Below are 57,671 nucleotides of genomic sequence, written 5' to 3' on the forward strand. Positions count from 1 at the left end.
CTTTTCAGTTACTGGATTACTTCCTGTATCAGTGATTAATTTTCTATTTATTTAACCCATTAAATCAAGTCCGAAAGCAAAAAAGTCTTTTGGGCAATTCTGACGTAAAAGTTAACAATTGATGCTTTTTTTTTATGATACTGGTGGTAATCAGCTCCACTTGATGACTGTATCATATACTCAATTCTATTAGTATCAGCAATATTCTTACCACAACCACGGCAAATATCATCTACTAAGTTCGAGGTGAGGTAAATACATTTAAATACTAAATATTAAGTTCCTCATAGCCACAGGCATTTAAAATCGTTCTTACTAGAACAGTTTTTTTACTTCAACAACACCATCTTATTAGACAGAACCTGCCCGTCAAATTCTAACTGGTAGAAGTACACTCCGCTGGATAGCGCTGAAGCATCGAAGGTGAGGGAATGTTGCCCCTGGTTCATGGTTTGATCAACAAGTTGTTGTACCAGCTGTCCGGTTACATTGAACACACGAAGTTGAGTATGCCCTGTTTTGGGAAGTGCGAATGAAATTTTAGTGCTGGGGTTAAATGGATTCGGATAATTTTGAGATAGTGAAAACTCGCCTGGCGTACTTCCTTCATCCTCAATACCAACAGCAGTGGTTTTTTGCACATCAATGTAGTTCATGCTGAATAGCCAGCCTTCTTTATCGGTATCGGAATCAAACTCGAAGCGCATTCGGTGTATCCCTGCTTCCAGTTCGATTCCTTCTATATCAATTGGAGTCCAGCTTTCCCAGCCTCCTGTGCTGGTAACATTTCTTCGCCCGCTTACATCTACGTTATCGATATACATTCGGAAGTTTCCAAATCCGGGAACTGAGGTGACATAAGGACTAAAGGTATAGGCTCCGGCTTCTTCTACTTCAAAGGTATACTCAATCCATTCTCCTGCGACAATCCAGTATACTGCAAAGCCCCCATCATTTGCACCAGTCAGGTCAACCCCTTCTTCTGGTCGGTAAGCAATGCCGATATTTGATGCTTCTGTATCATGGTAAGCAATACCTTCTCCACCAAGATCATAATCTTCCGCTTCAATTTTTCCGGGAACGGCAATCGGCTCTCCTCCAAAAGGAGTTCCATTAGGTAGAACTTCAACTCGTACACTATCCGATGCGGTAAAACCGGAAGAGTTTGTAATCTCCAGCTTCACCAAATACTCTCCGACTTCAGTAAAGGTGAAGGAGGTGTCTGAAGCACTACTTACTCCTAATGAATCGAACTCCCAGGAGTAGCTGATTTCCAGATCATTACGGTCAAAGCTATTGCTACCTGCAAACTGAATGGTAAGCGGAGATTTACCACTGGTTTTGTCGGCTATAAGTATGGCAACGGGAGCGTCAGGGTTAGTCTCAGCGGTTGTTTCGCTGGACATGGTTCTGGAAGGAACTGACATGGAGTATCCATCCGTGAAATTAACTACACGTTCAGCCGATCCTGCATTATAGGCGATATAGGTTTTATCATCTCCACTTTTAAAGACGGCATAGGTAGGGATGTCAGCGAAGGTAGTTGTATCCACCTGCCCCATTTTCTTCATGTTATACAACCAGTGCATGGTATGTGCTCTCGATTCTCCGTCAAAAGGCTCATAGTTCGGATCAGCAAAGTAGTAGCTTAAGGCTTGATTTGCATCTGAGAGAGCTAAGTATTGCCAGAAGATATCCTTCCAGACTGTGGGCTGGCCACTCCGCTCTTCTACAACTTCGTTATAGTTTTTAAGGATGTAATCAGGATGTCTTCCGAGGTATAGGGAGCCACTGGTAATCGGTAATAAATTTATTCCATGAATGAATTCAGGATCTGCTCCAAACCAGGTGGAGTGGACTCCCTTTCCACCCCAAACCATTCCAATGGCTACATGCCCATAATCTTCCGGGAATACCTCTTCATCTACATCAAACCAATACTGTTCTACCGCGGTAGTTTCTGTTGCGTACAGGAAAACTCCAAGGTCTCGGATTTCATCCTGATTGGTAGCTTCTCCCCATAGAACCACAGCTGAAGCAAAGTTCATAGACTCTGAGCTAGACTCCTGATTGTTTCCATCCCCAAAGGCGGCATGACCAGCAGCCCAGGAGTGCCCGGCATAAATATCGTGAGATCGCAAGAAAGGGAACATGTCATCCGTTCGATCCCAATTATTGGCATCTTTGATAAGAAGATTCACCATGCCACCCCATTGATCTTGTGATGCCCATGCCGAATCATAGTTGGCAATAGTAGCGGCACTTGCTACGGCATAACTTGCATGGAAGTGATGGTCGTTGATTTCCCGGTCAGCACCAAAACCAGAGGGGTAACCGGTGAGTACCGTCCATTCTTCATTGTAATAGTATTCCTGATCACCTCCTGCTGTAAACCATTCTTCTAAACGAGCTTTTAATTGAGTCAGGAAGTAATCTCTTTCTTCTGTTGCTCCCAGTTGCTCAGCAATATGAACCAGATTGGCAAAGCGGGCCATGGCCTTGCCATTTTCATAAGTAGGTTGAACATCCAGGGTTTCCTCTGCTACATCCTGCACAAGTTCAAGCAATATGCCTGGGTTATAGTCCCCTTGATTTGGTAAGGCCGGGAGTACTCCCTGAAATGGGAGGGTTGTAGTAAAAGTGTTTCCCTCAAAGAGCTTCATTTCTCCTCTTGGAGAGTAATAAATATGGGAGGTGGTTGCTTCATTTACATGCAGCCATTGATGGCGATAAAGTGCAGTAAGTGTCTCATCAAGGTTTCCGTCCGCCGAATCTCTCAATGTTGTTTCATAGGAATAGCTGCTTTCTAGTTGTGCGGTCTGTTCGTTGTATTCCCATTCAATGGTGCTATTGGCAACAAAAGCATAGGCTCGTGCTCTGAAATACTCCAAGATTTCTTCTGTATTGTCGGGCAACAGAGCTACTGAAAGATAGGTTTTGCCATTCAGGTCGGAGGTGAAGGTGCTGGTTCCACTCCATGTCGACCCCGTTGGAGCAAAGATTCCATAGTGCTTTCCATTGATGGTGACCCCAAGTACTTCCCCTTCATTAAACCAAATGGTTGGGGTAGAAGTGGTAGCAATGCTGGCATTTCCACCTGTAATATCAAAATAAACAAAGGGGAGTCCGTGACCGAAGGTAGCTTCCATTTGTTTTGATCCGTCTGTCCACTGTGCGGTAACCGTCCAGTCGGTATAGTTAACAGGCACGGTTTCAGAAGCATCCATTCCTTCTACCGAAACCGTTAGCTGAGCGGAGAATGGATAAAGGTAATCCTGTGCCGCAAACACCGGATCGATGGTATATCCGATTTGCAGTCCATCATTACTGGCATCTACCAGTATTGGATGGGCATAAAGTGTAGGGGAGTGTGCATCCCCAAAAAAAGGAAATATCAGGCTGCTCCAGAAGTCATTCGTTTGAATGGGTTGGTTAAACCCATCGGCTATTCGGGGAGAAATATTCTGACCATTTACATTTTGGGGTGGGTCTACGTCTGCTGGTAGCGAGGTGGTATAGCTACCGGCACCCACAGTTACTTGTTGAGCTTTGATGTGCTGATGAGGAATCAAAAAAGCTAAAAGAAGAGGGATAAGGCAATATGTAGTTTTACTACTCTTACATATAGTACAAGGCATTAAGTATGGGTAAAGAATTAAATAACCATCGGTTTTATTTCAGTAAAATCATTCGCTTCGAAAGTACTTTTCCATCAAATTCCAATTGATAGAAGTACACCCCACTGGATAATGCTGAGGCATCGAAGGTCACAGAGTGTGTACCTTCATTTCGAACTTCATCAACAAGCACCTGCACAGTTTGACCTAACAGGTTGAATATATCCAGGCTTACTTTTCCGGCATTAGGGATGCTGAATTGGATATTGGTGCTTGGATTGAATGGGTTTGGGTAATTTTGAGAAAGCTGGAAGTTGCCGGGTTTTTCCGTTTCCAGTTCATTTGAAACCTGAAGAGCTTCCAGGTCAGGGATAAGATAGTCTGAGTGGATCACATTAGAAGGATTGGATCCTGACCAACGCAAGTACATAGAGGCGTCGCCTGATTCATGAGTGTACTCAACTACTATATCAATGGGCTCACCTTCAACAAGGTCGGTGGTATAAGAGCTAATGAATCCGAATATTCTTCGTTCTCCATCTATCCATACTTCTACATCTCCTCCTCCATCATCTGCAATTATAGAATATTGACCAGAACTTGGAGCTACAATCTGACCTTCCCATCGCGCACTAAAACCATCGGCAGGGATTCCTTCAGCAGGTGAGTCGCCTTCCCAGTTCCAGGCTATCATTGGCTCCTGGCGTTTTACCGGGGTTCCGGTGAAATCAGTGCTAGGGTAATAGGTAGCTGCTAATCCTTTCAGAGAGTCAGGGTTTTCTTTAGCTGCTCCTATTCCAAAAAATTCAAAGAAGTTCAAGTTTCCAATCCCGAATTGTCCGGGGTTTGAGAATACAATATATACATTCTCATGGGTTCCTTCTGGTGCATCCAGAGAAGAGGTGAAATAGTCATAGGTTTGCCATCCTCCGGTTATAGAAGTTTGGGTGCTAGCTATTAGTTCTCCGGTTGGGCTGTCTAAACGAACTTCAATTTGAGCAGGATTTTGCTGGGTAGCATATCGTGCGGTGAAGTATTCAATTCCTTCAAAATTCATTGCGCCAAATCTCAGGTAAGATCCGTCATTAACGAAGCCTACATTTAATCCTCCACCTAGGAAGTCTCCCGTAGACTCGGTTTGCAGATCGCTGAACTCTAATGAGTGTTGCGCCTGCTTTTTCTTTTGATTGAGGATGATGGTAGCATTTCCAGTTAGTGATGCTCCTACATCACCGCCGTTGTCGGTATACTCTGCATTCAGAACATAGAATACATTATCAGGTCCGTCTCCATGGGGCTCGGTTAAAAAACTCCCTGTACATCCGGTAGTGGCTCCAACACCGTGTGCATGATCGTCATGACCAATAGAAGGTTCAACCACCACATCATTGCAATCTATACCATCTTCGGTAGAACCTTCTTCAGGATCGGTTACCGATATTGTGTATTCAATAATATCACCATCTTCATAAAACCCACCGTTAATCGGTTCACTTATTGTGACTGTAGGCGCACTATTTCCAACAATAATATTAACCTGGGCTACTGCAAATTCTCCATCTGGATCAGTAACCGTTAGCTTAGCAACATAGGAGCCATTTTCGGTATAGGTGAAAGTTGGATTGGTTTCGCCGGAATCTTCTATATCATCTTCATCAAAATCCCAGGAGTAGTTAAGATCATCATTATCCGGGTCAGTGGATAAGCTTCCGTTAAAATTAACTTCCAGTGGAGCAGGACCACTTGTAACTGAGGCGGATGCAATAGCAAAAGGAGCTCGGTTAGCAAGATTTTCTACATATTGGATTTTAATGATTCGGGCATCGTCATTTCCGCCACCGAACCCTGTTCCCCATTCAATTATATACATGGCACCATCAGGGCCAAAGTCCATATCAATAGGACGATTGAGTGTTAGTCCATCAAGGAATGAGTTAATTTGAAGCAGGTTGCCGTCTTCGTCAAAGCGAACTTCTTTGATCCAGTTTCGGGTCCATTCAAGAATAAAGAGTGTGCTGTCGTAGTATTGAGGAAAGCTACCAGTCTCAACATTGGTAGAATCATAAAAATAGTAGGCTCCACCAATAGCAGTCCGGGCGTTTTCAGATCCAAGTTCGGGCCACTCGTCGGAATCTCCATAAGGATAGTATAACCATGCAGGTTGCGCCACAGGAAGGGTGGTAGATCCTGTGTTGTTTGGAGAATTATTGACCGGATTTGAACAATCAAAGGCGCTGCCAGAAGTACTGGTGGCAAAATCATAATCAATGTAGGCCTGATTATCAGCAATACAATATGGCCATCCAAAATTACCCGCAGTAGATGTCCGGTTAAATTCGTCATACCCACGAGGACCCCGGGTTCCACTATCTCCACCAGCATCTGGTCCCACATCTCCCCAAACCAATTCACTGGTGGCCTTATTAACGGCTATTCGAAATGGGTTTCTTGTTCCCATTACATAAATCTCAGGTAATCCGTCTTCAGCATTGGCAAATAGATTTCCATCAGGGATGGTGTATGTTCCATCATCTTCAGGATGAATTCTAAGGATTTTACCACGCAAGTCATTCGTGTTAGCTGAAGTACCTTGAGCGTCCCAGGCAGAACGCCCTGATTGTTCATCAATTGGAGTATACCCGTCAGAGGCGAATGGATTCACATTATCACCAGTAGTAATGAATAGATTTCCATTGTGGTCGAATTCCATGTCGCCTCCTGAGTGGCAACACTGGTCTCTCTGGACAGGGATCTGGAGTATGATTTCTTCAGTTGAGAGATCAAGCTCATCATCAACAAATTCAAACCGAGACACCCTCTGTTCAACCACAGCCGAGGGCGAGTAGAATAGATATACCCATGAATTGGTTTCAAAATCAGGATCAAGTACGATCCCGATTAATCCATCTTCGCGACCTGAATCTACACTTAGTTGTCCTACTTCTGAGATAATGCCCGTTTCAATATCTCTTAGTTTTAAAGTACCTCCACGCTCAATGTATAGTACATCTAAGTTTGGAAGAACGGCTAATGCCATTGGATTAACAGGATTGTTGTCGACTACAGTAACCTGGTATTTATCTTCAGAACTGGCATCAAAACTGCCGCTTACATCACCGCTGGCATAAAGAATTCCACCAAGAATGTGCTCAAGAAATAATGCTTCGGAGTAACTTTCTTCGGTATGACCTCCGGCAGTATACCATGCACGGCCGCCATCATAATCGTGCATCCATGCAATGGGGTGATCATATCCCATGGTTCCCCCTGAAAAAGTGCCCTCGTCAAGAGTAGCCAGTACATGCACATCACCTCTGGGGTTGTCCTGGAAATTATACCACTCATCAGTTCGTACCCAGTAATCGGGCAAACCTTCGGTAGAGGGATGATTTTTATCGGCTACTTCAATGGTAGCTTCGGTGGTACCAGGAGGATGACTAGCAAAATAAGCCCCAACGAGTTCTCCATACCATGGCCAGTCATATTCGGTATCAGATGCGGCGTGAATGCCGACAAATCCACCGCCGCTCTGGATATATTGCTCAAATGCAGTTTGTTGATCTGCATCTAATATATCACCTGTTGTACTCAGGAAAATTACTGCATCATATTGTATTAGATTTGCAAAGGTAAAGGCGGAAGCGTCTTCAGTTGCGTCTACTTCAAAGTCGTTATCCAGGCCAAGTTGTTGAATTGCAGCAATCCCTTCGTCTATCGAGCTATGCCTAAAGCCAGCCGTTTTTGAGAAGACGAGCACTTTAAACGTATGGAGTTCAGCAGCTAAGCTATATGAAGAAATCAGAATGGCGAAAAGAAATATCGTAGCCTTTTTCATGATGGGTAATCTATGTTTATTAATCTCTGGAAGGGGTTTTCCAGCCTTATAGATAAGCCATTTATCTTTTTTTTAAAAGAGATAAAAATTCTCACCTTGTTGCAGAGTATAACCCTTAGTATCATCACTCCGATTTAAATAATGCATCTGATTTTTGGGCAAGCAAACCGTTGGTAATGTACAGGAAACCATAAAAGCCAAGGAAGGTGGCTTAGGTACATTTGCAGGAGTTTTTACTCCATCCATTCTTACTATTCTCGGGGTAATTATGTACCTCCGATTTGGCTGGGTAGTTGGTAATGTTGGCCTGGTTAATAGTCTTATTATTGTTACGCTCGCAACCTCCATTACTTTTTTGACAAGCTTGTCAGTAGCTGCTATAGCCACTGACCAAAGGGTTCGAATTGGTGGAGCCTATTATATGATTAGTCGATCGCTGGGAATTGAGTCGGGAGGAGCGATAGGAATTCCATTATATATCGCTTTGGCCTTATCAGTGGCATTATATGTAGTGGGTTTTGCTGAAAGTGTGGTTGGAGTATTCCCTGAATTGGACGTACGTTGGGTTGGGGTAATTACTACTCTTGGAGTTACTGCGCTGGCATTAATTTCAGCTCGGGCAGCTATCAGGGTACAGTATGTGATTATGCTTGCGATTGGAATTTCTCTTCTCTCATTGGTTTTTGGGAGCCCCGTTGAAGCATCCGAACCTGCTACTTCTGTATTGACCAATAGAGAACCTTTTTGGGTAGTTTTTGCGGTTTTCTTTCCTGCTGTTACAGGGATAATGGCTGGCGTGAATATGTCGGGAGATTTGAAGAATCCAACGAAGTCCATCCCATCAGGAACATTTGCGGCTATTGGAGTTGGGTACCTGATCTACATCGGATTGGTTCTAATCCTTGCCTTTAGGGCAGTACCTGAAGATCTAATTTCAGATCCATTAATAATGCGGAAGATGGCATTTTGGGGAGATGCAATTTTATTGGGAGTTTGGGGTGCTACACTCTCGAGCGCGGTAGGTAGTATTTTAGGAGGCCCCAGAGTACTCCAGGCATTGGCAAAGGATAAGATATTACCGGGCTGGCTGTCATGGCTGGGTAAGGGAAGCGGACAGGATGAAGAGCCCCGGTTGGGTACCATCTTTACAATGGGGGTAGCGTTGGTAGCGGTTTGGTTTGGTGATTTGAATTTAATCGCTCCTATACTTTCTATGTTTTTTCTTACTACCTATGGGGTAATCAACCTCGCTGCCGGAATTGAGAAATTACTCGATAGCCCTTCATTTCGGCCAACATTTAAAGTCCATTGGGCAATATCATTATTAGGGGCGGTGGGTTGTTTTTCGGTGATGTTCCTCATCAATCTGACGGCTACCTTAATAGCACTTATGTTTGTCGGGGTCATTTTCTTTTGGTTGGAAAGGAGGGAATTAACATCGGTATGGGGTAATGTTAAAAACGGATTACTAATGGCGGTAATTCGGGAAGTACTCCTAAAACTTAGTGATGATTATGAACCTAAAACCTGGAGGCCAAGACCCCTGGTACTTTCAGGTTCGCCCAGAAAGCGCTGGTACCTTATTGATTTTGCAAATTCGTTAACCCACAATCGTGGGATATTAACGGTAGCAACTGTGTTTCCTGATGAAAATATATCGCATCAACGCAGGGAACGTATGGAAGATGAGATTGGGAATTTTCTAAAAAAGAGAGCCATAAGTGCTTTGGTGAGAGTAGTCTCATCCAGTGATCCTTTTTTAGGATCGGTGAAATTGGTTGAAGCTTATGGTATGGGGAAATTGGTTCCAAACACCATTGTTCTTGGGGGAAGTGAAAACCCGGATATCAGGGAGCAATATTGCGGGATGGTACGCAAGTTTTATGAAATGAAGAGAAACGTAGTGCTAATTCATGGAGGGGAGTTTTCTCATAAAAACGAGTTCGGAAGGGCAAAGAAAGTACAACGCATAGATGTATGGTGGGGTGGTTTCAAAGGAAATGGCGGGCTTATGATGATTCTTGTTTATATGCTCCAAAATAGTCTTTCATGGAAAAATGCTGAGATAAATCTGAAGATAATCGTTGAGAATGAAGAGGCTGTGGAAGAGATTGAATCCAATATGAAAGGCATTGTCGATCAAATTCGATTTGAGGCCAGCATCCACGTAATTGTATCTAATGGGGAAGCTTTTGGTGAGATTTTTAAGAGAGAATCACAGGCGGCAGATTTGATCATGCTTGGAATGGCTACCCCCGAAGATGATTTTACTTCTTACTACGACAATATGCTCTCTTTAACGGAAGATATGCCAACTACTGCTTTTGTACTTGCAGGCCAGGAAATTTCATTTGGTGAAGTACTGATTCCTAATGATACTATGACAGATACATAGTGCATTAATCAGGAAGCTTAGTTCTGCCTGATTAGTCGGAGGAGTTATTCTTAATTAGCACATCAGCCTGAGCCGCGAACAAATCAAACATTGGCAGGGTTGCGGCTCCCAGAGCAGCAGCATCAGATCCGGCTGTACCACATTGAAAGATAGGAGAAGAAGTTTTAAGCTCTTTACGATAGGAAGCAATTTTATCAGGAAGTACACTGGCAATATCCTCCAGTATTGCAGTAGGAATTCGCCCTCCTAGAATTACTACTTCCATATCAATGAAATACTCAGCAATTAAAAATATCTCAGCCAGATACTGTTTGGCTGACTCAAGCCAGCTCATGAAGTACTCATTCTTGTCTTCATATAAATAGCCAAGGTCTTCAGGGCGATTGGCTTTAACACCGAATTGCTGGAGCCATTTGTAGAGCTTCTTTAAATCGAAATGTTCTCCAATGTGTGGTTGGTCGGAATCACTGAGGGGACTTTTTTCGCCATAATAAGGGAGATAACCAAATTCTCCTGCATTCTGATTTTGACCCTCATAAAGGTTTCCGTTTAAAACTAATCCTCCACCAAGACCTACTCCAAAGAATGCATATACAAAATTGGAGATGTTTTTTCCGGCGCCATACCAACGCTCACCAATAGTTGCAGCAGAGGCATTATTATCTATGAAAAGGGGAGCATTAATATGCTCTTTAAGCATTTCTCCGATAGGTACATGTTTCCAGTTCGGAAAAGCCTTTGGGTTAATGGTGTTACTGATCTCGTTATTCTTATTAATCTCAAGAGGACCAGGAATACAAATACCTACTCCGCAAAAGTGAGATCTTTTAACCTCTTCAGAAGCCGTAAGCTGCTGGATAGTAGAAACCATAAGTTTTATTGCTTCTTCCGGATGCGGAGAATCTACTTCATAGAATATTTTAGTCTTCAAAGTACCTGCGAGATCTACAAGGATACCGGTTAAGTGGTCTCGGTTAAAATCCAAACCAACTGAATAAGCCCCTTCCGGATTCACTTCCAGGGTAGTTGATGGAGCTCCACGCTGTTTTTGGAGTTTCTTCCCTTCCTGTACAAAGTTTTGGTCCAACAACCGAGACACAATATTGGAAACCGTTTGAGCAGTAAGGCTGGTTCTTCGTGCGACATCTGCCCTTGAAATGGGACCAAACAAACGTATCGTTTCGAATACAATGCGAAAATTGTACGCTTTGGTGTATGTAAGATTAGTCCCCGTTAACAAATTACTAATTACTAAAGTGAGTTTAATAAGTAAGGTGAATTAGCCCGCGGAGAATAAAAAAGAATCCTTCCAAAAAAAAATGGGAAAAGAAAATTGGCTCTAACTATGCATTTCTGTTTAATGAAGGGAGAATCGAAAAATAAGGAAGCGTTTCCATAAAATTTGGTTGATTTAATAAATTGAATTGATTAATCTATTTTTGTTCAATTTGATTTAGTAATTGTTGGATATTGTGGTTGCTATTTTAAATAAAGATCAGTTTTTAGGAAAACAGCATTTGAACTACTCCTAACCAAACTTTTATCCCGAATGACCAGGACTTCAATTTTTTCACTTTTAGTTATCATCTTTTTCGTTTCTCAAGTTGGATACTCAAATTCATTAGAAACTGTCTTTTTTGAGGCTGAAAAGCTGGAAGCGCTTCGTGAAATTTCAACAGAAAAAGCCTTTACAGGGAGTGTAACAGGGAAAGTATTAGAAGCGGGTACCAATGAGCCTTTGATTGGAGCGAGTGTCCTTATCAAGGGAACTCTCAAAGGAGATGCATCTGATGTAGACGGTGATTTCACCATTAGAGGTATTGATGCAGGAGTTCAAACTCTTGTTGTTTCTTATCTAGGGTTCAAAACAAGAGAAATTGAAATTGAAATTACGGATGGGGAAACTGTTGAAATTGAAATCATCCTGGAATGGGAAGGGGTACAAGGTGAAGAAGTAACTATTACTGCTCAGGCCAGAGGGCAGGTAGCCGCTATTAACCAACAGTTGCAATCGAATACAATCTCCAATATCGTATCCAAAGATAGAATACAGGACATACCGGATGTAAACGCTGCAGAATCTATAGGTCGACTTCCGGGTGTAGCTATTCAAAGGGATGGTGGTGAGGCCAATAAGGTATTGATTCGTGGCTTGTCTCCTAAATTTAGCTCCATAACTGTAAATGGTGTTCGAATTCCTTCAACTGGTTCAGATGATCGAAGTGTGGATTTATCTTTGATTTCCTCAAATATGCTGGATGGAATCGAAGTGAAAAAGGCAATTACCCCGGATATGGATGGAGATGCTATTGCAGGTTCAGTGGACTTGAAATTACGCGAAGCCCCGGAAGGCTTCCAGTGGAATGCGAACCTGCAAGGAGGGTATACCGAACTTCAGGAGTATTATGAGAATTACAAAATTAACGCATCAATTAGTGATCGGCTTTTCGATAGTAATCTGGGCTATATAGCAACCTTTAGTGCAGATCAATATGATCGAAGTGCTGATCAGTTGAACGTAGGTTATGATACTTTCACAAACCCTACAACAAATGTTATAGATGGTCTTCTGATACAATCTGTAAATGCTCAAGAGTACTTCAACTTAAGGAGCAGGATAGGAGGAAGCGCCCTTTTCGATTATAAGATTCCTGATGGAAAGATTACGGGGAATATTTTTTACAACCGTCAAAAAAATGATGGCCATACGCGAACGAATAATATTTTTAACGTCAATGGAAGAGCAGGAAATGATCTATCCATCTTTGAGGGAACAACCGAAATATTAACGACCGGATTAAGCTTCGAAAAAGATTTTGAATGGATTAGGGTTGACGGAGGAATATCCCGATCGAGCTCTCTCACAAAGAACCCTCGCGACTATTTCGTACAGTTTAGAATGGAATCTTCTATAGCTGAATTTGTACAGGACGAAAATGGAGTTCCGATTTGGCCCTTAGATACTCTTGGTGTTCAGCCTATTGGAGTACTTCCTTTTGTTCAGCCTAATGATACTATTACCGTACTTGGAGCTACTTCTATAAATAGTTTAAGGCAAGAAGAAATCAATTATACAAACCAAATCAATTTTACTCTACCATTTGATTTGAATGACCAGATAAATGGGCATGTAAAGTTTGGCGGAAAACTTAGATGGCTTGATCGAAGCAATGATCAGGAAGGAAAAGACAGGAATTGGGCGTACATGACTTACCAGGACTATAATGAAGTAACTGGAGAAGGGGGTAATGAAGAGGAATTAATGAGGTGTATTTTTGAGCAAACGGGCTCAATTAACGGATTTAATTTATTCGATGAGCTGGTAGTTAATAATGAAACTGCTTTTTCTCCATACATACCTATTACTTATTTCAATACTGGATATGATAGAAACAATTTTCTGACCGGTGAAGGTGGAGATGGATTTCCAATCGGATATGCTCCAGGAGTTTCTGATATGCAACGGTTTCTAGATGCAGCTGACAACTGTATGTTGGGTAGTCAGGATGCTATGCTGGAAAGTCCCTTCTCAAGTAGAGCAAATGACTACACAGGCAATGAACGATATGGTGCAGCGTATATCATGTCGGAAATAAGCCTTGGACAGTATGTAACCTTTATTCCGGGCGTGCGATGGGAGAATGACTATTCAACTTATCAGACAGAAAGGTTTAATGTTATTTATACACAAAACGTACCCAGCGTTCAGTTTGCTGAAGATATCGAGATAGAAAGAGATTACAATTTCATCCTGCCTATGTTTCATTTACAGGTGGATCCTAATGAATGGTTGAAAATAAGAGCGGCCTATACAGAAACTTTAGCCCGCCCTGATTTCACTTTATATATACCAAGAGCAAATTGGGATGTTCAAAATAATGCAATAACGGCCAATAACTCAGCATTGAAGCCTTCTGAATCGGTCAACTATGATCTTTCAGCATCGGTTTATCAGAATCATGTTGGTTTATTTACCGTTTCAGGGTTTCAGAAAACAATTTCAGACCTTCCGATTTGGACGAGAAGGTTTTTAACCGCGCAGGATACACTCACCGCAGAAGAAGCTGAAAACCTGAACATTCCATTTGGAGGAGATAATGAATGGGCAGGGAATGGTACTTCCATTACAACCTATGAAAATGCTCCTTTCGATACAGAAGTTTGGGGAGTAGAGTTCGACTGGCAAACTAATTTCTGGTATTTGCCTTCTGTATTAAAAGGCTTGGTATTAAACATCAATTATACCCGGATGTTTTCAGAGACTTCTTATCGAACAACGATACAGACAGGTACTCTATGCGTTTCTGCCTGCGGTACACCCTTTCAAACCAGTATTCCTGTATATGGTGATTCAACACGGACAGGTAGGGCTTTTGATCAGCCCGCACATTTGTTAAATGTGACATTAGGCTATGATTATAAAGGCTTCTCAGGCAGATTCTCGTATCTATTTCAGGGGGATAGATTGACAGGTATGGTAAGTGTAACCAGGCCAGTTCAGGATTCTTTCTCTGATGAGTACCGAAGATGGGACATCACACTAAAGCAAAGCCTTGGAGAAGCGATAGAATTATATGGCAACTTTAGTAACCTCACCAGTACTCCGGATCGGAATTTAATTGGTGATGGAGAAGGAGACAGTAGTAGGGGCTTTGGCAGTACAAGCTTTGTTCAATACTATGGATTTACAATGGATTTGGGCGTGAGGCTCAGGTTCTAAGAATTTCTAACAGGATGTTTGCTCAGAAGAAAGAATGATTTCTATTCAACTCAGTAAATATCAAACAGAAAACTAAAACCTAATCAAACCTAGATTGGAGAAAACATGAAAAACAATTACAAACTCATTGCTATAGCACTTTTTGCTGTGTTTGGCATGCTGACTTCTGACGCTGTTGCGCAGGATTTTACAGTATGCTCTGAGACAGTAGCTGAGTGTGAGGTAGCATATCACGGCGGAGATTTTGTTCCGATTAACAATGCTCTAAGGAACACCGTTGCTAACGATACCCTGAACGGGGGAAGAAAGCACTCGGATCGTGTGTATATCCTGGAAACAGGAGGTATGTACATGAACATAGATCCAATTGAGAACAATGGTTTTCATTTGAGAATCCGTACTCAAACCGAAGAAGAAGTTGGAGCCGAAAATTACTTTGGGCCAGCTAAGATTCAGATCAAAACAGATGAGTTAGGTGGTTCATCAGCTCGTTTAATGACTGTTCAGGGTGATCTTACTCTTGACGGTGTGTTTATGACGGGTATGGATGACGGTGGAAGCACAGGTAACTACCTTCCTATTCGTGTGGGTGCCGATGGTGCCAGAATCGTTGTAAAGAACAGTATTTTTGAGCAAACCGATTTCGCTCTCTTTGGTTTCGATAGCGGTAACAACAAAGTGTACTTCTATGATAACGTGTTCAGAAACCAGACCAATAAGACCCAGCAATGGGAAGGTCGTGGTATCCGCTTCGAGGCAGGTGCAGATACACTTGTAGTTGAAAATAATACATACATGAATATTGGGATGACCATTCTTCAATCTGAAGCAGGTCCGATTAACTATACTCGTTTCATGCACAACACAGTTATTAATGTAGGTCGTCTGTTTAATGCAGGTAACTTCTGGAAAGAAGGATATGTTGCAAACAACCTGTTTATTAACTACTACTGGCATGGTGAAGGATTTGGAGATAACATTAATGATCCTAGCAGAGACTATCCGTTTACTGGATTTTTCGCTGTTGCTCCAGTAGCTCCAGGCGTTGGATTCCCGGATTTAGGAAGACGAGTTGTTTATACAAACAACGCTCACTGGAGAGACCCCGCATTTGCTGCATACTATGCTGATTCTATCAATGCACAGCCGATTTTCAACACAGAGGCTGACTCTATGTTCGATACCTTCGATGCAACTCAAGATCTTGGTGGCTTCTACAGAGCGAACAATTGGGATGGAACAGATCCTGGCCTTGTAGCTTATACCACTGCTCCAGAAGTAAGAGATTTTGAAGGGAACTTATCTTATCCAGAAACTCAGGTGCCTTTAGAAGATATCGTTTCTTTAATGATCGATAACATTCGCGATCTTCGTGAAGCACGTCAAAATCCATTTACTTATTACGGTTGGGATCCAGGTAGAGATCCAGATCCTGCTAGTTTCAGTGTTCAGAGTGTTCTTCCAGATGCCTTGAATCCTGGTGACTTTTCATATACAGATGAAACATATTTAACTGCCGGTACAGACGGACTTCCTGTAGGTAACTTAAACTACCATGATGGTGCACGTGCTGACTGGGAAGCAAATAAAAGCACCTATATTGCTGATGTTCAGGCACTTGCTGGTGCGGTTATTGAACTGGATGTTGTAGGAAACTCTGAAGCTGAAGATGGAACCACAAGTGGTACCGCAGATGTCTTCTCTTTTGACGGCTTTGCATTCTTGGACTTCCAATCTGCAGGTTATATAGAATGGGAATTTACAGCTACTGCCGGAGCTTCTGACCTAAACGTTACTACCAACCTGAATGGCAATGGTGTTCGTGGCCAGCGTGTATTTGTGAACGGCGTTAGCATCAAGGATTGCTTGAACTATGGTGAGTATATCTGGGATGCTGAAGGCGGACAAGGTGGTTGTGCAAACCCACACCAAGGAATGGCAACTAATGAGTGGACAGTTACCAAAATTGAAAATTCTGCGCTCCATGAAAGCACTACCGATGGTCTTGTTCTTGTTGAAGGAACAAATACTATTCGTCTAGAGCCATCTTGGGGATTCCAGGGATTCGCTGGTATTGAAGTAGTAGAAGCAGGTACTGAAAATGTAATTGCAGAACTTACTCCTCTTAACGCTGACTATTCTCAGGTAACAGCAGGTGGTCAAACAGAAATGAACGGTGAAGATGTAGAAGGCATCCCTTCTCGTTTTAAGTCTGTGACTTTAGGAGATAACGGATCTGTAACTGTTGATTTTGGCGGAGGAGAGTTTGATGCTGGTACATATAGAGTACAGGTATTCTTCTCTACCGAAGCAGATGCAGATGTTAGCTACTCTATAAACGGAGAAGAAGTTCAAACCACAACATTACCTACTTCAGGTACCTTCCACATGTCAGACGCTTTCGCCCATGATGGTGGAACTCTTTCACTAGAAGTATCAGGTAATGCGGCTAATATCGATTTCGTTGATTTGATCAAAGAAACTACTGTAGGTGTTTCCAATGAGCCTGTAGAAACTCCTAGTGGATTCGCTCTTTCTCAAAACTACCCGAATCCATTTAACCCTTCTACAAATATCAACTTTACCTTACCAGTAGCTTCAGATGTACAACTAACCGTATACAACCTGCTAGGTCAAAAAGTAGCTACGCTTGTTGACGATTCAAGAACAGCAGGAAACCACACGGTAAGATTTGATGCAAGATCTTTAGCATCAGGAGTGTATTTCTATCAGCTAAAAGCTGGTGAATTTACACTTCAACGTAGAATGACACTTATCAAGTAGCATTATTCTAAATCATATACTGATTATTGAATGGCGGTTGAACCCGCCATTCACTTTTAATTTGTACCTGGGGTTTATCATCGTTAAATACGGCGGTTTATCTAAACCCTAACTAGTCTCTCATGAAACTCCACTTAATTGACGCTCTTATTGTACTGGCCTACTTACTCGCCACTGTAGTAATAGGTTTTGCACTTAAAAAGAAGGCACAGCAATCCAAAGAATCCTATCTGCTGGGAGGAAAACAACTTCCCTGGTACATGCTGGGGCTTTCAAATGCCTCTGGGATGTTCGATATATCCGGAACAGTGTGGTTGGTTACCATCTTGTTTGTGTATGGCCTGAAAAGTATCTGGTTGCCCTGGCTATGGCCGGTATTCAATCAAATATTCTTGATGGTATTCCTTTCGATGTGGCTTCGTCGCTCAAATGTAACCACAGGAGCAGAGTGGATAGGCACTCGATTTGGTTTTTCTGGAGGGGCCAAAAAATCACATGTTATTGTAGTGGTATTCGCACTCATTATGGGGCTCGGATACCTGACCTACGGTTTTATTGGACTGGGTAAATTTGTTGAGATTTTTATTCCATGGGAATTCCTTAGCATGTATATCCCGCTGGATATTCCTTTGGAATACGTTCCACATTTCTACGGGATTGTGTTTACCTGCTTTGCCATCTTCTACTCCTTATTAGGAGGGATGATGAGTATAGTTTGGGCAGATCTGATTCAGTTCATCATTATGGCAATTTCAAGTATTGTGATTGGGGTCATCGCAATGATGGCGCTTTCTGAAAGTACCCTGGTCATTCCGGAAGGATGGATTAGTCCATTCTTTGGCTGGGAATTGAATATGGACTGGACAGCGATTATTCCCGAGGTGAACCAGAAAATTAGAGACGATGGCTTCTCTCTGTTTTCCGTGCTCTTTATGATGATGATTTTCAAAGGGGTGTTGGTGAGTTTGGCAGGTCCGGCTCCTAATTATGATATGCAGAAAATCCTGTCTACCAAATCAGAGCGTGAAGCCGCATTAATGAGTGGATCAGTATCTGTAATCCTGATGCCAATCCGGTACTTCATGATCGCTGGTTTTGCAGTTCTTGGACTTCTCTTCTTTGAAGAATTAGACTTGATGGTACCCGGACGAGGTCTCGATTTCGAACAAATACTCCCATCAGCTATCAGTCAATTTGTTCCGGTTGGTTTCCTTGGACTATTGCTAGCTGGTTTATTAGCAGCTTTCATGTCAACCTTTGCCGGAACCTTAAATGCAGCTCAGGCTTACCTGGTTAATGATATTTATATCAAATATGTGAATCCAAAAGCAGAAAATGCCAAGATCCAAACCATGAATTACGTGGCAGGTTTGGGGATGGTGATCTTTAGTATTGTACTGGGCTTTTTTGCGAAGGATGTTAATGACGTACTTCAATGGATTGTGGGTGGCCTTTATGGCAGTTATGTAGCTGCCAACGTACTTAAATGGTACTGGTGGCGATTCAACGGAAATGGCTTTTTCTGGGGTATGGTTGGAGGCTTAATTCCTGCGCTTACCTTTAGATTTATTTTCGAAGGAGTACTGGACACCTACACCTTTCCACTCATGCTCCTCATTTCAGTAATTGCCTGTTTGATAGGAACCTTCACCGCTCCGCCGGTAGAGGAAGAAGTCCTCAAAAAATTCTACAAAACAGTTAAACCATGGGGTTTCTGGAAGCCTATTCACGATAAAGTTGTAGCAGAAGATCCTAATTTTGTGAAGAATACTGGTTTTAAATCGGACATGTTCAATGTTGTGATTGGAACCATCTGGCAAACAGCATTAGTAATCTTCCCAGTGTATCTAGTGTTAATGGAAGCAGTACCGCTTGCAATAAGTATAGGTATTGCCATAATCACCTCATACATCCTCAAGAAAACCTGGTTCGATAAGCTTCCAGCATAAACGTCAAAGAGAAACTCATGTCAGAAATTTTTCATACACGAAAACAAAAGCTACAGGCAGCACATATAGCACTGCTTAGTAAAAAAAATCATGCCGAGGATATAGGGAATGGAATATATAAGCGCTACCAAAATCCGGTAGTTACTGCTGAGCATACTCCTTTAACCTGGAGATATGATTTCAACCCTGAAACGAATCCTTTTTTAATGGAGCGGTTTGGAATAAATGCGGCGTTTAATGCCGGAGCCATCAAGTTTGGTGGTAAATATGTGCTAGTGGTAAGGGTAGAAGGTAACGACCGAAAATCCTTTTTCGCTGTGGCCGAGAGTGATTCTCCCACTGAAGGATTTGTATTTAGGGATGAGCCCATAACTATGCCCGAAACTGATATTCCTGATACCAACATTTATGACATGAGGCTAACCGAACATGAGGACGGTTGGATCTATGGCATATTCTGTACGGAACGTAAAGATACTCGTGTTCCTGCAAGCGACACGAGCAGTGCAGTAGCACAGGCAGGTATAGCAAGAACAAAAGATCTGGTTCATTGGGAGCGCCTTCCGGATCTGAAAACAAATTCTGAACAGCAGCGCAATGTGGTGTTGCACCCTGAATTCGTGAATGGTAAATACGCGCTTTACACACGTCCTCAAGATGGCTTTATCGATGCCGGAAAAGGAGGGGGAATAGGCTGGGCTTTATCAGATTCGATGAATCCGGCAAGTGTGGATGTTGAACAAGTTATTGATGAACGTATCTATCATACCATAAAAGAAGTGAAGAACGGGCAAGGCCCGGCGCCACTGAAAACCGACAAAGGCTGGTTACATCTGGCACATGGCGTAAGGAATACAGCCGCAGGTCTTAGATATGTACTCTATGTATTTATGACGTCACTGGATGATCCTTCGAAAGTAATACATCGACCTGGAGGACATTTTATTGCCCCTTTAGGTGAAGAACGGGTTGGTGATGTATCCAATGTAGCCTTTGCTAATGGCTGGATTCGCGATGACGATGACAAGGTGTATGTCTATTACGCTTCATCAGATACCCGTATGCACGTAGCAGAAACAAGCATTGCTCAGTTAGTTGACTACACAGTAAACACTCCTGAAGATGGATATAGATCAGCTACCAGTGTTGAAACCGTTAAAAAGATAGTGGAAGGCAACAACGTATTGGTGTAACTGAAAGAAAATGAATGGAGAACTAATTCTTACTAAACTTCAAAAGGAGCTTGAGCTTGAGTTCAAGCAAAATCTGCTCCCATTTTGGACTGAATTTGCCATCGATGATAAGAATGGCGGGTTCATAGGAAGAGTTACCTCCGAAAATGTGAAAGTGTACGATGCCGATAAAGGAGGTATTCTAAACGCCCGAATACTTTGGGCTCTCTCAGCCGCTTACAAGCAATACCCTTCCAAAAAATTATCCAATGTTGCCCTAAGGGCCTATGAGTATTTCAATACATACTTCATGGATGAAAAATATGGCGGCTTCTTCTGGATGATTGATTCCAAAGGTGAGGTGGTTGATCCCAAAAAACACATCTATACGCAAGCTTTTGGGATTTACGGACTGGTAGAATATTACTCTGCATTCAATAATCACGAAGCCTTAAAACTGGCTTACAATATTTACTCACTCATCGAAAAACATTCGGTTGATTCAACCTATGGTGGTTATTTTGAAGCATATAGCCGGGAATGGGAGCTTAATGAAGATGTTCGTTTAAGCGAGAAAGACGAAAATGAACCAAAGAGTATGAATACTCATCTTCATATTCTTGAAGCTTATACCAATTTGTATCGATATGCTCCCTCCGAAAAGTTGAAAGATAAATTGGCTTCGCTGATTCACTACTTTTGTGATTACATCATCAACCCGGAAAGGACAAGCCTGATCAATTTCTTTGGCTTAGATTGGAGCCCCAGATCTAAGCAAATATCATATGGACATGATATAGAGTCTAGCTGGTTACTCGTAGAAGCAGCAGAAGTAATCGGGGATGAACACCTGATTGACGTAACCAGACAATATGCTGTATCGATAGCTAATGCCGTAATAGGAAATGGTATTGATAGCGACGGCGCGCTTATTAACGAGGCTAATCCTAAAGGGTACACTGATACAGACAAAGATTGGTGGCCACAAGCGGAAGCTATTGTTGGGTTTTTGAATGCCTACGAAATATCAGGAGATATAAAATTTCTGGAAGCAGCAGGAAATTCCTGGATGTTTATAAAGCAGCATCTGATTGACAGAAAATATGGGGAATGGTTCGAGAAGACCTCAAGAGAAGGCACCCCTTATTCGCAGCTGGATAAGGTCCGTGCATGGAAAGGGCCATACCATAATATGAGAACAATTTTTGAAGTGAATAGAAGAGTAAAAGCCTTACTCAAAAGAGAACCCGTTTTTGTAGAAGAGAAATTAGGTTAGTATAAAACACTTATCGCAGGATTATGAAGAGGACAGTTTTAGCCATTACTATATCAATCATTTTTACCTCCTTTGCCTGGTCACAGTCTGATAACAGGATTTCCTATAACGATCAGGAACTTTGGCTTAATGGTGGAAACATAGCCTGGGTCAATTTTGCCAGCGATGTGGGACCTGGAAATACTGCTCTGGATGATTTTGAAGCCATGTTTCAACAGGTTCAGGAGAATGGTGGGAACGCAATGCGTTTCTGGGTTCATATTACCGGAGGAACAACTCCTACCTGGAGTGGAAATAATGTTACCGGTTTGGGAGATGGTACCATTGAGGATCTGGAGAATATCCTGGATTTAGCATGGGAAAATAATGTAAGTATGATTCTTTGCCTGTGGTCATTCGACATGCTTAGGATCGAAAATGGTACTACGATTACGGATCGTGCTAAAGCATTACTCGAAGATTCCACACTGACAGAAGTGTATATCGAAAATGCATTAGTACCTATGGTAGAGGCACTTGGCGATCACCCGGCTTTATTAGCTTGGGAAATCTTTAATGAACCAGAAGGGATGAGTAATGAGTTCGGATGGGATTTTAATCGTCATGTTCCCATGTCTGCAATTCAACGATTTGTCAATCAAACGGCAGGAGCCATTCATAGAACTGATCCTGATGCGCTTGTATCAAACGGTTCCTGGAGTTTTCATTCTTTGGCTACCACCAATAGCTCGGTTTCAAAAAACTATTACTCCGACGAAGAACTAATTGCAGCTGGTGGTGACAGTTTAGGGATCCTGGACTTCTATATGGTTCACTATTACGATTGGGCTGGAACAGCTCTTTCTCCATTTCATCATGATAAAAGTTCATGGGGGCTAGATAAGCCTGTTGTTGTAGGTGAGTTCGGAGTCCCCGAAGACGATCTTTTTGGAGTGCCTCAAGAAGATATGTATGAAACCCTATTCCAGAGAGGGTATGCCGGAGCATTAGTTTGGCAATGGGTAGATTGGTATCAAAACCGGGGGAATTATGGGCCAAGCTGGTTAAGGGCTCTGGATCAAATGCATTACATGGATAGTTTGTACACCTCTGAAGTGCGAATTTTTAGTGTAATTCCTTCCATTCGAAAATTTGAAGCATCATTGGGTGAGATTGAAGAAGGTGGACAATCTCAACTCAGCTGGGATGTATTGAACACTGTTGAGGTGACTATAAATGGTGAGGTAGTAGATAGTGTCGGGTCTATGATTGTAGCTCCTACAGAAACTACTGAATACGAATTGATAGGTACGGGAGCTGAGGGAGATAAAGATTCCGCTTATGTAACTATCCAGGTCCTTCCCGCAGGTTTAATTAATCGTGCGCTAAATAAGCCTTCCAGAGCTTCAACATTTGAGACCTGTTGTGGCACTCCTCTGGTATCATCTTTTGCTTTTGATGGAGATGAAAACACCCGATGGAGTAGTGCATGGAGTGATGGAACCGGAACTACTGAAATTGATCCTAATACCGATAAAGACCCCGATAGCGAATGGATTGATGTAGACTTAGAAGCTGCACATGAAGTAGGCTCGGTTCTTTTTAATTGGGAAGCAGCCTACTCAACCAACTATGATATTCAAACCTCTTTTGATGGAATTAACTGGACAACAGTCTATTCTGAAAACAGTTCGGATGGAGGAATCGACTCTATCGCCTTTGATACCCCAAAACTGGCTCGATTTGTTCGAATGCAAGGGGATGCTCGCTCTCTCGAATTTGGTCACTCTATGTGGGAGTTCGAAGTACGTGGTGCGGTATCCATAACACAGCCACCAGTGGTGGAAATAAGCTCCCCCGAAAATGGGAAAGGCATTCCTGTGGGTGGCTCAACTACCATTGTTGTAGAAGCTGAGGATGAAACAGAGGACATTACTCATGTTGCTTTTTTCCTTAATGGTGATTCTGTTGGAGTGGACAATACCGCACCTTATTCCTTAGTGCTCTCTGATATTGAAGAGGGAGAACATGAGATTTATGTAAAGGCGAGAGATGAAGAAGGATTTGTAGTTCAGTCAGAATCTATCACCATTGAAGGGAGGACGGATATCTTTTTGCTAAGGCTTGAAGCAGAAACAGCAAGTATATCTGGCGAAACTACCAGGCAATTTGACCGGCCGGGAGCAAGTAATAATGCTTCGGTGGCTATGGAAGGAAGCGGAAGTATTACCTGGAATAACCTGAACCTCCCAGAAGGGGATGAATACCAAATGACCGTTAGGTATTACCTTCCCTATGGATATAAAGAACAGAAATTTGCCATCAATGGGGAGCTGGTTGACACGCTCATTTTTAATGAACCAATCAATGTTTGGCAAGATTTAACCACAGTACAAACCTTTGATGAAGTAATTGAGTCTATCAGTATCGATCATTTTTGGGGATGGATGGATTTTGATTATCTCGAAATCGTAATTGAGGGGGTAACCGTTGATACTGAGACCGAACTTGAGATACCTACTCAGGCTAAACTCTTTCAGAACTACCCCAATCCTTTCAATCCTACTACCAATATCTCTTACTCTTTACCGGCTTTATCTCGGGTAAATCTTAAAATCTATAATGCATTAGGCCAGGAAGTTGCCACTCTGGTAGATGCTCAGCAATCATCAGGAAGTCATACCATAACATGGAATGCTGCAGATGCAGCAACAGGGGTTTATTTTTATCAGTTGATAGTAGGAAATGAGATTCTGACCAGGAAAATGATTCTGATCAAATAAAAACTGATGAGTGAGGATGAAATATCTAGCGTTTTGTGTTTTACTCGTTTTCCTGAATAATTGCGCAAAATCTCAATTAGATAATCGCCCAAATGTCATCATCATTCTTACCGATGATCAGGGTTGGGGAGACATAGCCAGTCATGGTAATCCCACTATTGATACTCCAAATCTCGACGCACTTGCAATGGCGGGTGCTCGCTTCGATCGCTTTTTTGTAAGCCCGGTTTGTGCGCCTACTAGAGCCAGTTTATTAACAGGACGTGATCACCTGAGAACAGGCACTCAGTGGGTAACTTACGGGCTGGAGAATATGCGACCAGAAGAGGTCACTTTCGGCGAAGTATTTAAAGAAGCAGGCTACCAAACCGGTTTGTTCGGGAAGTGGCATAATGGCTCCCATTACCCAATGGATCCAAATGGACAGGGTTTTGATACTTTTTTTGGATTCAAAATGGGACACTGGAACAACTACTTCGATACGGAACTGGAATACAATGGGGAATGGGTTCAAACAGATGGGTTCATAACCGATGTTCTCACTGATTCAGCACTTTCCTTTATTGAGAAAAACCAGGATGAACCGTTTCTGGCCTTCATTCCTTATAACGCTCCGCATAGTCCTTTTCAGGTACCGGACCAATATTACGATAAATACAAAGCGAAAGGACTGGACGATAAAAATGCCTCGGTTTACGGGATGGTGGAAAATATCGATGACAATATTGGGCGGATCACAGATAAACTTGAGGAATTGAAATTAACCGAAAACACCATAGTCATTTTTATGACTGATAATGGTCCGAATGGCGGAGATCGTTTTAACGGAGAGATGAAAGGATGGAAGGCCAAAGTAGACGAAGGTGGAGTACGAGTACCATTATTCATTAAGTGGCCTGATAAAATTCCTGCAGGTAAAATTGTAGAAGAATTAACGGCGCATATTGATTTTCTACCTTCTATTGCTGAACTGACAGGTATTGAATTTGAAGAGCAAAACGAAATAGATGGCAGGAGTTTTGCTCCGCTTATTTTTGACGAAAACCCTGTCTGGGAAGATCGTTATCTATTTACTCATCAATCCAGATGGGACTCCTTAGAACAATTTCCAGCCTCTGTTAGAAATAACCGTTACCGTGCAGTCAGGTATGGAGACTCCTGGGAGTTATATGATATGCTTCAGGATCCTTCTCAACGTGAGGATATCGCAGGTGAAGAACAGGAACTGGTCGAACAATTCAGCAAGGTATATGAATCTTGGTTCACTGAAGTCACCAGAGAACTTCCTTCTAGTAGATCTATTCCTGTGGGTTATAATGAATCACCAACTGTAGTTCTTCCGGCAGTAGAAAGCACGTTTTCAGGAGGGATTGAATTTGAAGGAAGCTCCGGATGGAGTAACGACTGGTTGGTAAACTGGAACAACCCCAGGGATAAGGTCTGGTGGGATATTGAGGTTGTTCAGTCATCAGTTTTCGAATTAAGCATTGCTTATACCATACCTGAAGGAAGTGAGGGACTAGAGCTAAAGGCCTCAACTAATACTGAAGAAGTATCTGTAATCATCAGCCAGGCATATGACCCGGAATTAATACCTAGCCCTGATCGCGTTTCCAGAGGTGAAGTATATGAAAAGGAATGGACAACCATTTCTTTGGGCACTCTTACTCTGGAAGAAGGAACCCAAAAAATTAATCTTTCTGCTATTCCGGTTTCAGGTAAACCAGGAATCGAACTTAAATCACTAATGCTAACGAAGAGCAATTGAATGCTATGAAATCATTTGGAAGACATTCTCTAATTCTTATATCGGCAATGTTATTCTTTGCCTGTCAAACTCAAATAACTCCTGTTGAGGATGAGAGCGATCTCCTCATCGATAAGGAAGCTACCGCTGAAACCAAAGCTTTATATAAAAACCTGAAAGAATTGGCCCAAACAAAAGTGTTGTACGGCCATCAGGATGATCTGGCTTATGGCTATTCATGGTGGGCTGAATCCGGGAGATCAGACGTGAAAGAAGTAACAGGCTCTTATCCTGCGGTATATGGTTGGGATGTAGGTGATATCCGGCAGATCGACAAAACCACCAATCTTGATAATATCGAATGGGACAATATGAAGCGCTGGATTAAGGAGGGATACGAGCGAGGAGGTATTATCACCATTAGTTGGCATATGAATCACCCGGTTACAGATGGAAACACCTGGGATAAAACTCCCGCTGTAGCTGCTATTATACCTGGTGGTGAACAACATGAGAAATTTAAAGGATGGCTCGATGTCTTTGCCGATTTCGTCTCTGATCTAAAAGGAGAAAGCGGGGAGGCAATACCTGTTATTTTTAGACCGTATCATGAACATACCGGTTCCTGGTTTTGGTGGGGAGAGGAGCAAACGTCAGTGGAAGACTATATCACACTCTGGAGATTTACTGTTGAATATTTAAGAGATGAGAAAGGAATTCATAATCTGCTTTATGCTTATTCGCCAGATAATCAGGCTGGAAGAGAATTTTCGAACTATATGAATAAATACCCCGGCGATGACTATGTTGATGTTTTGGGAATGGACGACTATGGAAGTATGAATGGCAGAGATCCTTCTGAGTTCAGTAATGAGTTGGCTTGGTTAGTTGAAGAAGCCGAAAAGAGAAATAAAATTGCTGCTCTTTCTGAAACAGGAGTAGAAGCTATTCCCGACCCTTTGTGGTGGAGTAACCAGGTAATTCCATCTTTCACAAATAATCCAAAAGCAAAGGGAATTGCCTATATACTCACCTGGAGAAATGCGAATTACGAACGCGAACAACGAGATCACTTTTATGCTTCTCATCCTGGTCATGATAGCGCGCCCGATATGAAAACATTCCGTGATCATGAGCTATTTGTGTTTGAAGATGAATTGCCAGATCTGTATTCGTTAAACTAACGTGAGATCATTATGAAGAATGGTCTTTTTTTGATGTCATTCTGAGGTTACCACCGAAGAATCTAAACGGGTAGGTTTACCCGATAAGATCCTTCGCAAGTATGCTCAGGATGACTGTAGAAGGAGAAAAATGAAGAATATTATTAATCCGGACCTGCATTAAATAAATCATAAAAACCATGGATAGAAAGAGTTTCTTATCAAATACCACACTCGCTTTAGCTGGGGCATCAATTGGAAAAATTGCTCTATTTAAGTCAAAAAAATCGATTAGGTCCGAGTTAAAACTATCTCTTTCTCAATGGGCATTACACCGTGCCATTTTTGGTAAGTCGAAGGATAATTACCAGGAATGGCAACGATTACTGCATTCAGATCCCGATAAGCTATGGCAAGGAGAATTACATCCCCTGGATTTCCCAAAGAGAGCGAAAGAACTTGGCTTTGGTGCCGTTGAATATGTTAACTCACTGATTTTTGGTCATGCTCAGGATAAGGTATTCCTTAATGAGCTTAAGAATAGAACAGATTCAGAAGGGGTTAAGAATATCCTCATTATGGTAGATGAGGAAGGCTTTATTGGTCATCCGGATTCTAAGGAAAGAACTAAAGCGATCGAGAATCATTATAAATGGATGGAAGCTTCCAAACATATAGGCTGCCCATACATGAGAATTAACGCTTTTAGCATGGGTTCTTATGCAGAGCAAAAAAAACTGGCAGCAGAAGGCTTGCGACAATTGGCAGAAAAAGCCGAGGAGTTTGAACTATATGTGTTAATAGAAAACCATGGTGGTATGTCGAGTCATGCAGATTGGCTGGTAGAAACTATTGAGTTGGCCGATCATGAATTGCTAGGCACTGTAGTCGATTTTGATAACTTCACTTTTTCTGAAGACTTTATTTGGGGAGATGGGGATGTATATAATCGTTATGAAGGAGTTGAAAAACTGATGCCTTATGCCAAATCGGTAAGTGCAAAAACTCATGCATTTGACATTCAGGGATACGAGACCTCCATCGACTACACGCGAATGATGAAGATCGTGAAAGCATCCGGTTATGATGAATACATTTGTGTGGAATATGAAGGTAGTAGAATGACCGAGGAAGAAGGCATACTTGCCACAAAAGACCTTATAGAAAAAACATATCCCACAGACTAACTATTCAATCGAAAATAGTTTTAAACCCTGGATTTTGCGTAGATAAGTTAGGGATCATGGTACGCGATCTCGGTTGTTTGGAGTATCGATCCCATGCACACTCATTCAATTGTCATCCTGAGCATACTTGCGAAGGATCTTATCGGGTAAACCTACCCGTTTAGATTCTTCACTTTCGTTCAGAATGACTAGATAATTCTGCACCCGCAAGCAGTACTTCAGGACTACTTTTAAAATCATTTTAAAGGTTACTAAGAAGATTTTATACCGAATTCGCTTTACTTTAAGCTCCAACAATTTTGGAGAATAAACATGATTAAAACCCCTCAGTACGATCAAATTCCATATCGTAAATGTGGAAACAGCGGCCTTTTTTTACCTATTCTATCATTAGGATTGTGGCATAATTTCGGAGGAACTCAATCCGAAGATAAAATAGATGAAATGCTTAGCCTGGCATTTGAACGAGGCATTACCCATTTCGATCTGGCTAATAACTATGGTCCTCCTCCGGGTAGTGCTGAGGAACAATTTGGAAGGGCACTGAAAACAGTCTTTGCAGGCCGAAGAGATGAATTAATTATTTCCAGTAAGGCCGGTTTTGGCATGTGGCCGGGTCCCTATGGGTCAGGTGGCTCCCGCAAATACTTGATATCAAGCTGTGATCAAAGCCTGAAACGTATGGGGCTCGACTATGTAGACATCTTCTATCATCACGTCCCACATCGCAGTACCCCACTTGAAGAAAGTATGCGAGCCCTTGAATTCATTGTGCAGTCAGGAAGAGCGCTATATGTAGGAATTTCAAACTATCCGGGGGAACTTGCTCAAGAAGCGATTCAAATGTTGAAGTCATGGGGAGTTCCTGTGGTTATCCATCAGCCTAAATACAATATGTTCGTTCGTGAACCCGAAGAACGATTGTTTGATGTACTTGCTGAGGAAGGCATTGGGAGTATTCCTTTTTCCCCACTTGCCCAGGGTCTATTAACCAATAAGTACATAAATGGGGTGCCGGAAGGTTCAAGATTAGCTGATCCTGATGGATTTCTCCAGCCAGAAGATTTAACGGCGAAACGACTGGAGCAAATTATGAGTTTAAATGCCATAGCCGAACATCGCGGACAGAGTCTGGCTCAATTGGCGCTGGTTTGGGTTCTTCGAAAAAAAGAAGTAACTACTGCACTTATAGGTATAAGCAGTGTTAAGCAGCTCGAAGATAACCTTGCAGCGCTGAATAACCTGGAACTTAGTGCCGACGAATTGGATGAAATTGAAGTAATTTTAGCTAGTAATTAACTGCGAAGTAGTATGAAAAAGGTTTTAACTCTGTTTTTTTTGTTTCTCGGATGGACATCAATATCTAACGCCCAGGTAGGTGAAGTTATATGGATGGATGATTTTGATTCCCTTAATACTGACCAATGGAATATAATACTTGGAAATGGTTGCCCTGAATTATGTTTTTGGGGTAATTCAGAGCTTCAATCTTATTGGCAGGATAATGTGTATACAGACACTATTCCAGGAGATCCAAACAATAACGCCTTGGTGATTGAAGCAAAAAGAGAGAGCCGTGATTTCATGTCATTCACTTCAGGACGACTCGATACCGAAGGAAATATCGAAATACAGTACGGTGTGATTGAAGTAAGAATGATGATTCCGGATTTAGAAACAGGTTTATGGCCTGCCTTTTGGCTGCTTGGAGCCAATCACTCTGAAGTAGGTTGGCCACAAAGTGGCGAAATAGACATGATGGAAATGGGACACGCCCAGGATTACAGGGAATTCCATGGTCATCCAAACTCAACCGTTAATAACTTTGTAGGCTCGAATGTAATTTGGTATGCCCAAGCAGCCTGTAGTGATAACAATCCTACGTGTGCTGCAGCAATAGCTGGTGATACAGGTTTTAATCAGCCCTATGAGGCAGATTCTTCGATGGCCAATCGGTTTGTTACCTACAAGTTATACTGGGATCAAAACAACATGAGTTTTGCTGTGGAAGATGAAGGAGTGGAATACGATTTATACACAGCACCACTTGGTATTTCAAGCGGGGAACTAGCCTCCACATTTAGAAAGCCATTTTTCTTACTTGTTAATATGGCTGTAGGTGGTACTTTCACTGATGCATCAACTACAAACGATGTGACTGCTCCCTTACCGGGCAAAATGTATATCGACTACATAAAAGTAAGCAAGTGGAATGGGCAGGGCACTGTTACTATAGATAGTACTCAGGTATCGAATGAAGAGTTTTCTGAGATACCGGAACAAACCCGTTTATTTCAGAACTATCCCAATCCATTTAACCCGACTACCTCTATCACTTTCGAGTTGAAGCAGTCATCTTTGGTAGAGCTTAGTGTTTATGATATGAACGGAAGGCTGGTAACTGAACTGGCCAATAATACTTATAGTGCTGGTACGCACTCTGTGAATTTCAATGCATCAGGACTTGCCAGTGGAGTGTATTACTATCGGCTTAATGCCGGTGGAGAGATCTTCACAAAGAAAATGACATTGATAAAATAATCCTTGTACAATGAAAAGCTTCATAAGCTCGCTGCTTCTGCTAGTTGTTTTTACTTCAGATAGTTTTGCTCAATATGAATCTGATGTAGAATCAGTAGACTCAATTATAAAAGCATTATATGAGGTGATTTCAGGAGATGCGGGAGTAGAGCGAGATTGGGACCGTTTCCGAAACCTGTTTATCGAAGAAGGTAAACTAACTCCGACATTTCAAAATCAGGAAGGCAGAGTTGGGTATGTACAATGGGGTATTGAAGAATACATCGAACGGGTTGACCAATCATTTCTCGAGAATGGATTTCATGAAGATGAAATTGGAAGAAGAGTGGAGACCTATAGATATGTAACCCATGTATTCAGTACTTACCAATCGAAAAGGACCATTGATGGAGAGATCATTGCTCGTGGAATAAATAGTATCCAGCTCTTCAACGACGGTGAGCGTTGGCGGGTAGTGTCTGTTTTTTGGTCATCTGAAAATGATGAATTCCCGATTCCCGAGGAATACCTAGACAACTAAACTGCGGGAATTACCTATTGCCCTCTCTTTACAGTCATTCTGAGGCTACTGCCGAAGAATCTAGACGGATAGGTTTACTCGATCAGATCCTTCGCAAGTATGCTCAGGATGACCTGAAGAGAATAACTGAAACAAATTTTTCCAAAATCTCCGTTTAGTTTTTGGTATAGTGTTGCGCTCACTATTTCGAAATCAATTGAACACCAAAAACTTAGATTATGGAGAAGCACATCACCTCAGTATTAGCGGTACTACTATTTCTTGTATTTGTACCCTCGTCATCTCAAGCCCAGGATGAACCTGATGACCCACGTTATGAAACAGCCTGGAATAGCCTGAAATTCAGGAGTATTGGTCCTGCCTTTACATCGGGAAGAGTCTCTGATTTTGCGGTAAACCCCAAAAATACCAGTGAATTTTATGTGGCCACTTCTTCCGGAGGGGTTTGGAAAACTACGAACCGGGGAATCACATTTAAACCCGTTTTTGATAGTCAGGGATCCTATTCCATCGGGTTTGTTGCTATGGACCCAAACAACCATAATGTAGTATGGGTTGGTACCGGAGAAAATAATAATCAGCGAAGTGTAGCTTATGGAGATGGGATCTATAAGTCGGTTGATGGTGGCAAGAGCTGGAAACACACGGGGCTCAAAAATTCCGAGCACATCGGAATGATAGAGATTGATCCTCGAGATTCGGATGTGGTTTATGTGGCAGCAGTTGGGCCGCTATGGAGCGAAGGAGGTGATCGTGGCTTATTTAAAACCACCGATGGCGGAGAAACCTGGGAAAATATTCTCGAGATAAGTGAGCATACCGGAATTAACGAAATACATCTCGATCCAAGAAACCCTGATGTTATTTATGCAACAGCTCATCAGCGGCGTAGGCATGTATTTACCTATATAAGCGGAGGCTCTGAATCTGCCGTTTATAAATCAACCGATGGAGGTGCTTCTTTCCGTAAAGTTATGAAAGGAATGCCAAGCGGTGATATTGGTAGAATCGGAATGGATATTTCCGATGCAAATCCAGACATCATTTATGCAGTAGTAGAGGCTCAGACCGGAAAGGGAGGCTTTTATCGCTCAGTAGATAGGGGAGAATCCTGGGAACGTCGCAGCAGTTACGTTTCTAGTGGTAACTATTACCAGGAAGTAGTAGCAGACCCTGTAGATGTAGATTTAGTATATGTGATGAATACCTTTGCCGGGGTTTCAGAAGATGGGGGTAAAACTTTCGAGAATGTAGGAGAACAAAATAAGCACATCGATAACCACGCTCTTTGGATTGATCCCGATAACCCGAATTACTTGTTAAATGGTAATGATGGTGGGGTATATGAATCTTATGATCGAGGTAAAACCTGGAGATTCTATACAAACTTGCCGGTTACACAGTTCTATAAAGTAGCTGTAGACAATGATTATCCCTTTTACAATGTATATGGAGGTACTCAGGATAACTTTACTTTTGGTGGCCCTTCAAGAAGTACAGAACCTACCGGGCTTACCTTTAATAATTGGGTAATCACCCTTCTTGGAGATGGATTTGAACCACATGTTGATCCAACCAATCCAAATATTGTATATAGCCAGTATCAATATGGAGGGCTATTCCGATTTGACAAGCAAAGTGGGGAAGGCCAGAATATTATACCCCAGCCACCTGCCGGTGATTATTCATATAACTGGAATTGGGACTCACCGTTCTTTGTGAGTGTTCATGATAACAAGCGGTTATACTACGCTTCTGACCGTGTTCACCGAAGTAATGACATGGGGCAAAGCTGGGAGGAAATCAGTAGTGACTTAACTCGTCAAATCGATCGCAACAGACTTGAAGTAATGGATAAAGTTTGGGCGATGGATGCGGTTGCAAAAAATGCTTCAACAACGCCATACGGAAATATCGTTGCTCTGGCAGAATCGCCTTTAAATGAAGATTTACTTTTTGCCGGAACCGATGATGGATTAATCCACATTAGTACCGATGGTGGAGAAAACTGGCGCAAGATTGAAGAATTTCCAGGAGTACCTGAAATGACCTATGTGAATGAAATTGTGGCTTCCGCTCATGATGAAAATACTATCTATGCCGCATTTAATAATCATAAGCGAGGCGATTTCAAACCATATATTTTAAAGAGTACCAACCTTGGTAGATCATGGACTTCAATAACAAACAACCTGCCTGAACGAGGATCTATTTATTCTATTGAGGAAGATTATATAGAGCCCAATCTGCTTTTTGTTGGAACAGAATTCAGTCTGTTCGCTTCTATTGATGGCGGAGAATACTGGAAAAAATTCAGCAAGGGTTTACCTACTATCGCAGTCCGCGATATCAATATTCAGCAGAGAGAAAATGATCTGGTATTGGCCACATTTGGTCGCGGATTCTATATTATGGATGATTTCTCTGCATTGCGAGAATTCTCCAGTGAGGTTGAAGAAAAGGAAGCACATCTGTTTTCGATTAGAGACCCATTCCAGTATCGTCCTTACAGTCCAATAGCGGCAAGTAGCACAGTGAGTTGGTTGGGGCCAAAAGGTTTCCAGGGTGAAGATTTCTACCTGGGTGAAAATCCCGAGTTTGGAGCCGCATTTACTTACTATCTGAAGGAGAAGTATAAAACACTTGAGGATGTAAGAAAGGAAGAGGAGAAGGAACAACGTAAGGACGGTGAAACAGTTTATTACCCGACCTATGAACAGCTTGAAGCCGAAAGTGAGGAAGAAGGACCATTCTTGATTTTTACTATTAGAGATTCTGAAGGTGAAGTGATAGACGAAGTTAGAAGCAGCGCTTCAAAAGGAATCAATCGGGTGTACTGGGATTTAACCTATCCTGATGTGGATCAGGTTCGAACTAATACCAGCAATCCGAAAAATAATCTGAGTTCAGGTATTATGGTTCTTCCAGGAAATTATACAGTTCAGATGTCAAAAAGCATTGATGGTGAGATAACTATACTTAGCGAGCCTGTTTCATTTGAAGTGAAATCGCTGAATAACAGAACACTTCCGGCGCAAAATCCAGAAGATGTTCTTGCCTTCCATAAAGAGCTGACCAGCTTATCTAAATCGGCCAATAGTGCGAGGAGTGCATATAACGAAATCAATGAGCGCATTGATTACTATAAAGCTGCTGCTAGAATTGTTGAAAGTTCATCACTGAACAATATGATTACTGAACTTGAAGAATCACTGGATGAAATTCAGGTGGTGTTGTTTGGAGATGGAATCAAACGAAGACTGGAAATAGATCAGACTCCTTCATTAAGCAATAGAATTAATATTGCCATTGGTTCAGGGCTTAATTCTCTTTCTGACCCAACTGAGACTTCTAAAATGGTGAAGCAAATAGCTGAAACTCAGTTAGGCCCTGTCATTGATTCTCTGAAAGAGATGCTGGAATATAAAATCCCTGCTATTGATGCAGAACTCACCAGGTTAAATGCACCCTGGACCCCAGGAAGGATTATAGACCTGGATAATTAAAACAGATTTGAGATAATATTACTTCGCCATTTTCGAATTTAACTCTGCTGTGATTCCGATCCCGAAAACTATCGGGATCGGAATCTTACGTTAGGGCTTTGATTTAAAAATTGTGCATTCTGAGCTTCATTATATATATAACTTCCTACCCATCTTATGGGTCATCCCGAATTTATTTCGGGATCTTTGTAAGGGTTAGTTTTGTGAAGTGTCTTACAAAGCATGAACAAAGGTTATGTCTATTTTGTAAGTAATTTTAGAAGGTCTAGTTTATACATAGGTGTAACGAATAATCTTTCAAGAAGGATTTGGGAGCATAAAGAAGGAATCTGTTCTTCCTTTACATCAAAGTATAAACTTACTGTTCTTGTTTATGCTGAAGAATTTGATTCAATAGCAGATGCTATCGCACGAGAGAAACAGTTAAAGAACTGGCATAGACAGTGGAAGTGGAATCTAGTGAAAGACCATAATCCCAAATTAGAGGATTGGTATGAGACTCTGAGAGCTTAGCCTTTTCATAAGATCCTGAAACAAGTTCAGGATGACTTCGATGTTTTAAATGATAATGTTTAGGGTTATTTAGATAATTGCTCAATATCTCGACTCCGACTGATTGCACCCTGGACCCCAGGAAGGATTATAGACCTGGACGACTAAATTGAAGGGCGGATGCTGAAAGCAGTTAGTTTTCAGTCTCCGCACCACTATTTATTTATGAATCAAGACGACTACTCGAAAAGATAATCTATCTGCAAGCTACTCTTTTCTTAACGTCTACTTTCCTTTCTCCTTCCATCATCACGAGTTCAGATTCCTGATCTGTAGAGGAACTAACATTGATTTAGCAATTGCTATGTATAAACAAATCATGTCTTACCAAACCCGAATCAGGTGTATGGAGATTTGTAATATCCTAATGCAAATCAGATTGAATAAATATCTACAATCTTATAAATAATTGAGGCTCATGGGTATAGTATTAATAATTAAATGTTGTATACCGATATAAATTTTTTTCAATTATTTAAATTGCAAAGTGTTGTTAAACAATTATTTGTTTTCTCCCTTTATCCAAAGGGGTTTTGTATTATAAATCTGAGAAAAAATTACAGGCTATTTCTCTTAAGATTCATAGGATCTCTATTTCTATATATTTATTTCTGAATATAATCCCAGATGGGACACCATATTTTTGCAAGGGAATGAAATAAGATTTATGAGTCACTTTCAAAATTAACAGGCTTGTATCAACTGAAAATCGGATTCATAAACACAAAAAGAGAACGATTTTCCTAAACAAATGACATTATGAAAAAAGTAGTATTAATTTTTGCGTTCCTAGCTCTATTTGTTCAATCGGCTGATTCTCAGAGTAGAACGCTATACGATGACGGCTTCCTTGCTGGATATACGTATCACGAGATGGATAGAAGAGATATGTACGAAGCTTCTTTGGAGCTGGCCCTTGAACAAGGTCAAAATGAATATGCAATGGGATTGGTTGATGGATGGATGGCCTATACGCCACCAAATACAGATCCTTTTTTCTTAAATCCACTGTCAGATCGAGCAAAGGTTAGTGACTTCAAGGATATGGATTGAAGTAGGCTAATCCTCTATTTTATTAATAGTCCAACACCGGAGGCCTTCTCTGGTTTGGGCTATTAATTCTTTTAAACCATCCCCGTTAATGTCTTCAATAATGGGGTATCTCATACCAGATGTAGGGATGTTAAAAATGCGCTCACCTGTCAATAACTCCCAGGCAAATAACCTTCCAAATTCTGCTAACATTACTAATTCCTGCCTACCATCAGAATTGATATCTACAATCTGAGGGGTCATGGTATTAGAAGCAGGTTGTCCAAGGCTGTGGGTTACCTCCAGTTCACCATCTGGGTTGAATAGAAAAGCAGAACCGTTAGCACTTTGAGTAACATATAAGTCAGAACGGTAAAAACGGGTACTGTCCCGAAGAAGAACATTAGGTTCAACGGTGAAGTTGATCAAGGGACTATTAGTAGCATACAGGGATTTGATGGATACAGAATCCATTTGAATACTAATTGACAGAGAGTCCTTGAAGCTGGGTCTTCTTCCAATAGAATAGAGGTAACCATCTGTTGCAGATCCCAGAATTTGCTCTTCAAATGGGAAAGGCGAATTGGTGAAGCTGGCATTCGTAAAACTGGGGTAACCTGGGCGAACGCCACCGCTTCTCAGCCAGCTATGAAGGATATTTTGAGAATATGCCCATACCGACCATGTGCCATCCACTTGAGTGAAAACAGGCGAAGTGTTTACAATCGTATTTGTAAACTGGGGCCAACCGCGAACATTCTGACCACGACCGTCGAGCACATGTATTCTTCGATTCTCAGTTGCTACAATAATTTCCGGGATACCATTACGCAATACATCGGTTACTACAATAGGGGTACTGATGCGTTCTCCAACCTCAATAGGAAATTGTGGTAACAGATTACCAGCTTCATTCCAGGCAAAAACTTTTGTCCCTGCTGCAAGCATGATAATTGGTTGTCCGTTTCCATACCAGTCATAGAGCAATGGGCTACCAACGGGAATTTCGCCATTTGTTGTGGCGTTCATAACCACAGTTCCATCAAATGCCAGAGCTCTTACCGAACCTTGAAGTGTTGAGAATATTATTTCTTCAGTTCGGCTACCTACAATATTAGCCAATACAGGTTTACCCGATAACTCTTCTTCATCAAGAGGCAATACCCAAAGCTCGTCATAAGGTTGAATAGAGCCGTCTTCAATTAATGAGCGAAAATCAAAGGAAACCTGGTTCGAGTTTTCAACACGAGAAAACACCATACTTGTGATATCATAGGGTCCAATCAACGCTGGTAAAATGTTTCTTGGCATCAGATATGGGTCAATGAATTTTAGGAATTCATCAGAGTAAGACCAGATCAAGCCGCTTACACCAGAGGAATACTTATTTTTTTCAGAAGCATAGGTTTCATCATAAAAGATAACTCTTCGTCTGGTTCGATCTGACTCAACGCTTTCTGATAACCCTCTTCGTTTGGATATTACTGCCACATCTCTTGAAAATGAAAGATAGAAATCGGAGAAGGGGACTAAATCAGATCCAATTAACCTAGATAGCGCTTCACTTTGGATATAGTAAGAGTTATCACCTGTTTTTGAAATGATCTCCTGCTCAGCAAGTTCGTCGAGAGTATTTCGGAAAGTATTCAGGTTGCTAAGCTTTCTAAGGAACAGAAATTCACCGGAAGAGAGTAATCCCGATTCAGGGAAAGTTACTACCGCAAATTCATTGTCAACAGCAAGGGCCAAATCTCTGAACAAGTCAGAATCAGACATTAACGAAGAATCCATCCTGGACTGAAAACTACTTTCCACTGTTGGTATCAATTTGGGCTGAAGGCGCAAGATTGCAAAAGCGGAAGCATTACTGGCGATAAAACGATCGAGGGTAATGGGTGCGTTTGTAGATGAAATGGCATCTACCAGAACGGATCGGGTGGTATCTTTTAGTGATAGTGTTCCGGAAAAATCAAAAGCAGGTACTGATTCTTCTCCAGGGGTAAAAGTAAGAGAAAAGGGAGTAAGGCCATCAAAACTCTCGATTACGGATGGACGGTAGGTAACTCCAACAAATTGTTGAACCCAATGATCCAGTTGTTCAGCATTTACAATTAATTGTCCTTTATCAGGATTCTCATCCAGGGACATCCTATTACCCGTTCCAAGGTAGGCCTTTAAAGAGCTTTCTACTGCATGACTGGATGGAGAAACGATTACCCAGTCATTAACCTGAGTAGCAAAAAGCTGGTAATCCTTGATGGATAGTTTGTGGATCAGAATCTCAGAAAATTGATAATTATTCTGCTCAAAAGGCTCATAAAATCTTGGAGCCAGTTCTTCGATATTATTCGCAGTTTCGCCAATCCAGATAAATTGAGAAATAGTAGAGCCAGATGGATAAAGGGCAAGTCCCTTTAGTTCAAATGAATTAGCGAGGAGTGAATCAATCTGTATTACCTGTTGTAGGGCTGAAGGAGTTAAGTCGTCAAGCAGAGGGGCATACTCTTCGTTCGAGATGGAACCTAATGATACCCCGTCCTTAGGAATAATTAGAAAACTGGTTTTCTCGGGAACCAGTTTGGTCCAGCTTTGTTCTGGAATGGAAGTACATCCCCAAACCAACATGATGCAAAAAAAGGTAATGATTAAATACTGGGTGCGTTGCATAGATGGATTTATAGAGCGCTTTTTTGAATATTCTTTTGCATTAATAGCGGCTATACCAAAAAGTTCCTTTAAGATTCAAGTTCACAAAATAACATTTTAATCCTTGAAATGAGTTTTCTAAGCCCATTTTTTTTAATAGCTATGACAGCCATCGGGCTTCCCCTCCTGATACATCTTCTTAATTTAAAGAGACCTAAGAGAATTCAGTTTTCTACGCTTACTTTTTTTGAGGAGCTTCAGAAAACCACCATTCGTAAGATTCGCATCAAAAAATATTTACTGTTGTTGTTTCGGTTGTTGGCTATCGCCTGTCTGGCTGTTGTCCTCGCACGCCCGTTTTTACCACCAGGTATTACTTCGATAGGAGATGTGAATGCCCCAACTATTTATGGTATCCTTGTCGATAACAGTATTAGTATGACGCGCATTGGTCAAAATGGGCCACTTATTGAACAGACGAAAGAAGTATTAAAAACAATAGAACTTTCTTCGAAAGAAAATGACCGATTCATACTACAAACAACCAATGGTGAAGAACTTTACGCAACGGTACTTGGGCATGGTCAATTCCTTAGAAGAGTTGATGAACTTCAGGTTCAGTCTTCAGGCAATTATACTGCTCAAAGAGTAAATGATTTATTAGAAGTACTCAGGGATGCTCCATACGAGAACAAACGGTTTTTCCTTATCAGTGATGGACAGCGAGGTCAGCTTTCAGAACTGGCAGAACAAGAATATGAGAATGATCTGATATCGCGTACACTCATTAACCTGGACGACACCTCCGTTCAAAATACAGCAATTACTGGTCTTGAGACCTCGACTAATATGATTGGACCTGGTCTTCCGGTTTCACTTAGTGTAACTGTGGAAAATATGGGAGATGTGCCGATTGCTAATCAATTCCTATCACTAGAATTCATGGGGAGTTTGGTTGGGCAATACTCACTTTCGATGGAAGCAGGCTCCAGCCGAACCTTTGCTTTTGAGGTGACTCCATCCGGAGCAGGTTCTTCAACTGGAAAAGTTGTCATTGAAGGAGATGAGTTCACGCTAGATAATGAGTATTTCTTTACCGTCCAGGTTCCTGACCAACGCAGGATACTTTGGGTTAAAGAAGAGAGTTTTCAAGTGGAGTTAGCTTCTTATACAAGAGTAGTATTAGATGCGTCAGGAGATAATGATGCACAGATTTCATACACAGAATCTGATCCTGAAATATTAAGTACTGTTTCCATTTCGGAGTATGATGCGATCATATTGGACGGGCTAAGAGAGATACCCGAATATGCTTTTGATAACTTACAAGAATATGTACAAAGCGGGGGTGGGGTATTATTTTTCCCATCCGAACAAGGTGAATTGAGAAATTACAATGCATTTTTCCAGGAGTTTAATGCAGGGAGTTTTGAAGGTATTTCAGGTGAATATTCATCCTTTAATACCATTGCATCTGGAAACGAAATCCAGGAAGACCATCCCATTTTTTCAGGATTGTTTGAAAAAGAAGAAGGAGAAGATCTACGGGTAACAGACCCGGATATCTATTACTACTTTCGATTTTCGCCATCGTCATCTCCGGGAGGTATTGATATTATCTCATTAAGAAGTGGAGATCCCCTCTTTCGCGAGAAGAGATTTGGCTATGGAAGGTTAATTATTTCATCTATCGGGAATGCCCCCGGCTGGTCCAATTTTACAGTTAATCCCCTTTATGCTCCCTTCTATTATAGAACACTGCTTTATGCGTCCTCTTCTAGTGAAGGTGGATTTTCAGAGCATGTACTTGGAGAAGCTTTTGAATGGGTAGGAGATATTGATGCAGAAGAAGGAGTGATAACAGTACAAGGGGAGCAGGTAATTCCGGATGCACGGGTAAGCCCTGCAGGAGTTGCTCTTTCTTATCCTGCCAAAAGCTGGAATCCGGGATGGGTGAATGTTTCTGATCAGAATAAAGAATATGCAGTAGCAGTAAATCTTGAACGCTCCGAATCTGAATTTGACGAAATAGAGATGTCGAGGTTAGAACCTGAATTCTTGGTAGTATCGGCAGAAGGAGCAGATTCAAGCTCATTGGAAAGTAAAATTCGGGAAAGCGGCTTCGGTAAAGAAATATGGACGTGGTTTATGATTTCAGGATTGCTTTTCTTGGTGATAGAGTCCTTGATTTCAATTTTCTATAAAGCTGAAACAATTAGTTAGTGAAAGAAATACTACTCATATTTTTTCAGGGAACTATAATTCTGTTTACTATAGCATCTACATTGCTGGCTGGGTACTCTTTGCAGAATAAGTTTCGACTTCGCAATGTCCGGCTGAATTGGCGAGCAGGTAAGATGAAAGGTTATCCCTTATTTGCTACTCTGTTTCTTGGGTTGATTGGAGCGTTGAGCCTTGTCGTATACCTTATTAAAGATGTTCCCAACTTTCCGATCTTTGCCGCTTATTTCTGGATTGGAGGGATGTGGTTCATATCCAGCTACCTTGCTTCCAAGCATTATATCACAGATCACGGAATCGTTAAAAATCTGAACGAGCCTTCACAAACTATTCCCTGGTTTCAAATTATGGACTTTGTTGAAAGGGAATATGGTTCAGGGTCAGAGTTTACTTTTACCTATTCAGAAATGGATAAATCGCTTACACAAGGCTATAAACAGCTCAGGTTATTTGTCCCTCAGGGGAAGCGCAAAGCGTTTAAAAAAGTGCTATCTTTGAAGCTGAAATCACAATTCGAAGAAGAGACAATCCCCAATATTGATCTCAGGAAAATTCAAGAAGATTAGGACTCCTTTCAGTTGCTAGACGACGTTAAAAACAAAGACATCCAAAAAGAACGGGTATTACTCGTAGGACTGTATGGCGGAGATATTACCCGTTTTCAGGCAGAAGAATATCTGGAAGAATTGGAAATGCTTACTGACACAGCCGGTGGAATTACCATCGAAAAAGTACTTCAAAAACGAAACAGGCCTGATGTGTCTACCTATGTTGGTAAAGGGAAGCTGCAAGAGCTAAAAGGGCAAATGAAAGCCCTGAATATTGGAACCATTATTTTTGATGACGATTTATCGCCTACTCAAATTCGAAATATTGAGGGTGGAACAGATGTAAAAGTGCTCGATAGAAGTGCGCTTATTCTTGATATTTTTGCTTCCAGAGCCAAAACAGCAGCAGCTAAAACACAGGTAGAACTTGCTCAGCTTCAATATTTATTGCCCAGACTTACCCGATATTGGACTCACCTTTCCAGGCAAAGTGGTGGAATTGGAACTAAGGGACCCGGTGAAACTCAGATTGAGACCGATAGAAGGATTATCGGACAGCGCATTGGTGTGCTTAAGTCTAAACTTGAAAAACTGGATCGTCAGCGTAGCACTCAACGCAAAAGCCGGGAGGGGATGACAAAAGTTTCGTTGGTAGGATACACGAATGCCGGTAAGTCGACATTGATGAATACTTTTACCCAAACCAATGTACTTGCTGAAGACCGATTATTTGCTACTCTGGATTCAACCGTTCGCAGGCATCAGCTAACAAACCACGAGATTCTTCTTTCAGATACGGTAGGCTTTATCAGGAAATTACCGCACAATCTTATAGAAAGTTTTAAGTCAACACTGGATGAGGTACGAGAAGCAGATATCTTATTACATATTGTGGATGGATCTTCCAATATGGCCCACGAGTATATAGATGTGGTTGAAACCACGCTGGAAGAGCTTAAAGCGTTAAACAAAAGAACGCTACTCGTTTTCAACAAAGTTGATCGAATGTCGGTTGATCGTATTTCTCAGCTACGGGACGAATACCCTGATTCGTTACTGGTTTCGGCAGAACGAGGAATCGGCCTTTCTGAGTTAGAGGAAAAAATTGAGGAATTGATCGAGGATAATTACATCTCCGAAACGCTCAGAATACCAGTTTCTAAATACAAAGCGGTAGCTTTTATTCATGAGCATGCAACTGCTGTTAGCGAGGAGTATAAAGGCAGTGATGTGGAATTAAGTTTTAGTATGTCGAAAAAAGATTTCAAGCAATTATCACATTTGTTAAATACTATTGGAGTGTATAAGGAAGTTATCTAAGCATGCTAGTTCAGGAAATTCTAAATACCGACATCGCGCCACTGAAAATTACTGATACAGTGGCATTGGCATTGACCAAGCTGGATTTACTCCATACAACGAAATTTCCTGTTATCGATGGCGGGAAGCTGGTTGGAATGGTTGGTCTGGAAACCCTGATAGAAGTGGATGATGAGCAGGTTTATATACAGCAAATTCCACTTGAGGAAAATATCTATCTGCCACAGGATCAACACCTTTTTGAAGCTACAAGGGAAATGCTCGCACACGAGCTTTTCATTCTTCCTGTAGTTGATCAAGAAATGAACTTTCAGGGAGTTATTAAAAAGAGAGACGTGCTTGAAGCGTTAGGGAATCTATTTAACCTTGAAAGTTTTGGCTCTGTTCTAACTATTGAAATGATGCCGTATGATTTCACTCTTTCTGAACTGGTTCGTATCATCGAAAGTGAAGGTGCTAAAATTCTGGGAGTGGCAGTACAACAGCCTGATGATGACAATGAATTTTATAGGGTATCTGTAAAGCTTCATCTTGTAGATTCATCGCCAGTAAGTGCTGCATTGCAACGTTATGGATATGTCATCACCTCTCAGGTGAGTAGTGCTACGCTTGAAAAAGATTTTTCTGACCGAGCTGATGAACTTATTCGTTATCTCGATATATAAGGAGTAAAATTAACCAATACTGCGACATACATGCCCCTTGTTGCTAAGCGCTTCTTCTTCGCACTAACCACCATTTTATTATTAAATAGCTTTGCCTACTCGCAAGGTCTTCAAGATGCAAAGACTTCCAATTACGAACTCGGTATATCACTATACCTGGATGGTTTTTTTGAAGAGTCTATTTCAAAGCTGGAGGAATTTAAAAGCGCATACCCAAGGCATGAATTAAGAATCTCTACGGATTTTTACCTGGCAAGAGCCTGGACAGGGGTTGATTCCGCTAATATAGAAGCTCATTATCAGGAATTTATACTTGAATACCCAGGAAGTGATTTATCAGTAATTCTTTTAAAAGATCTTGGACATCGTTTTACTGATCAGGGGAATTATGACGGAGCTATCAATTATTATAACCAGGCTGTTCAGTCATGGATGGGAACGGCAAAAGCTGCCGAAACTACCTATTGGGTAGCTGAAGCTGCAGCAGAAAAACAAGACTACCGCCAGTCTCGATACTATTTCTTGAAACTTGCAGATGAATACCCACAATCAGAGTGGGCGCCCAAAGCATTATATGCAAGAGGGAGGCTATATCTGACCGAAAATGAATACGATTCCTCTGCTATTGCATTCGAGTTACTCAAAGAGCGATATCCAAACAACCCCATTACCCGAAGAGTTGGTACGGCCTTGGGAGAGTCTTATTACCAGCAAGGAAGATTTGAAGAAGCGATTGTAGCTCTGGATACCCAAATGCCTTTTCTTGATGATGAGTCAAAAATTAAAGCACTCTTCCTGATGGCAGAAGCGCATAATTATTTGGGTAATTATGATGAAGCTACAAAAGACTATCTCCAGTACATCAACCTAACAAAAGGGACCGATAGAGAAGCTGCTGCTCACTATGGCTTGGGGTGGTTATATAATCGACAGAAAGTTTTTCATTGGGCGGCTCAGTCTTTTGAACGGGCTATAATTGGTGATGATGAGCTTTCCAGAAAGGCTATGTATTATGAAGCGGTGAATCATAAACTGGCCGGAAACTACCAGCGATCGATGGAAACTTTTCAGGAATTTGGAGATCGCTATAAATCCGGGTTGTGGGTTGAAGAAGCCTATTATGAATGGTCGATTTCAGCATTTGAAGGGGGTAATTACGGGGAGTCTATCGAGACTCTGCTTACCTTGATTCGGAATCAGGATCAACTAAAAGATCCGGGAAAGATTTACACTATGCTTGGTGAGGCTTATTTCGCAAATAATGAGTTTACCGGTGCTTCAAGGGCATTTGAAGAAGCTGAGAAAGTAGCCAACATTGATCCGGTGCTTAGGCGTCAGGCACGGTTCCAGAAAGCATGGATTCTGTTTAGAAATCAGGCTTATGAACAGGCTCAGCCTATTTTCGAAGCGGTATATGCAGAAGCGCCAAACACTGAACTGGGAGAAGAAGCTTTGTTCTGGAGTGCGGACAGCTATTATAAACTAGATCAGTTTTCAAATGCGGCACGTCGATTTAAGCTGTTTATTGACAACTATCCGGAAAATGAGATGATCGGAGCTGCTCGATATTCATTGGGATGGTGCTATTTCAAAACGGGTGAATACGATCTGGCTGTTGGGCCTCTCGAAGATTTCCTGAACAACTACAATCCTCCTCCAATTGCTCTTTTCCCTTATGATATTGATACCAGATTAAGAATAGGGGATGCGTATTACGCTCTGGGCGATTACCGAAATTCGATCAGGTTTTATAATCAGGCAATTGGTGCCGAACCAGGTGGTGACTATGCTATGTTCCAGGTAGCAAATAGCTACTATCGCTCAAATCGTACTTTTGAGGCGGTGAGTAATTTCCGGCGCATGCTTAGGATTTATCCATTCAGTAGACTTCGCGAGCAGGCCCAGTATAACATTGCCTATATCTATTTAAATACCTCGAATTATTCTCAGGCAATAGAAGAATTTCAAACGGTAATTAGCCGATATCCAGGAACAGATTGGGCGGCTCGGTCACAATATAATATTGGGGATGCCTACTATAATGCAGGTGAATATGATCGAGCAATTGATGCCTATAAAAAAGTCCTCGATGACTATCCTCGAAGCAGGTATATCATAGAAGCCATTAACGGAATTCAGTATGCTCAGCTTTCTTCCGGTGGAGCAGATTCCAGTTCAGTAATTCTTGAGGAGTTTTTGGGTGATAATCCCCAGAGCTCAACAGCAGATCAGTTAAGATATCGTCAGGCTGAAACGGTATTTCAAACCGGAGACTATGAAGGAGCAATTCGGGAATTCCGACAGTATTTGAGAGTTACTAACTCCGACGCGCTTGCTCCGGAAGCTTACATGAATCTGGGAGAATCATACCGCCAGATAGGTCAAATTGACCGGGCAATCAGTTCTTACCAGACCGTAGTGGATGATTATCCTCGAGACAGTCAGGTTCCTCCTGCACTTACTGCACTTGGATTATTGTATTATGAGCAAGGGGATTTTGATCGCTCTCATGGCTATTTCGATCAATTGCTAAGAACAGCCAGTCGCTTTTCTCAGGAAGCCTACATTGGGATGGGGAATGCAAGTCTTGCACAAGGATTATATGAAGATGCCCGCCAGGAATATGAAAGTGCACTTAATGTAAATGCCGGGAATGAAGCGGCTAGTGTAGGCTTAGGGAAGGTGGCACTAGCTGAGCAAAATTATGAAGAAGCTCAAAGTATATTAGCTCCAATAGCTGATCATAACACCACTGAAATTGGAGCCGAAGCACAATTTCGTTTAGGACAACTTTATCAGGAACAAGGGGATTATGAACAAGCCATTTCTGAATATGCCAAAGTAAAAGTGCTTTTTGAAGCTTTTGACAATTGGGTTTCTTCGGGAATGTATCAATCTGCTGAGTGTAATATTCTATTAGGTAACCGAGGAGATGCTATCGCCATTCTTAACGAGATTATTGAAATCTATCCTGGAACGGAAGCCGCACAAAAAGCACAAGAACTAATCGATAGTTCGGACTCATAAAGAATTTAACCCACCCCTCAATCCCCTCCGGTGGAGGGGAGGCTCCATATCCATGATTTTCTTTAGATAAAAGAGTTCCCCTCTTGGGAGGGGACAGGGGTGGGTTCCCTTACAAAACACATCTCCAATAAGCTCATTTCTTTCGGTAGTTTTTGATACTTTTACCCGGGCTGAAGAAACTCAGTAACCATATAAAAGTACAAGGCAATTTTTTAGTTAGCAGCTATCTACCCAATACACTAATAAGTAATGATTAAAACCGTTTCTCCAGCACATTCTCTTCAAGGAACCATTACTCCTCCACCGGATAAGTCAATCTCACAACGTGCTGCGATATTTGGATTATTGCATGATGGAAAATCTGTGATCAAGAATTACTCTCAGGCAAATGATCCGCAAAGCACGTTAAACTGTGTGCAATTATTGGGAGCAGAAGTTACTCAGTTGGCTGGTGTGGTCACTATTGAAGGGTGTGGACGCTATGGTATTCAACCTGTATCGGATGAACTGGATTGTGGTAATTCAGGAACAGCTATGCGTTTGCTATCTGGGGTGTTAGTTGGTGCCGGAGCAGCTGTAAAGCTTATTGGAGATCCCTCTCTTTCATCCAGAACAATGACTCGTATCATTACTCCCCTTGAAAAGATGGGAGCGCATATTCTGGCAAGAAATGGTGCTTATGCTCCGCTTTTTGTAACCCGTGAAGATAGGTTAACTCCGCTTGAATTCGAGCTCCCTATTCCAAGTGCACAACTGAAATCGTGCATTCTTTTAGCCGGGCTATTTGGAGAAACTCCTACTACTGTTATCGAAACAGTTCCAAGCAGGGATCATACCGAGCGGTTATTGAATCTCAAGGTAGAAGAGCAAGACGGTAAAAAAGTGATCTCGTCATCAATTGTTGATGACATCCCAAACCAAAGCTATACTATCCCTGCAGATTTCTCAGCGGCATCTTTTTGGTTGGTGGCAGGGTCTATTGTTCCAGATTCGGAAATTAGAATGGAAGGGGTGGGGCTTAACCCTTCCCGCAATGCTTTGCTTGAAATCCTGAAGCAGATGGGAGCAGATATTACCATCGAGAATGAGCACATGGAAGGAACCGAACCAGCTGGCGATATTATAGTTCGGTCAGCTGGATTACGGTCGATTCATATTAAAGAAGAACTGATCCCCAATTGCATTGATGAACTTCCTATTATAGCTGTAGCAATGACTTTTGCCTACGGTACCTCCATTATTTCCGGAGCAGAAGAACTCCGCCATAAAGAAACAGACCGGATTAAGGCCATTGCTAAAATGCTTAAAGCAGTAGGTGCCAATTTTGAAGAAATGGATGATGGCCTGGTTATCCGCGGAAATCCGGATCATACTTTCGATTATGCTTCTTTTCGAAGTTTTCATGATCATCGTATTGCCATGGCATCAGCTGTGCTTTCTCTTAAAGGAAAACAAGCTTCAGAAATTGAAGACGCTGAAAGTGCAGCGGTAAGCTATCCAGGCTTTTGGGAGGATTTGGAAAGTTTATCTGAATAGCTCATCATCAAATGAGAATAAAAACTAGCTTTATTAGCTGATTTATAGTTACTTAGCATTTGGGTATTAATATTCTAGTTTATGAGAAAAGAATTACTATTCATCTCCACACTTTTTTTACTACTTACCTCGGCAAAAGAAGTTTGTGCTCAGTTAACCATTAATGAAATAATGGCATCCAACTCTAATACCATTGCTGATGCAAGTGGAGAGTTTGATGACTGGGTGGAAATCTATAATGCGGGTGATCTATCAGTAAATCTTGCTGGTATGTATGTTTCGGACGACCCAGATGAGCCAACTAAATGGCAGATTCCAAATACGTCAAGTGCACAAACCACAATTAACGCACAAGGTTATTTAATTCTATGGCTCGATTCAGATACAGAACAGGGAGCAGGACATATCGATTTTAAATTGAGTGCAGATGGAGAGCACTTTTCAATAACAGATACCGACGGTAGTACAGTTATTGATTCGGTTTCTTTCGGGGAACAAATGAGTGACATTTCTTTTGGAAGGAGTATAGATGGAGGGGGAAGTTTCGGGTTTCTGAACCCTACCCCCAATGCTAGTAACAACGGAAGTGGGATAGACCAGGTTTCAACTGTTCCTGAATTTTCGCTGGCAAGCGGTTTTTATGCTAATGAAATTACTATCGGGCTAACCGCTGTCAATGGAGCTGAAATCAGATTTGAGACAGGAGGAAAAGTACCAACCATTTCTTCTCAATTATATACTGCACCAATTTCTTTTGATACTTCTACCGTAGTGCGAGCCATTGCCATTGAAAGTGGTAAGCAGCCAAGCTCAACATCTACGAATACTTACATTTTTGAAGACCAACATACTATCCCCGTTGTTTCTTTTGTAATGGACCCTGATTCATTATTCGATTTTGACAAAGGGATGTATGTGATTGGAGATTCGGCTCAAACCACTGGAGTATATCCATTTAAAGGAGCCAACTTCTGGGAAGGTTTTCAGTACCCGGTAAGTATTGAGTTTTTGAATGAATTTGGAAATACGGAATTTGAATTTGATGCTGAAGCAGAAATAGGAGGGAATTTCAGCAGAGGATTTTTGAAGAAAACTTTCATCATTAATAATAACGCTGACTTTGGATTGTCAGCATTGGAATACCCGTTGTTTGAAGAAAATGATTATGAAAGGTATGACGGTTTTGTACTGAGAGCAGGAGCGGAAGAGCGTTCCAGACTACTTAACGAATTAATGAGAGAAATTAACCTCGATTGGGGTCACAAAAATGCCATGCAGGCCTACAGATATTCAGTTCTATATATAAATGGGCAGTATTGGGGGAATTATAATATTTACGAACGTAAGAATGATGATTTTGTAGAGTCAAGATATGGCGTTGAAGATATTGATATGATCAAGGACTACGATGAGGTGAAAGATGGCGATATTGAAGCGTATGAAGCCGTACTCGAAAATTTTCTAAACGCCTCTCTACAAGGAGATGAATTCTTTCAGTATGCTGAATCAGTCATAGATTTGGAAAGTTTTACCGATCACTGGATCTATCAGGTATATACTTCTCATGGAGATCCAAATAATCTTCGGTACTGGAGACCACAGGAAGAAGGTGGTAAATGGCATTTTATTTCTCATGACTTTGACTGGTGGAGGAACCTTGGAGCAGAATCAAATGAGTATTATCCCTCATTAAAAGAGTTTCTCAGTGAAGAGCCAGACGGGTTTTGGTTATTTGGGCGAATGATGGCTAATTCAACCTATAAGGAAATCTTTCTCAATCGATTTGCTGATATGATGAACACGGCTTTTCAACCTGATTATTTACTTCCTCTGATCTCTGATCTCAATCAAGAGATAGGCCCGGAAATCCCAAGGGATATAGCCAGATGGAGCGATGGCTGGTATGATATTAGCGGTTTTACCGAGTTTGATATGGAATATATCCGAGAGTCAATAGAAGACTACGTTGTTGAATATCCTGCACACTTATATAGTGAAATTGCTGATACCCTAGGAAATGACACGCTCAGAGTAACTCTAAAATCCACGATGAATGGAACAGTTACCATCAATTCATTAACACCCGATGTTTCTGTGGAAGATTGGTCGGGTCTATATTTTTCTGACACAAATATCTTATTAGATGCTAATCCAGAGTTTGGATATCAGGTTAGCAGTTGGATGGTAAATGGCGAAGTTTACTCAACCGATAAGAACATCACGGTAGCATTAAATAGTGAGCCGGTAGAGATATCCGTTACATTCGAAGAGGTCTTTGAATCATTGGTTATAAATGAGATTAATTACAATTCATCAGATGCTTTTGATACCGGAGATTGGATAGAGATATACAATCCACTTGAAACAGACGTGGATATATCGGGTTGGGTTTTTAAGGACGAAGATGATACTCATGAGTATGTAATTCCCAATAATACCATCATTAAGGCAGATGGTTATCTTGTGATAGCCAATGATACAGCCAGCTTAAAAACAGTAAACCCTGATGCACGTTATTTCATCGGAGATTTTGATTTTGGGTTATCAGGGAATGGTGATGATGTTCGGTTATTTAATAGCAATAATACCTTAGTTGATATTGTTTCTTATGATGACGAATCACCATGGCCAACAGAACCAGATGGTAACGGTGCGACCTTGGAATTGACTGATACAGGAGCGGATAATGCACTTCCTGCGAGTTGGGTGGCCTCATCACGCCAAGGTGGAACTCCGGGATGGGAGAACGCAACTATTCCAACATCAATCGGTGAAGAAGATGATCGGATCGATGGCTTCGCGTTAAATCAAAACTACCCGAATCCATTTAACCCTACTACCACTATTGGTTTTACCATTCCACAAAGTACCAGGATAGAGTTGGCTGTATTCAATATTCTTGGGCAAAAAGTAGAAACATTACTTGATGAGAATATTACAGCAGGGAGCCATGTGGTAACTTTTGATGCGTCAGGTCTTGCCAGCGGTATCTACCTGTATCAACTTAAGACTTCGAATATCACACTTACACAAAAAATGGTGCTGACTAAATAGCTTCCTTCCTTCAGGGTTACAGTCGCGCGCTAAGCTTCCGGGGTTTGGGAGGATTTGGAGAAGTTGTTTCAAAAAGAGTAAATCAATCCCGGTATTAGGTATTTAACAACACTTTAAGTCCTTGGTTTACATGTTCTAAGGTGCTTGATTCAGGCATTTCCACATCATCAGAAAAAATGAACACTTCTAAGCCTTTATATTTTTTTGAAGCAGAATATTGAAGGTTGTACAAAAAATGTCTTCGTTGCTGATATAAATCTAAGACTTCTGAAACACCGTCATATGAGAGAATCCATTTGTGCGATATTCTATTTTGAATAAATTCAGAAATTCGAATGTGATCTTCATGCTCATAGAAATTCGGATATAAGTCTTTTGCTTTATTGTAGTATGGTGGATCTAAGTAAACTAAAGTATCATCTTGAGGAAGTTTTGATACAATACCTGAAAGGAAGTCTTCGGCATCAAGATTATGTATAAAAATTTGGTCTTTAAATTTCGCGATGCTTTCAATCCTTTGAATCAAATTATTACGAGAGAACCTAGCATCCATCTTGTAATTGCCAGTTTGCTTTTTCCCCCCAATTAAACCTGCAGATAAAACTCCGGAGCGATTACATCTATTTAGGAAGAAGAAGCTAAAACCTAGTTGTAAAAGGTCATTTGTATTAGCTTCCTTGACTATTTGCCGTCTCATTTCCCACTCTTCAACTGTAAGAGAAGCAGTCAATATCATATCACACAACTCCTCAGTATGGTTCATTAAAGAATACCAAAACGCAAATAAACGAACGTCAGAATCATTTAAGTGGACTGATTCAATATTTCTAGAAAGTAGTAGCTTAATGGCAACGCCGGACCCTCCTGCATATGGTTCTACATAGTGGCCAGATATTGAGTTTTTTACTAACACCTCTTTGACAAAAGGTGTTAATCTCTGCTTACCGCCAGGGTATCTTAGAGGTGTCTGCATTTTGTTTATCTAATTAGTTCATTTCTTGTAGGAGTGGGAAGATCGAACCAAAAAGAGTGCACACATCGCTTGGAATCACTGAAAAAGACTCACTATGAACTAACTGATTCATTGAAGTAACAGAGAGTATACCTTTGGGTTTGGCTAGTTCTGTTAGTGCCCCATGTAAAGTTTTAACCATGGTTTTGTCTTTTTCATCTTTTGTTAAATGGTTCGTAATCTCATGGAGTAAATCCACAAGCTTTTTATTATTTCCCTTTTTGTCAACGATTTTAATTTCATGATCTTTGCAATATGCTTTAGCAGATATCTCAAAAATACTTCTTAGTAAAAAACAAAAGGCCAAAGGCGTTTTACTGATGTCAAGATTTCTCATTTCGTCACGAATCGTGACAACTTTTTGTCGATTATCTCCTCTAGGATGAAATTTCCTTAATAACGTTTTGACGAATCGAGATGTATTTGTTGCTGCAGCAGTTTTTGATGTCTTCTTTTTTTTGCTTTTACCTTTCGAAGTACCATTACTTGAACCCTCGTCATCAGACTCATCATTTTCATCGTCTTCACTCGACTGTTCAATCAAAGGTATATCGTACTTATGCGCAAAATCTATTTCCAAATTTCTAATATGTTTAAACTGAATTACTCCATTTCCTATATCATGTATCAGATCTTCAAGACCAACTCTAAGATCAATCATTGGGTACTTTGCTATTAAATCCGAAAAGTTTTTAAACCCTAGTCTTTCGAGGATCTTTCTAATCCCTTCTTCAAGAACAGTAACTGGATAATCCCCACTCCATCTTTCCTTCTGCTTTAATGTTACATTCTGGCCATTTACGAGATATTTCTCGAGCAAATCGAGACCGTATTCAGTTTTTTTATTTTCGTCGCGGTTATGTCGGGCTCTTGCTACAGAAGTCCATTGATCCCTACTTGCCTTTTCGCCTTTCCCATGAATTAAGTTAACAATCCTATCTACGGTTTTAGATTCAGCCATCTCAAAAATTGTACATGGAATTAGTACATTTTCTTCATACCATGAATCATTGAGGCTCTTGATTTTATCTCTAAGGTTTGAAGGAATCGTGAATTGTTCTAATTCATAAATACCATGTATAAGCTTCATAATCGCAGCTCTACGGTTGCCCTCTTTGACTGTCATTTGATCATTTTTAAGAATGATCAAATTTTCAGTCAAAAACAGGCCATCATCTAAAATGCTTGCCATAAGCCCATAGAATCTATCCGGGCTAATTGAAGTCATAGTCCTGATGGCTTCGATTTCATTTTTTTGGGGTATGGTTCGAAAATTCTTTAAATCCAATGAAAGGTCTTCTATCCGGAGTAAATCTGATTTTGGCATGTCATTAAGAATTTTTTTAAACGTAAATAAAATAATGGTAATCCAAAAAGAGCAAAATATTGTTTTCAATACTCACTTTTGCTTTGAATCGTTTTTTTTCTGTCAATTAAATTGACAATTAGTCATAGTCAAAAACAGAAAGAAGAATTGGCATTGTGCTTGCTTTCTCCTTTTCGAATTTAAATAAGAAGGTGAGCATTATGGGAGATTTTACAGAATTCGGAATCGAGATTGAGAAGCATCTTTCTAAGATTGGCAAAGATGTACAGCAGTTCGTTGAAAAAGTAGTACCACTATCCAACGATGACAAAGACTTCGCGCCTGATTGTGATATCATTGAAAGCGAAGAAGAATACAAGATTTTATTGGATCTCCCAGGGTTGGCCAAAAAAGAAATTGGAATCGCGCTAAAGAATAATGTTCTCACTATTAAAGGGGAGCGAGACATTAAAACTGGAGAAGGCGAAGAGTTCAAGCGACAAGAAAGAAGGAGAGGGGCTTTTGCTCGTTCCTTTGCTCTTCCTGAGACCGTGAATTCAGCTGAGATCAGTGCGAATTTTAGAAACGGAGTATTAACAGTGTCTATGCCAAAATCAGACAAGCTAAAAGACACTACCTCTATTCCGGTAAACTAATTCATATTAAAACAAACACAGAACACAAGATTTAAAACAGAGTTAAACCAATGGGAAAAATCATAGGAATTGACTTAGGAACTACAAACTCATGCGTTGCCGTAATGGAGGGAAACGAGCCTGTAGTAATCCAAAACGCAGAGGGTGGCAGAACCACTCCTTCTGTAGTAGCATTCAGTAAAGATGGTGAGCGACTGGTGGGAGCCCCTGCAAAGCGTCAGGCCATTACCAACCCGGATAAAACCATTGCTTCCGTAAAGCGATTTATGGGGCGTATGCACAATGAAGTAGGAAGTGAAACCAAACAGGTTGCATACAAAGTAGTAAAAGGAGAAGACGGCACCGCACGTGTGGAAATTGATGACCGTAAATATGCTCCACAAGAAATTTCAGCAATGGTACTTCAAAAAATGAAGCAAACCGCTGAAGAATATTTAGGCGAGAAAGTAACAGAAGCGGTAGTAACTGTGCCTGCTTATTTCAACGATGCACAGCGTAAAGCCACACAGGAAGCAGGAAAAGTTGCCGGACTGGATGTAAAGAGAATTATCAACGAGCCTACAGCCGCTGCATTGGCTTACGGCTTAGATAAAAAAGATACAGATCAAACCATTGCAGTATATGACCTTGGTGGTGGTACTTTTGATATTTCTATCCTTGAGCTAGGTGATGGAGTATTTGAAGTAAAGTCAACAAATGGTGATACACACCTTGGTGGTGATGATTTTGACCAGTTGATTATTGACTTCCTTGCTGATGAGTTCAAAAAAGCAGAAGGCATTGATCTTAGAAACGATGCAATGGCAATGCAGCGATTGAAAGATGCTGCTGAAAAAGCAAAAATTGAGCTTTCAAGTTCTCAGAAAACGAACATTAACCTTCCGTTTATTACCGCTACTCAGGATGGACCAAAGCACTTAAATGTTGATTTAAGTCGTGCCAAGTTTGAGCAATTAGCTGATGAACTGGTTAAGCGTTCTATTGTACCTTGTGAAAAAGCATTGAAAGATGCCGGGATGAGTAAAAGCGAAATTGATCAGGTAATCCTGGTTGGTGGATCAACACGTATCCCAAGAATACAGGAAGCGGTAAAAGAGTTTTTTGGCAAAGAGCCAAGTAAAGGGGTTAACCCTGACGAAGTAGTAGCAGTAGGTGCAGCCATTCAGGGCGGCGTTCTTTCAGGAGACGTTGAAGATGTAGTTCTTCTTGATGTAACTCCACTTACTCTTGGTATTGAAACACTTGGTGGAGTGATGACTCCATTAATCGAGTCGAACAGTACTATTCCTACAAGTAAGTCTCAGGTTTTCTCAACCGCGGCTGATAACCAAAGCAGTGTTGAAATTCATGTACTACAAGGTGAGCGAGCTCAGGCTGCAAGTAACCGTACCTTAGGTCGTTTCCATCTTGATGGTATTCCACCATCTCCGCGTGGTATGCCTCAAATCGAAGTGACTTTTGATATGGATGCTAACGGTGTGTTAGATATTAAAGCCAAGGATAAAGGAACTGGCAAAGAGCAAAGTATTCGAATCGAAGCTTCTTCAGGGTTATCTGATGAGGAAATCGAAAAGATGAAGCAGGCTGCTAAAGAGCACGAGGAAGAAGACAAGAAAATCCGTGAAAAAGTAGAGAAGATGAATCAGGCTGATGGCCTAATTTTCTCCACAAAAAAGCAGCTGGATGAATACGGTGATAAAATCTCAGAAGGCAACAAAACTGCCATTGAAGATGCCGTTGCTAAATTAGAAGAAGCACATAAGACAGAAAATCTTGAGGAAATAGATTCAGCGATCGAAGCAGTTAATACTGCATGGACAGCTGCTTCTCAGGAAATTTATGCTGCTTCTCAAGCCGAAGCTGCTGCAGGTGGAGCCGAAGGAGCTCCTGGTGGTGAAGCCGCTTCTGAAGAGGCGTCATCTGATGCCGAAGAAGCAGTAGAAGCTGATTTCGAAGTTGTTGATGATAACGACGACGAGAAGAAGTAATAGTTCACTCTATTTAGATACATTTAAAGCCTCGTTCTATGAGCGGGGCTTTTTTTTGGTCTCCAGACCCCTCTCTTCAGTCTTCCTGAGGCTATTGCCGAAGTATCTAAGCGGCTTAATATCCAATTAGATTCTTCGCAGGTATGCTCAGAATGACTTAAAAAATTATAAAAAAGCGCTTTTCTAACTATTAGAGAAGTAATATTTGTTATTCGAAACTTCCTTTCCACATAAATAAATAACCCGGGAACAGCTTCATCAAAAATGAAATAATGCGATCGGGTTTACCAGCCTTGATCTAAAAACCTCCTGGGCTACAATTGTTTAATAAGCCTCAGGAAGATATGTTATGAAAGGTAAGTATAAGTAGAAGAGGAGATTACAATGACTGCTGAATCAAAACTCATCATGGAAAAAGTAATCAAGAATAGAGAGAAGATTTTAATTCTCGAGTACCTGCTTGAAGAACTGGTTAATAATGGAAGCGTAAATCAGAAAGATTACCTTCGTATCAAGAAGCAAGTTAAAGCAGAAGTAAAACGAGATTTTGAGCTAGCATAACTGATTAGTCATTGCGAGGGAGTCAGTGGAACACGACCGAAGCAATTTTGCGGAGATTGCTTCATTACGTCTGTCTATCGACAAACTTATTCGCAATGACGAATAATATGACTCACTCTTTATACCACATTCAAGTAGTTAGTTAAACTTGAATTCGAATTGAGGTTTAACTTTTTCCGGAGCCGATACCGACTTTGATTTACGCTCTTAGGAATAATACTAAAAATATTAGCTATGTCTTTGGAAGAAAGGTTGAGCCTATAAGTGACCGAAATGTATAAATAAGACCCGGGCATAAAATGATGATAATTTCTGTATTTTTGAACTATGAAAATCTTAGGTATAGAATCCTC

Annotated in this window: 34 protein-coding genes (2 of these 34 cut by a window edge); 27 read left to right on the top strand and 7 right to left on the bottom strand. The window is 41.2% G+C overall.

The window, feature by feature from the left end:
* Positions 1-55 carry the end of a hypothetical protein gene (locus ED557_06270; protein RNC84581.1) on the top strand. 533 nt of this gene lie to the left of the window's left edge, so 55 of the gene's 588 nt are visible here — the last part of the coding sequence; the start codon falls outside the window, past its left edge; its stop codon occupies positions 53-55.
* Positions 56-329: 274 nt separating this feature from the next.
* On the opposite strand, the gene ED557_06275 is transcribed toward ED557_06270, so the two are convergent.
* Both ED557_06275 and ED557_06280 read right to left on the bottom strand, forming a co-directional pair.
* On the bottom strand, positions 330-3,638 hold the full coding sequence (locus ED557_06275) for a carbohydrate-binding protein (GenBank protein ID RNC84582.1): 3,309 nt from the start codon (positions 3,636-3,638) through the stop codon (positions 330-332).
* A 34-nt stretch (positions 3,639-3,672) separates the two neighbouring features.
* Positions 3,673-7,452 carry a carbohydrate-binding protein gene (locus ED557_06280; protein ID RNC84583.1) on the bottom strand — a complete coding sequence of 1,260 codons (3,780 nt, stop codon included), beginning with the start codon at positions 7,450-7,452 and terminating at the stop codon, positions 3,673-3,675.
* A gap of 268 nt (positions 7,453-7,720) precedes the next feature.
* Here ED557_06280 and ED557_06285 point away from each other — a divergent pair, with 268 nt between their 5' ends.
* Positions 7,721-9,847, top strand: a complete 2,127-nt coding sequence (locus ED557_06285) for a Na-K-Cl cotransporter (GenBank protein RNC84805.1) — start codon at positions 7,721-7,723, stop codon at positions 9,845-9,847.
* Between the two features lie 31 nt (positions 9,848-9,878).
* Here ED557_06285 and ED557_06290 read toward each other — a convergent pair whose 3' ends face one another.
* A complete protein-coding gene (locus ED557_06290; protein ID RNC84584.1) occupies positions 9,879-11,114 on the bottom strand; it encodes an ROK family transcriptional regulator in 1,236 nt (411 codons plus the stop codon).
* Between the two features lie 282 nt (positions 11,115-11,396).
* Here ED557_06290 and ED557_06295 point away from each other — a divergent pair, with 282 nt between their 5' ends.
* From ED557_06295 to ED557_06365, 15 genes are all read left to right on the top strand, one after another.
* Positions 11,397-14,567 carry a TonB-dependent receptor gene (locus ED557_06295; GenBank protein ID RNC84585.1) on the top strand — a complete coding sequence of 1,057 codons (3,171 nt, stop codon included), beginning with the start codon at positions 11,397-11,399 and terminating at the stop codon, positions 14,565-14,567.
* A 2,388-nt stretch (positions 14,568-16,955) separates the two neighbouring features.
* Positions 16,956-17,351, top strand: a complete 396-nt coding sequence (locus ED557_06300) for a T9SS C-terminal target domain-containing protein (protein ID RNC84806.1) — start codon at positions 16,956-16,958, stop codon at positions 17,349-17,351.
* A gap of 122 nt (positions 17,352-17,473) precedes the next feature.
* The gene (locus tag ED557_06305; GenBank protein RNC84586.1) at positions 17,474-19,300 is read left to right on the top strand and encodes a sodium:solute symporter; all 1,827 of its coding nucleotides are present in this window, start codon (positions 17,474-17,476) and stop codon (positions 19,298-19,300) included.
* 17 nt (positions 19,301-19,317) lie between these two features.
* The gene (locus ED557_06310) at positions 19,318-20,493 is read left to right on the top strand and encodes a glycosidase (protein RNC84587.1); all 1,176 of its coding nucleotides are present in this window, start codon (positions 19,318-19,320) and stop codon (positions 20,491-20,493) included.
* Between the two features lie 10 nt (positions 20,494-20,503).
* Positions 20,504-21,748, top strand: a complete 1,245-nt coding sequence (locus ED557_06315) for an N-acyl-D-glucosamine 2-epimerase (protein RNC84588.1) — start codon at positions 20,504-20,506, stop codon at positions 21,746-21,748.
* 23 nt (positions 21,749-21,771) lie between these two features.
* Positions 21,772-24,510 (top strand): T9SS C-terminal target domain-containing protein, encoded by a 2,739-nt coding sequence (locus ED557_06320; protein ID RNC84589.1) that lies wholly within the window; start codon positions 21,772-21,774, stop codon positions 24,508-24,510.
* Positions 24,511-24,526: 16 nt separating this feature from the next.
* Positions 24,527-26,278 (top strand): hypothetical protein, encoded by a 1,752-nt coding sequence (locus tag ED557_06325; protein RNC84590.1) that lies wholly within the window; start codon positions 24,527-24,529, stop codon positions 26,276-26,278.
* Positions 26,275-27,441: a beta-mannosidase gene (locus tag ED557_06330; GenBank protein RNC84591.1), complete on the top strand. Its 1,167-nt coding sequence runs from the start codon at positions 26,275-26,277 to the stop codon at positions 27,439-27,441. The genes ED557_06325 and ED557_06330 overlap by 4 nt, the downstream gene beginning before the upstream one ends.
* A gap of 179 nt (positions 27,442-27,620) precedes the next feature.
* Positions 27,621-28,607 (top strand): sugar phosphate isomerase/epimerase, encoded by a 987-nt coding sequence (locus ED557_06335; GenBank protein ID RNC84592.1) that lies wholly within the window; start codon positions 27,621-27,623, stop codon positions 28,605-28,607.
* A gap of 312 nt (positions 28,608-28,919) precedes the next feature.
* Positions 28,920-29,906, top strand: a complete 987-nt coding sequence (locus ED557_06340) for an L-glyceraldehyde 3-phosphate reductase (protein RNC84593.1) — start codon at positions 28,920-28,922, stop codon at positions 29,904-29,906.
* Between the two features lie 12 nt (positions 29,907-29,918).
* Entirely contained in the window at positions 29,919-31,148 is a 1,230-nt protein-coding gene (locus ED557_06345; GenBank protein RNC84594.1) for a glycosyl hydrolase family protein, read from the top strand.
* A gap of 10 nt (positions 31,149-31,158) precedes the next feature.
* On the top strand, positions 31,159-31,668 hold the full coding sequence (locus ED557_06350; protein RNC84595.1) for a hypothetical protein: 510 nt from the start codon (positions 31,159-31,161) through the stop codon (positions 31,666-31,668).
* A 218-nt stretch (positions 31,669-31,886) separates the two neighbouring features.
* Positions 31,887-35,174, top strand: coding sequence for a glycosyl hydrolase (locus tag ED557_06355; protein RNC84596.1), 3,288 nt, complete (start codon positions 31,887-31,889; stop codon positions 35,172-35,174).
* A gap of 222 nt (positions 35,175-35,396) precedes the next feature.
* The gene (locus ED557_06360) at positions 35,397-35,687 is read left to right on the top strand and encodes a GIY-YIG nuclease family protein (protein ID RNC84597.1); all 291 of its coding nucleotides are present in this window, start codon (positions 35,397-35,399) and stop codon (positions 35,685-35,687) included.
* A gap of 798 nt (positions 35,688-36,485) precedes the next feature.
* Positions 36,486-36,779: a hypothetical protein gene (locus ED557_06365; protein RNC84598.1), complete on the top strand. Its 294-nt coding sequence runs from the start codon at positions 36,486-36,488 to the stop codon at positions 36,777-36,779.
* A 6-nt stretch (positions 36,780-36,785) separates the two neighbouring features.
* Here the strand turns inward: ED557_06365 and ED557_06370 are convergent, their stop codons facing one another.
* On the bottom strand, positions 36,786-39,425 hold the full coding sequence (locus tag ED557_06370; GenBank protein ID RNC84599.1) for a VCBS repeat-containing protein: 2,640 nt from the start codon (positions 39,423-39,425) through the stop codon (positions 36,786-36,788).
* A 108-nt stretch (positions 39,426-39,533) separates the two neighbouring features.
* Between ED557_06370 and ED557_06375 the strand changes: the two genes are divergently transcribed.
* From ED557_06375 to ED557_06405, 7 genes are all read left to right on the top strand, one after another.
* Complete coding sequence (locus ED557_06375; protein ID RNC84600.1) at positions 39,534-41,627, top strand: hypothetical protein; 2,094 nt, start codon at positions 39,534-39,536, stop codon at positions 41,625-41,627.
* Positions 41,627-42,211, top strand: coding sequence for a hypothetical protein (locus tag ED557_06380; GenBank protein ID RNC84601.1), 585 nt, complete (start codon positions 41,627-41,629; stop codon positions 42,209-42,211). The genes ED557_06375 and ED557_06380 overlap by 1 nt, the downstream gene beginning before the upstream one ends.
* A 12-nt stretch (positions 42,212-42,223) precedes the next feature.
* A complete protein-coding gene (hflX, locus tag ED557_06385) occupies positions 42,224-43,513 on the top strand; it encodes a GTPase HflX (protein RNC84602.1) in 1,290 nt (429 codons plus the stop codon).
* Between the two features lie 2 nt (positions 43,514-43,515).
* Positions 43,516-44,178 carry a CBS domain-containing protein gene (locus ED557_06390; GenBank protein ID RNC84603.1) on the top strand — a complete coding sequence of 221 codons (663 nt, stop codon included), beginning with the start codon at positions 43,516-43,518 and terminating at the stop codon, positions 44,176-44,178.
* A gap of 30 nt (positions 44,179-44,208) precedes the next feature.
* The gene (locus tag ED557_06395; GenBank protein RNC84604.1) at positions 44,209-47,205 is read left to right on the top strand and encodes a tetratricopeptide repeat protein; all 2,997 of its coding nucleotides are present in this window, start codon (positions 44,209-44,211) and stop codon (positions 47,203-47,205) included.
* 249 nt (positions 47,206-47,454) lie between these two features.
* Complete coding sequence (gene aroA, locus ED557_06400) at positions 47,455-48,741, top strand: 3-phosphoshikimate 1-carboxyvinyltransferase (protein ID RNC84605.1); 1,287 nt, start codon at positions 47,455-47,457, stop codon at positions 48,739-48,741.
* Between the two features lie 81 nt (positions 48,742-48,822).
* Positions 48,823-51,795, top strand: coding sequence for a T9SS C-terminal target domain-containing protein (locus ED557_06405; GenBank protein ID RNC84606.1), 2,973 nt, complete (start codon positions 48,823-48,825; stop codon positions 51,793-51,795).
* A gap of 94 nt (positions 51,796-51,889) precedes the next feature.
* On the opposite strand, the gene ED557_06410 is transcribed toward ED557_06405, so the two are convergent.
* Both ED557_06410 and ED557_06415 read right to left on the bottom strand, forming a co-directional pair.
* Positions 51,890-52,768 (bottom strand): DNA adenine methylase, encoded by an 879-nt coding sequence (locus ED557_06410; GenBank protein ID RNC84607.1) that lies wholly within the window; start codon positions 52,766-52,768, stop codon positions 51,890-51,892.
* A 13-nt stretch (positions 52,769-52,781) separates the two neighbouring features.
* Positions 52,782-54,134: a hypothetical protein gene (locus ED557_06415; protein RNC84608.1), complete on the bottom strand. Its 1,353-nt coding sequence runs from the start codon at positions 54,132-54,134 to the stop codon at positions 52,782-52,784.
* A gap of 200 nt (positions 54,135-54,334) precedes the next feature.
* Here ED557_06415 and ED557_06420 point away from each other — a divergent pair, with 200 nt between their 5' ends.
* Together ED557_06420 and dnaK are read left to right on the top strand one after the other, a co-directional pair.
* Positions 54,335-54,769 (top strand): Hsp20/alpha crystallin family protein, encoded by a 435-nt coding sequence (locus ED557_06420; GenBank protein RNC84609.1) that lies wholly within the window; start codon positions 54,335-54,337, stop codon positions 54,767-54,769.
* Between the two features lie 50 nt (positions 54,770-54,819).
* A complete protein-coding gene (dnaK, locus tag ED557_06425; protein ID RNC84610.1) occupies positions 54,820-56,757 on the top strand; it encodes a molecular chaperone DnaK in 1,938 nt (645 codons plus the stop codon).
* 680 nt (positions 56,758-57,437) lie between these two features.
* Here dnaK and ED557_06430 read toward each other — a convergent pair.
* Entirely contained in the window at positions 57,438-57,614 is a 177-nt protein-coding gene (locus ED557_06430) for a hypothetical protein (protein ID RNC84611.1), read from the bottom strand.
* A gap of 31 nt (positions 57,615-57,645) precedes the next feature.
* Between ED557_06430 and tsaD the strand changes: the two genes are divergently transcribed.
* Positions 57,646-57,671 carry the 5' portion of a tRNA (adenosine(37)-N6)-threonylcarbamoyltransferase complex transferase subunit TsaD gene (gene tsaD, locus ED557_06435; protein ID RNC84612.1) on the top strand. 958 nt of this gene lie beyond the right edge of the window, so the window shows 26 of its 984 coding nt (coding positions 1-26); the start codon lies at positions 57,646-57,648; its stop codon lies beyond the right edge, outside the window.

The organism is Balneola sp., assembly GCA_003712055.1.
Taxonomy (GTDB): Bacteria; Bacteroidota; Rhodothermia; order Balneolales; family Balneolaceae; genus RHLJ01.

Bases quoted from the DNA above. Each gene is read 5' to 3' on its own strand.
- ED557_06275 (RNC84582.1), bottom strand. From the start codon at position 3,638: ATGCCTTGTACTATATGTAAGAGTAGTAAAACTACATATTGCCTTATC.
- ED557_06280 (RNC84583.1), bottom strand. From the start codon at position 7,452: ATGAAAAAGGCTACGATATTTCTTTTCGCCATTCTGATTTCTTCATAT.
- ED557_06285 (RNC84805.1), top strand. From the start codon at position 7,721: ATGTACCTCCGATTTGGCTGGGTAGTTGGTAATGTTGGCCTGGTTAAT.
- ED557_06295 (RNC84585.1), top strand. From the start codon at position 11,397: ATGACCAGGACTTCAATTTTTTCACTTTTAGTTATCATCTTTTTCGTT.
- ED557_06300 (RNC84806.1), top strand. From the start codon at position 16,956: ATGTCAGACGCTTTCGCCCATGATGGTGGAACTCTTTCACTAGAAGTA.
- ED557_06305 (RNC84586.1), top strand. From the start codon at position 17,474: ATGAAACTCCACTTAATTGACGCTCTTATTGTACTGGCCTACTTACTC.
- ED557_06310 (RNC84587.1), top strand. From the start codon at position 19,318: ATGTCAGAAATTTTTCATACACGAAAACAAAAGCTACAGGCAGCACAT.
- ED557_06315 (RNC84588.1), top strand. From the start codon at position 20,504: ATGAATGGAGAACTAATTCTTACTAAACTTCAAAAGGAGCTTGAGCTT.
- ED557_06320 (RNC84589.1), top strand. From the start codon at position 21,772: ATGAAGAGGACAGTTTTAGCCATTACTATATCAATCATTTTTACCTCC.
- ED557_06325 (RNC84590.1), top strand. From the start codon at position 24,527: ATGAAATATCTAGCGTTTTGTGTTTTACTCGTTTTCCTGAATAATTGC.
- ED557_06335 (RNC84592.1), top strand. From the start codon at position 27,621: ATGGATAGAAAGAGTTTCTTATCAAATACCACACTCGCTTTAGCTGGG.
- ED557_06340 (RNC84593.1), top strand. From the start codon at position 28,920: ATGATTAAAACCCCTCAGTACGATCAAATTCCATATCGTAAATGTGGA.
- ED557_06345 (RNC84594.1), top strand. From the start codon at position 29,919: ATGAAAAAGGTTTTAACTCTGTTTTTTTTGTTTCTCGGATGGACATCA.
- ED557_06350 (RNC84595.1), top strand. From the start codon at position 31,159: ATGAAAAGCTTCATAAGCTCGCTGCTTCTGCTAGTTGTTTTTACTTCA.
- ED557_06355 (RNC84596.1), top strand. From the start codon at position 31,887: ATGGAGAAGCACATCACCTCAGTATTAGCGGTACTACTATTTCTTGTA.
- ED557_06360 (RNC84597.1), top strand. From the start codon at position 35,397: ATGAACAAAGGTTATGTCTATTTTGTAAGTAATTTTAGAAGGTCTAGT.
- ED557_06365 (RNC84598.1), top strand. From the start codon at position 36,486: ATGAAAAAAGTAGTATTAATTTTTGCGTTCCTAGCTCTATTTGTTCAA.
- ED557_06370 (RNC84599.1), bottom strand. From the start codon at position 39,425: ATGCAACGCACCCAGTATTTAATCATTACCTTTTTTTGCATCATGTTG.
- ED557_06375 (RNC84600.1), top strand. From the start codon at position 39,534: ATGAGTTTTCTAAGCCCATTTTTTTTAATAGCTATGACAGCCATCGGG.
- ED557_06390 (RNC84603.1), top strand. From the start codon at position 43,516: ATGCTAGTTCAGGAAATTCTAAATACCGACATCGCGCCACTGAAAATT.
- ED557_06395 (RNC84604.1), top strand. From the start codon at position 44,209: ATGCCCCTTGTTGCTAAGCGCTTCTTCTTCGCACTAACCACCATTTTA.
- aroA (RNC84605.1), top strand. From the start codon at position 47,455: ATGATTAAAACCGTTTCTCCAGCACATTCTCTTCAAGGAACCATTACT.
- ED557_06405 (RNC84606.1), top strand. From the start codon at position 48,823: ATGAGAAAAGAATTACTATTCATCTCCACACTTTTTTTACTACTTACC.
- ED557_06410 (RNC84607.1), bottom strand. From the start codon at position 52,768: ATGCAGACACCTCTAAGATACCCTGGCGGTAAGCAGAGATTAACACCT.
- ED557_06415 (RNC84608.1), bottom strand. From the start codon at position 54,134: ATGCCAAAATCAGATTTACTCCGGATAGAAGACCTTTCATTGGATTTA.
- ED557_06420 (RNC84609.1), top strand. From the start codon at position 54,335: ATGGGAGATTTTACAGAATTCGGAATCGAGATTGAGAAGCATCTTTCT.
- dnaK (RNC84610.1), top strand. From the start codon at position 54,820: ATGGGAAAAATCATAGGAATTGACTTAGGAACTACAAACTCATGCGTT.
- ED557_06430 (RNC84611.1), bottom strand. From the start codon at position 57,614: ATGCCCGGGTCTTATTTATACATTTCGGTCACTTATAGGCTCAACCTT.